Genomic DNA, 57,671 nt, shown 5'->3' on the forward strand with positions numbered 1-57,671 from the left:
ATAATCTACAGATACAGATAAAAACATTTTTTGGTTTAGAACAAATTTTAGCGGAAGAGATTAAAAAGCTGGGCGGAAGAAAGGTCGAAGTTAAAAACAGAGCGGTAAACTGCGAAGGAGATTTGGGCTTTTTATACAAGATCAATTATTCTGCAAGAACAGCGTTAAAGATTTTAGTTCCGATTCATGAATTCAAAGCATTTAACCAGCATCAGTTTTATGACAGGCTTTTTAAATTCAACTGGGAAGAATTTATGGATGTGGATCAGTCTTTTGCGATTGATGCAACGGTAAATTCCGAAACCTTTAAGCATTCTCAGTTTGTAACCCTGAAAATGAAAGATGCCATCGTAGATTATTTTCAGGAAAAATTCAAAAGACGCCCGAACGTTGAGACAAAGCATCCTGATATTAAATTCCATCTTCACATCGACCGAGAATTAATTACCATTTCTTTAGATTCCTCAGGTGATCCTTTATTTAAAAGAGGATATAGAAGAGAGCAAGGAGAAGCTCCTATTAATGAAGTTTTAGCGAGTGGAATGCTTCAATTGGCAGGTTGGGACGGAAAAGGAAATTTTCTTGATCCTATGTGCGGTTCGGGGACTTTGTTGATTGAAGCGGCAATGATCGCTATGGATCTTCCGGCACAGATTTTCAGAAAAAGATTTGCTTTCCAGAACTGGAAAAACTATGATGCTGATCTGTTTACAAAAATTAAAGAATTCAGAATCAACAGGGTGAAAGAATTTACCGGAAAGATTGTTGGTTACGACATCGATGCAAGAATGCTGAATGCTGCAAGGATGAATATTGAGGCTGCCGAAATGGAAGATGTGATTGAAGTGAGAAAACAGAACTTCTTTGATTCCAAAAAAGATCTTTTCCCATTGCTGATGGTTTTCAATCCACCTTATGATGAGAGAATTTCAATTAATGACGATGATTTTTATAAGAAAATAGGAGATACTTTCAAGACGCATTATCCGAATACATTGGCATGGCTAATTTCTTCCGATCTGGAAGCGGTTAAGAAAATCGGTCTTCGTCCGTCAAGAAAAATCAAGCTTTTCAACGGGAAACTGGAAACCAGATTTTTACAGTATGAAATGTATGAGGGAACGAAGAAGGTGCATAAGATAGCAGAATGATTTGGGATCTTTTAGATATAATATTTAGATTATTTGATCTGTTTCCGAATAGTAAAAAAGAAGAAGATGTAATCGAGCATTTCAAAAAAATGCGATGATCTATTTAACTTCTCAGATTTGAATTTTATTATTACATTGTTATATATTAAATTATTACGTTGAATACCATTTCCATTGTTGTCGCCATATTTAACCGAAAAGATGAACTTTTCGAACTTCTCAATTCGCTTACTTTTCAAACCGATAAAGTTTTTGAAATCATTATTGTAGATGATGGTTCGCTCATAGATCTAAGGCCTACGATTGAGAACTTTAATGGAATTTTAGATATTAAATATTTCAGAAAAGATAACTCCGGACCTGGTTTGAGTAGGAATTATGGAGCGAGAAGAGCAGCCAATGACTGGTTGGTTTTTGTGGACAGTGATGTAATTGTAGAAAAAGACTATATCGAAAATATCAAAAAAGATATTATTGAGATCCCGTGTGATGCTTTTGGTGGAGCAGATAAGGCACATAAAGGTTTTAATCTGATGCAGAAAGCAATTTCTTATTCCATGACATCGGTTTTTACAACAGGAGGAATAAGAGGAAACAAAAAAGCGGTGTCAAAGTTTCAGCCCAGAAGTTTTAATATGGGAGTAAAGAAAGAAGTCTTTGAGAAAGTCGGAGGTTTTTCTGAAATGAGAATCGGGGAAGATCCGGATCTTTCGATGACGCTTTGGGAAAACGGTTTTACGACGGCTTTTTTTGATGATATTGCGGTATATCATAAACGACGGGTAGATTTTGGTAAGTTTTCTAAGCAAGTCTATCAGTTTGGTTGTGCACGACCAATTTTGAATCAGAGGCATCCTAATTATGTGAAAATCTCATTCGCATTTCCTTCTTTATTCTTGTTAGGATATGTCTTAGGATTTGTTGAATATTTCGTATTGGGAAGAGGTTTTATCCTTGCCTTATTCGGATTGTATACTTTTATGGTATTGCTACATGCGCTTATTGTTACTAAAAATGTCGCGATTGCTGCAATGGCTGTAGTTTCTACTTATATCCAAATGTTTTCCTACGGTTATGGTTTTTTGAAATCGTGGATCTTATTAAATGTTTTAAAAATGAAACCGGAAGAAGCATTCCCGAAGCATTTTCATAAAAATTAAGTTGTGATTTGTCATTCTGACGAAGGAACAATCTCCATATAAAAAGATTCTTCATTTCACTTCGTTACATTCAGAATGACAGTGTAATACTACATTTTAAAAAAAAATAAAAGCTGTTGAATTTCAACAGCTTTTATACAATAATTAGAATATGGATGTAGTTTCATGGTTGAGAACACCTGTTTTAGTCATACATTCTCTCATTTTCTTATATGTTCTTTCAATATCGTGATCCAGCCCGATGGAGAATCTGATTAATCCGTCGGAAATTCCCATTTCAGCACGTTCTTCTTCTGGGATTTCCGATGAAGTCGAGCTTCCGGAGCACGAGAATAATGTTTTGTAGAATCCTAAACTCACCGCTAAATAACCCAGGTTTTCCCGCTGCATCATTTCCATTAGTTCGTTAGCTTTTTCAGTTGTTCCTGCATCTAAAGTTAATAAACCTCCGAATCCATATTCCTCATGCATCATACTTTTCATAAGCTCATGGTTCTTGTGGGATTTTAAACCGGGATATACCACTCTTAATCCGTCCTTTTCGAACTTTTCGGCAAGATACATCGCATTGTGGCTGTGCTGCTTCATTCTGATATGAAGCGTTCTCAGGTTTTTTAAGATACTTGCAGAACGGAAACTGTCCATAGTTGGTCCCAACAACATACAAGCTCCTGTGTTTACATTTTTAGTATCATTAATAAATTCCTGACTTCCACAGTAAACACCACCTACCGTATCGCTGCTTCCGTTGATGAATTTCGTTAAAGAATGAATCACAATATCTGCTCCCAAAGAAGTAGGGGAGATTGATAAAGGTGAAAAAGTATTGTCAACAATCAGTTTCAGATTATGTTTTTTACAGATTTCAGAAAGTCTTCTAAGATCTGCCACTTCTAAAAGCGGATTGCTTACACTTTCGCAATAGATAACTTTGGTATTGGGAGTTATTGAGTCTTCTATTGATTCAAAGTTATTGATATCTACAAAAGTTGTGTTGATATTATAAGGAGGAAGGAAATTCTTCAGAAAAGCATAGGTTCCGCCATAGATGGTTCTGCTTGAAATAATATGGTCTCCGCTTTTACAGATCTGCATTAAAACAGAAGTAATTGCTCCCATTCCGGATGCTGTTACATTAGCGGTTTCTGTATTTTCCATTTTAGCCAAAGCTTGTGAAAGATACAGATTCATAGGGGAGGAGTGTCTTGAATACAGATAGCATCCGTCTGCATTTCCTTCAAAAGTATCAAACATTGTTTTTGCTGAAAGGAAAGTATACGTAGAGCTATCTGAAATAGAAGGGTTTACTCCTCCGAATTCTCCAAAATATTGTAAATCCTGGATTTCATTAGCTGCATTAAAGTGATCCATAGTTTTGATAATTTTTAATACGGGTAAAAATGTAAATAACTGATGTTTTTTACAATGGTATTTTATTTTTTTAGAATATAAAACTATAGAATTGAAAAAAAATAGTAATATTGTTTAAGTTATGTGCTGAATATAAAGTTAAACCAAAAATATAACTATGGATTTTGATGATTTTGATAAAAAATTGCTGATTTATCTGCAGGAAGATGCCAAGCAAACCACTAAAGAGCTGTCTTATAAGCTGGGATTATCTGTTACGGCTGTGTATGAGCGTATAAAAAAACTTGAAAAGCTTGGAGTGATTTCAAAATATGTAGCCTTGTTGAGTAGGGATAAAATTAATAGAAATTTTACCGTGCTGTGTCATGTAAAACTGGTTCAGCATAAGAAAGAGTATGTGATTGAGTTTGAAAAAGAAGTAGTGAATTTGCCGGAGATCACAGAGTGTTTTCATGTGAGCGGCGATTATGATTATATTTTGAAGATCAATGTAAAAGATATGCAGGATTACAGAAATTTTATGCTTTCCAAATTGACTACCATTAAGCATATCGCGAGTACTCACAGCTCTTTTATGATCTCTGAGGTGAAAAATACAACTTCGATTATCTTGTAAATTAAAGGCAATTATTTTTAAACCAAAACTCCGTTTTTAGAAGAAATAAGATCGGGAAGTTCTGTTTCTCCGGTCATCTGTAACAGGTCAATTTCAATAGTTCGGCAAATAGAAAGCATAGGAACATCAAACATTAATCCAGCAAACGGATTTTCTGAATAATCTCCTACCAATTCCATAATAATATAAATCCAGCCTATAATGATGCAGAATGGGATAGAAGTCCAGATTCCCCAATCGCCAAGTTTTGCAAATTCGTTGACTAAACCTAATGGCAGCAACATGATAAAAAGTACGTTAAACACGAAAGCTGTACTCGCAAACTGCCTTGGAGAAGGAAATTTTTTAATTCTTTCCGCTTGCCCCTGAAAGTTGTAAAATTCATTGAGGCAAGCCTGTAGCTGCGTCTGGTTGAAGTCTGAAATGGCTTTTATATTTTTTAAATCATTGACATCCTTTGCCTGCTGAGAAATCAGGTATGTTGCAAAATTTTTATAATGAGACTGCTGTTCCACTTCTTCCTCAGAAAGATATTTATTTAAGAAAATCGGAGTTCTGCCATAATCGGGAAATCCGGCTTTAATGAGTCTGTTTCGTTTGTGGTTGATATGGTGAGAGTGTTCTTTCTCTGCTTTAATATGCTCCCATTCTGTCGGCACAAGAAGCTGTTCTCTGAATGTATACAGCCATGCAATATGACGGTAAATAATTTTTTTTCTTCGGTCTTCCAAATCAAAAAGCCCTACTTCTTCATTTTCAGTATTAAATGCATAGACCATGGATGCGAGAGAACGGCTGGAATTTACAATTCCGCCCCATATTTTTCGAGCTTCCCAAAGTCTGTCGTATGCCTGATTGTTTTTAAAGCCAACCAAAAAAGCTTCTGCAGTACCAATTAAAGCAACAGGAACCCAGGGTATGATCATCCATTCCCAATGAAATATATGAAATAAAACAGCAATCAAAGTGCACCAGATTGAAATCCAGATCAGATGAATTCCGGATAGGTTAAGGACTTGTCTGTAATTGACATATTTCGTAGTAATCATACGCTTATTTTAGAAAAGGATTATTAAAAATAATAAAAGTGCACAAAAAAACCTCTAAAAATTTTTTAGAGGTTTAATTTATTTTTTATCTGAATTAATATTTTAGCATTTCTTCGATTTTCGCACTTAGCTTTTCAGCATTGGGAAGCATCGCTTTTTCCAGTACCAAATTGATAGGAACTGCCGGTGTATCCAAAGCTCCCATCGTTTCTACCGGGGCGTCAAGATATTTGAAGCAGTTTTTAGAAATTCTATGTGCAAATGCTTCTGCAAATGAGTTGTTTAATTGTTCTTCTGTTAAAACGATACATTTTCCGTGAGCTTTTACTCTTTCGAAAACTAATTCTTCATCTAAAGGAATTAAAGTTCTCAGGTCAATCACTTCAATTCTTCCGTTAAAATTTTTCGCAGCTTCTTTAGCCCAGTAAACTCCCATTCCGTAGGTAACCACCAATAAAGTCCTGCCTTTTTCAGTTTCATTTTTATCAGCTTCAATGATTACTTTTCCTTTTCCGAAAGGTAAGATGTAGTCTTCTGCCGGTTCAATGGTTTTGGCATCTTCAGTTCCCGGAACTTTACTCCAATAAAGACCTTTATGCTCCAGCATTACTACCGGATTCGGATCATAATAAGCTGCTTTTAATAAACCTTTAAAATCTGCAGCGTTACTTGGATAAGCTATTTTGATTCCTTTAATGTTGGCTAAAATACTCTCAACGCTTCCACTGTGGTAAGGACCACCACCTCCGTAGGCTCCAATTGGAACACGGATGATATTGCTTACAGGGAATTTACCCTGACTTAAATAACTTGATTTTGAAATTTCCGTAATCAGCTGATTGATCCCAGGATAAATATAATCTGCAAACTGTACTTCAACAATAGGTTTTAAACCCACTGCACTCATACCCGTTGTAGAACCAATAATGTAAGCCTCTTGAATGGCTGTATTGAATACCCTTTTGCTTCCGAATTTCTTTCCTAAAGTTACTGTTTCACGAAAAACTCCACCGATTCTCTCTCCAACATCCTGTCCGTATAATAAAGCTTCCGGATGTTTCCACATCAATTCCTGAATCGCGTGAATCGCAGCATCAACCATCACAATTTTTTCTCCGCCTGCAGGTTCACGGGTTCCTACTTCTTCGGTAATCGGAGTTGGAGCAAACACATGCTGCATTACCGTTTCGGGTTTGGGATCTTCTGCATTTTTAGCTCTTTCGAAGGCTTCTTCTGCTTCTAAACGGGCTTTTTTGGTGATCTGCTTTAATAATTCTTCATCAACACCGGATTCTAGCAATTGATTTCTTAGGATTTCTCCCGGATCTTTTGCTCTGTGTTTTGTCAAATCTTCTTCATCCCTATAGAATTCTCTTCTCACTCCGGAAGTGTGGTGACCGATCAAAACTGTTTTTGCACAGACAACCAATGGTTTTCTTTCTGTTCTTACAAAATCAACAGCTTTTTTCATGGCTTCAAAGCTTTCTATGAAGTCAGTTCCGTCTACTCTCATCCTGCTTAAACCGGTAAATCCTGCTACAAAATCGTAAGCATCACAAGTTCTGGCTTCTTCTTTCGTTACGGAAATTCCCCATTCATTATCCTGAACAAGGAAGATAATTGGCAGTTGATGTAATGCAGAAAACTGAAGTGCTTCACTCACTTCTCCTTCCGTTACAGAATTGTCTCCAAGACTGCAAACCACAACCGGATTGTTTTCGAATTGCTGTAAGTTAAAATCCTGAATATATTTTATCCCCTGAGCAACTCCTGCAGTTGGAATGGTCTGCATCCCTGTTGCTGAGCTTTGGTGAATGATTTTAGGTTTATTTTCATCTCTGCTCGAAGGGTGAGAGTAATAAGATCTTCCTCCGGAAAAAGGGTCATCAGCTTTTGCCAATAATTGCAGCATCAATTGATAAGGCTCGAAACCAATTCCCAAAAGAATACTTTCGTCTCTGTAATAAGGAGAAACCCAGTCTTCTTTTTTTAATTGATATGCTGTAGCTAATTGAATTGCTTCGTGACCTCTTGATGTACTATGAACATATTTGCAAATATTTCTGTTTTCTTCATAGATATCTGCCATTGCCTTCGCAAGCATCATATGGTTGTATGCTTTTAACAAGATATCCTGAGAAACTTTTCCGTGAATTGTATTTTCCATAGGAAACAAAGATAAACAAAAAAACAAAATACTAACAATTGTTAGTGTTTTTGGGTAATTGAATGATTTTCACTGAGTTTTGAATAGAATTTTATTTGAAAGTCCAAATGATGGCTTCCCGATATTTATACAATGATTTAACAGGATTTATAAAAACTAATTTCAGAAGACAAAAAATTAAAGTAACTTTACATTCTCTTTTAATAAAAGCTAGAAAAATTACATGTATTTAGTTTTTGATACAGAAACCACAGGTTTACCAAAGAATTTCAACGCTCCGCTTTCAGATTCAGATAACTGGCCAAGAATGGTGCAGATTGCGTGGCAGTTGCATGATGATGACGGAACTTTAATTGAAAACCAGGATTATATTATAAAACCAGAGGGGTACGATATTCCCTTCAACGCGGCGAGAATTCACGGGATCACTACAAAAATTGCCAATGAGGAAGGTCGTGATCTTGAGGAAATTTTAAACGAATTTTCTAAAGTTTTAGAAGAGGTAAGAGTTGTTTCCGGGCATAATGTTGAATTTGATTACAACATTGTCGGAGCTGAATTTTACCGAAAAAACATAAAAGACAATCTTCAGGAAAAACCAAGAGCCGACACCATGATTTTAGGTACGGATTTCTGTCAGCTTGGAGGAGGTCGAGGAGGAAGATTTAAACCTCCGAAACTGGAAGAACTTTACGAAAAATTATACGGTCATAAGTTCGATGAAGCGCATAACGCAGCAGCCGACGTAAATGCAACGGCTCAGGTTTTCTTCGAAATGATGAGAATCGGGGTGATTCCGGCTGAGGTTTTAAAAACTTCCGAAGATCAGCTGACTTACTTCAAGACATTATATCCAGATCCGATCAAGCCTTTCAATATTATTATCAGAAGGCAGGTTGCTGATTTTAACAATAAGAAAAAACAGCAGGATTTTGGAAGTATTGATGAAATTGATTTAGGTAGATATTTTAATTTCAACAATCACAGTGTTTTTTCAACGTTGATGGCTACTTCGAGCATTAATGATTTAATCAAAAAAGCGACTGATGATAATTTTCCTGCCGTCGGAATGGTGGATCTGGGAAATATGATGGGAGCTTTCAAATTTGTTTCTGCGGTTGAAGGAGCAAATGGTGACCGTGCAAAAAAGCATAAAGAATATTTAGCTAAAAAACAGGAAGCGGAAGAGAAAGGAGAAGAGTTTAATGAAGAAGAACCGGTTTCAGAGCCTTTGATTCCTGTTGTTGGGTGTGAGTTTTATATTTCTGACCGTTACGAGCAGAAGCAGTTTACGAAAGACGATCCCGACAGAAGAACGCAGGTTGTTTTGTTAGCAAAAGATTTTAACGGCTATAAAAATTTAGCAAAACTTTCAAGTATAGGTTTCCTGAAAGGATTTTATTTCGGGGTTCCGAGGGTAAGCCGGGAACTGATCGCTGAATATAAAGAAGGTGTAATCGCTTTAACTTCAGGAATTCATGGAGATATTCCGGATGCAATTTTGAATACCGGTGAACAGAAAGGGGAGGAGCTTTTCAAGTGGTGGAAAGATACTTTTCAGGATGATTTTTATGTTCAGATTCAAAATCATAAACTGCCGGAAGAAGAGCATTTGAATGATGTTTTATTGCATTTCGCTGATAAATATAATGTCAAAATTTTAGCACAGAACGAAACTTTTTATTCCAATAAAGACGATTCTAATATTCAGGATATTGTAAGCTGTATCAAAGATGGTGAAAAACTGACAACTCCTGTAGGAAAAGGTTTTGGTAAGAGAAGAGGTTTGGCGACGGGAGAATATTATATTAAAAATGCAGACGAAATAAAAGAAGCATTTCTAGCTTATCCTGATGCTTTTGAGGCATACGAAGAATTTACGGCAAAATTCAAACCTTATACTTTAAAAAGAGATGTTCTCCTTCCGAAATTTGATATTCCTGAAGAGTTTATTCATGCTGAAGATGATATTGACGGTGGAAAACGCGGTGAGATGGCTTATCTTACACATTTAACCTATGAAGGAGCAAGAAAAAGATATGGAGAAGATGGAATTACTGCTGATATAAAGGAACGTTTAGACTTTGAGCTTGAAGTTATCGCCAATACAGGTTATCCGGGGTACTTTTTGATCGTACAGGATTTTTGTAACGAAGCCCGTAAAATGGGGGTCTGGGTTGGTCCAGGTCGTGGATCTGCAGCGGGATCTGCGGTAGCTTATTGTATCGGAATTACCAATGTTGACCCGATTAAATATGATCTCCTTTTCGAGAGATTCCTGAATCCAGAAAGGGTTTCCATGCCCGATATTGATATTGACTTTGATGATGAAGGTCGGGATAAAATTATCAAATGGGTAGTTGAAAAATACGGTAAAACTCAGGTAGCCCAGATTATTACGTATTCGGTTTTAGGTGGAAAATCTGCGATTAAAGATGCAGGACGGGTTTTGGATGTTCCGATTCCTGATACCAATAATATTGCAAAACTCATTCCTCCGAGTCCGGGAATGAACATTGCAAAGGCTTTATCCAAATATGATAAATTAAAGCCGGAAGAACAGATGCTTGTCGATGAGATGAGGTTGGTTCTTGACAGTCCTTCCGATCCGCGCCATGATGTGTTGGCGAGTGCAAAAAAAATGGAAGGCTGTATCCGAAATACAGGAATTCACGCTTGTGGTGTCATCATTACGCCGGAAGATGTGAGCAATCTGGTCCCTGTAACGATTGCTGCAAAAGATGCCGATATTTTGGTGTCTCAGTTTGATAACTCCGTGGCAGAAAGTGCAGGATTGTTGAAAATGGACTTCTTAGGTCTTAGAACCTTAACCATCATTAAAGATGCATTAAAACTGGTAAAAGCCAGACATGGGGTTGATATTGATCCTGATTTGATTCCGCTTGATGATGCTAAAACCTATCAGTTGTTTAAAGAAGGGAGAACGGTCGGGATTTTCCAGTATGAAAGCCCGGGGATGCAAAAATACATGAGAGAGCTGAAGCCAACGGTTTTTGCCGATCTTATTGCGATGAATGCCCTTTACCGACCGGGGCCTATTAAATATATTCCAAACTTTATCAACAGGAAGCACGGAATTGAAGAAATTGTTTACGATTTACCGGAAACAGAGGAATATTTAAAAGAAACATATGGTATTACCGTTTATCAGGAACAGGTAATGTTGTTGTCTCAGAAATTAGCCAATTTTACAAAAGGTGAAGCTGATACATTGAGAAAAGCGATGGGTAAAAAACAAATCGATGTTCTTAATAAAATGTACCCGAAATTTATTGAAGGAGGAAGAAAAAATAATCTGAACGAAGAGAGATTAGAGAAAATCTGGAATGACTGGAAAGCTTTTGCGGAATATGCCTTCAATAAATCTCACTCTACCTGTTATGCGTTTATTGCCTACCAAACCGCTTATTTAAAAGCCAATTATCCGGCAGAATATATGGCGAGTGTAATGAGTAACAACATTAACAATACTGATTCTATTACCATGTTCATGGAAGACTGTAAAAGTATTGGGGTTGATGTTTTAGGACCGGATGTGAACGAATCCCAGTATAAATTCTCGGTAAACGAAAAAGGACAGATCCGTTTCGGTTTGGGAGCGATTAAAGGAATCGGGGAAGGTCCGAGTGAGGCAATTACCAGAGAAAGAGAAAACGGAAGATTCAAAAATATTTATGATTTCTTTGAAAGAATCTTGCCTTCTCAGATGAATAAAAGGGTGGCGGAAAGTTTAGTGTTGGCGGGAGCTTTTGATGAACTGGATTCTTTCCATAGAGGACAGTATTTTGATATTGACATGTCAGGAAGAACCAACCTGGAAAGATTAATCAGATATGGACAAAGCTTCCAGGAAAGTAAAAATGAGATGGAAAATTCGCTTTTTGCTGATTTTGCTGAAGAAGTTCAGATTGAACAACCAAAATTAGCACCTTGCCCTGAATGGCCCAATATGCATAAACTGAATAAAGAAAAAGAAATTATCGGCTTCTATCTTTCTGCGCATCCGTTGGATGAGTTTAAATATCAGTATCAGTTCATGCAGGGAAGCTTATCTAAAAAAGCGGTGCTCGAAAAAGATGATGAGGCCAAAATAATTGTTGATGAAGTACCGATTTTGGAGAAAGACTCTGTAGATGAGGTTACAGATTTAATAGAAATTGTTTCTGATGATATTGTGGCAGGTGAAGAAGAGGAAATTATTGAAGAAGTAACGAAAAAAGCAGAGCCGAAGGGTGTTTTCCATTTTTTAAATCTTGATGAGGTTGACGCTTATAAAGAGCAGGCTTTTGCCAATAAACAGGAAGAGTTGTTTGAAGAAAAGAAAAAAGACTGGAAAACCTTGCAGAAGGAAAGAGAGAACGGCGGTGGTGGAAAAGAATATACTGTTGCTGGTTTGATTACAGAATACGTTGTGAAAGACGGTTTCCGAAGTGGTGAAAAGGTTGCTTTTTTGACGTTGGAAGATTACTCGGGATCGTATTCTTTCAGATTAGGAGATCGTGATTATATGAAGCTGAAGGAAAAACTTGAAGTTCAGAGATTTGTTATTTTAAAGATAAAATTTGCCCAGGTAAAAGACGGAAGGGTTTTTGTAAATGTAAATGATGTAATAGAGCTTCAGGAAGCATTCGAAAGGTTTGCAAAAAGTATCTCATTGGTCATGGATGTGATGGATTTCCGGCCGGAGGATCTTGCTTTTTTCAGATCAGTATTAGAGCGAAATCAGGGAAATCAGAAACTGAAATTTTATATCAAAAATGTTGATGATGATTTGAATACCGAACATCTTGAAGTGCAATCGATGAAGCATTCGGTGAATCTGAATGGTGATTTGATAAAAGAGATACAATTGTTAAACAAATATGAGTTTTATCTCAACTAAATTTGTACTATTTTATATATTTTTAGTTAAAAGTGGCTTTTTTGTCACTTTTTTTTATTTTTTAATTGTAAAAAAAGTTTTGCCAATATTCTTTTTTTGTTGAAATATTGTTGATTTTCAATTTATTGATAATTAATTACTTATGAATATATTTCACTTTATCGATTTTTTAATTTAATTCTTTGGGTTGTGTTTTTTGTCAATGGAAATTGTTGTTTTGTTAAAAAATATTTAACTAAATATTAATTTTAATTAAAATTATATTGATTGTTTTGTATTTTTACCACAATAATATTTAATAATCATGAAGAAAATTTATCTTTGGCTCTTGTTGGTCAGCAGTTTTGCAACAATGAAAGCACAAACCACGTATTACTCCAAAGCCTCGGCTACAGATTTTACAGCTGTAAGCAGTTGGGGAACTGCTACAGATGGTACAGGTACCTCGCCAACCAGCATTAGCAATGCAGACAATTTTGTTATTCAAAATGCTTCTGTAATGACACTTCCCGCTAATGCCTCTGTCAGACAGCTTACTATTAATTCCGGAAGTTTAACTGTTGCCGCAAATACCCTTACGGTGAGTAAAGCGGGAGCATTTGACTCAACACTGACACTTTCTGGAGGAACTTTAACCGTCTCTGGTGGAAATGTAGTTGTCAACGGAAACTTTAATCTTACTGCAGGAGGAAAGTTAACTCAAAGTGGAGGTAATATTTCCGTAGATGGAAATAATGCAGGGGCAGCTACAGGAAGTGTGGCTTCTGGAACATTTATAGTAAACTTTGCGCCTACAGCTAATACAGATATAGATTTATCTGGGGGAACATTTACTATTGTAGATCCACATTATACCACAACAGATACTTTCCAGTGTTCAATACCAACAGCAGGTGCTACTGCAGCCACTGGGACGCATACCTTTAGATTTGGTGATGGAATCTCTACGGATAATGGAGGAACTAACGGTTTTGCTTTTTATAGCTGGAACGGAACAGGGATTTTTAAATTTAAAAATGTAATATTAGAAACTGTTACAGGAGGAACAAACAGATTCTTTCTAGCAAATGGAACTTATAGAAATACAGTTATTACCGGAGATTTAACTATAAATGCAGGGGCGGAATTTAGGAATGCGGGGACTAGTAGCTCTACTGGAGCCAGCTATTTCTTAGGGAATATTATAAATAATGGTACCTTTACAAGTTTGGGAGGAGTAGCTTTTGCAGATGCTACGTCTGCAAGCTCTACATCTTTAACTGTTTCTGCAGCAACCAATGCCCAAACTATTTCAGGAAATGGTATTTTTAGAAATTTAACAACGTCTCCCACGGCTAATTTTACAAGCTTAATAATTAATAATTCAAGTGCTGGAGGAGTAAATTTCTCTAATGCTAATTCTTTGTTAAATGGAAGTAATACGGGTACAGTATCAGGAACTTTAACATTTACTAATGGGATTATAAACACTGGTTCCAATACATTTGTCTTAGGTATTAGCGGAGCTGCAGTGGGAACGCTTTCTTACACAGCAGGAGGGTTTGGTTCGGGTTCTACATTTAGCAGATGGTACGGAACAGCAGGATCAGGAACAACAATAGCAGCATCAACTGTACCTGCTGCAGGTGCAGGTACTTATCCTTTTGTGACAGGGAATTCAGGTGCTTACAATGCTAACCACTTTCACAGAGCTACTGCAGCCTTAACTACTGCAGGTCAAATGGCAGTTAAATTTAATGGTGCAACTGGTACTTCTTCAATAACTCCTGTAACTGAAAGTTCATTAACTTATGATAGGCAAACGAATGCTAATTGGATCGTAACTACTTCTGCAGGATATGCTTCCTCGGCTGCACATACTTTGGCAATTCAAGGTCAGGGAACTTATATTGCTGCTAGTACAAATGTTGCAGTATTAAGCAATGGAGCGTTGGTAGGGACTGCTCAGGCAGGTACAAACCAGCCTATGGGACAAAGAACCGCAGTGCCTGCTGCAAATATAGCGGCTACTTATACGTTAGCGACAATTGCTGCAGAAATGCCTACAGAATCGGCTCAATCAGGACCATGGGAAAGTACAAGTACATGGGTAGGAGGTGTAGTGCCAAGTTGTGTAAATGCAGCTGTTTTATCAGGTCATACAGTAACTGTAAGTGCTTCTACAACAGCAACTCCTAGCAATATTATTATTAACGCAGGAGGTAATTTATCCGTAACAGGAGGATCTATTACAGTAGGTTGTACTAATAAAAATAATTATGTTAATAATAATGGTACTTTATCAGTATCCGGAGGAAGTTTAGTAGTAAATGGAAATATTAACAATGCTACAGGGTCTACTTTCAGTCAATCAGCAGGGGCAATTGTTGTAGATGGAAATTCTGGAACAGTTGCAACATCGGTATTAACAGGAATGCCATTAGTTTGGTTTCAGTCTAATAATGTAAATCTTACAGGTGGAAAACTAACAATTGTTGCAGGGCATATTGGTACAGCGGCAGCCGATAGAGCTATTACTTATGTTCCAACAACAACTCCTTATCCAAACATTACTACTGGACATACTATACAGTTTGGAGATGGTATTTCAACAGTTGCAAACAGTACCAAAGGTTTCGAAACTTCATTAGCAACCAGATTTTATTTCGGTAATGTTATTGTTAATACTTTATCATCGGCAAATGCTTTTGTGGCTTCAAGTTCTTCAACTGTAGTTATAAATGGCAACCTGACAGTTACTGCAGGTGAATATAGAGGAGGAACTACTACTCAGGTTGTTGGTGGTAATATTGTAAATAATGGTACTTTAACTAATACTGGAACTTTGACGTTTGGACAGGTTACGCAAACTGATATGTCAAGTCCGACAATTACTCCACAAACGACAGCTCAGTCTGTAAGCGGCTCTGGGGTATTCAGGAATTTAACAGCTTCTCCAACGGCTAACTTTACAAGTGTAACAGTCAACAATAGTTCTTCGACAGGAGTAACATTTGCAGATGCAAATTCCTTGTTAAACGGAACAAATACAGGTACCGTATCAGGGACATTAACCCTGACAACTGGATTTTTAAATACAGGCGCTAATACTTTTGTTTTAGGAACTTCAGCTACTTCTAACGGAACTTTATCTTATACAGCAGGTGGTTTCAGCACGGGTAGTACCTTTGCAAGATGGTGGCCAACCACTACGGCTACCGGTGCATCTATTACTGCATCAACAACGACCACCGCAACAGGAGCAGGAGTTTACCCATTTGCAACAGGAACAAGTACTGCATTTTCGGCTAGAAACATGTATTTGTATCAAAGTGCGGCTGCTACAACCGGTGGAAAAATTGCAGTACAATATAATAATGTTGCTGGAACAAATACGGTAAGCATTGTAGACGGAGCTTATACCGTAGATACACAGGCAAAATCTAATTGGGTTGTTTCTCAATCTGGAATTACGGGAACACCAACTTATAGTATGGCAATAAACGGGCAGGATATTTATACTGCTGCTAATGGAAACAGTAGAATTACATTGGCTTCAGCTCCAGCCTTAGGAACGCACCAGGCAGGAACAAGCTATGTAAATGCACAAAGAACGGCTATTCCGCTGGCTAATTTGGCTGACACTTATTATTTAGGTCTTTCGGCTTCAGATATTCCTTTTATATCTGTGGCAAATGGTAATTGGAATTCCGGTGCTACTTGGAGCAAAGGAACAGTGCCTACGTGTACAGATGTGGTACAAATTGCATCAGGTACAACAGTAACAGTAAATTCCGCGGGTAATACATCTAGAAATGTTACAATTAATGCAGGAGGAACATTGGTAAATGCTTCAGGAGATTTAACGGTAGGTTGTACATTAAATAATAATTTCCTGGCCAACAACGGAACATTGACGGTTTCAGGAGGAACATTAAATATTAATGGAAATATAGCAGTTAATTCCGGAGGTAAATTTAATCAGTCAGGAGGACAGGTAAATGTTGATGGAAACAATGCAGGTTCTGCTACAGGAAGTGTGGCCTCCGGAACATATATCGTAAGTTTTGCTCCAACTGCTAATACCGATATTAATCTTACTGGAGGAACCTTTACTATTGTAGATCCCCATTACACTACCACCGAGACTTTCAGAGTAACAGTGCCTACAGCAGGAGCAATTTCTGCTACAGGAACACATACATTTAAATTTGGTGATGGAATTTCTACAGATAATGGAGGAACTAATGGATTTAATTTTTATAGTTGGGCCGGAACAGGAATTTTTAAATTTAAGAATGTTGTTTTAGAAACTGTTACCGGAGGATCAAATAGATTTTTCTTAGTCAACGGAACATATTATAATGTTGTTATTAATGGAGATCTAACGATTAATTCTGGTGCGGAATTTAGAAATGCCGGAACTAGTACAACCACTGGAGCAAGTTATTTTACAGGTAACATTATAAATAATGGAACATTTACTACGTCAGGAGGGTTAAGTTTTGCAGATGCTACATCTGCTTCATCCACTTCACTTACCGTTTCGGCATCAACTAATGCTCAAACTATATCAGGAAGCGGAGTGTTTAGAAACTTAACAGCTTCTCCTACAGCTAATTTAACTTCGCTGACTGTTAATAATTCAAATCCGGCAGGTGTTACTTTAAATGTTCCTTTGTCAGTAAGTGGTACATTGACTTTAACGCAAGGATTTGTAAATACAACCAATACTAACTTATTGACATTAGGTACTGCAACTGCGGCGGGTACATTATCTGGAGGTAGTACTACTGCTTATATAAAAGGACCATTTGCTAGAACTATTGGTAATGCGAACACAAGCTATATATTATATCCTGTGGGTAAAACTGCCTATGCTCCAATTTCATTGTCGCCGGCAACTACTGCGGTAGCTAATATGAAAGCAGAAGCATTCGATACCAACTCAGGAACAGCATCTGCTACAATTCAGAATTTATCTGCGACAAGAAGATGGGAAGCTCCTTTAGTATCTGGTACTTTCACAACAATTAATGTAAGATTAGGAGATAATGCAATCACAAATGCTAATTTCCCGGTAATTGCACCAACAGCAAGTGGAATATATGATAGTTTGTTTGGTACTACAGGTACTTATGCTGCCGGTACACCAAATACAACACAGTCTACTACTGCATTGGCGGCGGCTAGTTATACAGGTTTCCTATCTTATGCGGAAATAGCTGCTGCACTTGGTACGCAAGAAGTGGCATCTAATGATAAAGAGATAAAAATCTATCCAAATCCATTTGTAGATGTATTGAATATTTCAGATATCAATACTATAAAATCTGTTTCAATAGTAGATATTTCAGGAAGATTGGTGAAAACATTTGATAAGCCAAATTCAACGCTTTATTTAGGGGAATTAAATTCAGGAATGTATTTAGTTGTTCTGAATATGAAAGATGGTTCTAAACAAACTATTAAAGCAATAAAAAGATAATGTTTGTTTATATGATTAATATATTGTAAAAAAAGCTTCCCAATTTGGGAAGCTTTTTTATTTTAATAGAATGTTATTTATCAGGTACCGGTTGGATATCTCCTGTATTTAAAAGATCAAAAACAGATGGGAAGAACATAACGAGGATGAAATAGATGATAATCATTAATACAATTAATGCAAAAAGAATAATGACTAAACTGTTGGGCTTGTTTTTCTTTTTTGGTTCCATGATTGTGGTATTTGGTTAATAGATTGAATGATAAATAAATCTAAGCTAATTTCTTGCCACATTGTTTACAGTATCTTGCATCATCATCAATATCCTCATTACCACATCGGTCACATATTTTTTCTAAGTTCTGTCTTTTATTGCGCATTTCGGCCGTTACAATTCCTGTTGGAACAGCTATAATAGAGTAACCGGCCAACATTAAAATAACCGCAAAAAATTTCCCCATGGGAGTAATGGGAGAAACATCTCCATAGCCAACTGTAGTTACTGTTACCACCGCCCAGTAAATAGATTGCGGAATGGTTTCAAAGCCGGGTCTTCCTCCTTCTACCATAAACATCAAAGAGCCGACAATGACCGAAAAAATAATTAGGAATAAAAGAAAAATATAAATCTTTCTGGAGCTGTTTTTTAGTGCTTTTACAATAAGATAACCATCGTTCATAAAATCCAGAAGGTTAAAGATCCTGAAGATTCTTAGCATTCTCAACATTCTGAAGATGAGAAAATACTTAGTAACGGGAAAGAAGAAGCTTAAATAAAAAGGAACCAATGCTAAAAAATCAATGATTCCGAAGAAACTAAAAATATATTGTTTTTTATTCTTTACTACAGCAATTCTGGACCAGTATTCAGCGGTAAAAAACAGTGAAATGATCCATTCAAGAATTAGGAAGGTATAATGGAATTTTTTATCCAGTTGAGGTACGCTTTCCATCATAATGATAGCGGTACTTATAAGAATTAAGGATAATAATACAATATCGAAGAGTTTTCCGAGCTTGGTATCGGAGCGATAAATGATACGATAAAGGAATCTTTTCCAAAGAATATCTTCAGGAATAAGATTGTGTTCTCTTTCCATTTTGAGCTGTTATTTCACAGGAAAGTTAATAATTTCTATTAAATATATACTAAAAATCCGATTGTTAAAAGAATGTTATTAATGTTAATATTTTTTTTAATCGAAAATAGGTGAGTTATTGTTTGTAAATATATGATTTTCAAATTGTTATATTAAGTAAAATACGAAAAAAATAATTAAAATAAAAATTTATTTTTTAATATATTTATATGTATAGTTTGTAATTTTATTCAACAAAATCTAATACCATGAGAAAATTATTAACTTCTTTTATTCCGATTTTCATATGTAGTTTTATATATGCGCAGGTTGGGATTAATACCACGTCTCCCAACGGAGCGACAGTGTTGGATATTACTTCTAGTCAGAAAGGAATTCTTATACCTCGTCTTTCAGATGCACAAAGAGATGCCAATCTTGCTGATAATGATGCTTCTACAGTACCTCCTGCGGGTGTTGTGAATGCTAATCTTACTGCAGGAACCTTAATTTTTAATACGACAGCCAATAATTTCCAGTATTGGGATGGTACCCTCTGGAGACAGTTCTTTGTTCCCACAAACTCTCAGGCTGGTAACGACGGTGTCGTTAAGATAAATTCTGGAAACGCAAATGTAAAACCCACTCTTACTTTAAATGCAGCAGGTAATAGTTTTGGTGCAGCTGTTACTGTAACGTATGCGACACCATTGGTGTTTGCTCCAAGTCCTACCACAAGTTGGCCGGAAACTACAGTGCCGTTCCCCGGTGTAACGTCAAATATTTATATAGCCGCAACAAATAAATGGAGGGAAAACGAAATTTATGGGCAGGTTCATATTTGGAGATTGATTGCGACGGTGACTGCAGGTGCCAGTTCTTCAGGTTCAGTAAAAGCAATTTTTAGAAATCCTGATTCCGGTTTTGAAGTTAATTCAATTCAACTTGTTCCTTCAGGTTCAGGAGCGAAAGTCCTTACCTTTTATTTCTATACTATTGCGGATCCTGACAGTCTTAACCCCGGAAGAGGATATGTTCTTTCTATGCAATCGGATGTAGATTGTACGGCGGTTGTAGAATCTTTTACAAGAGTATCATTATTTAAAGATTAGTTTCAAGTATATTTAAGTGTTTGTTGTGAACCGGCTTTTTCTCAAAGGCCGGTTTTTTATTGATATTTAATTTGCTATAATTTTTTAATAAAGCAGAATCTAATTTTACTTTGGTTTAACTCTGTTAAAATTAATATCTTCGTTGAGGTATAAAATTTATAGAATGAAATTAAGAAATGTAATTTCAAAGATTGAAGAAAGAATACACATACATCAGGCAGAAGATTTTGATAATGTGGGGCTCTTATGCGGGGTTTCTGACCGCGAAATTTCCGGGATTTTAGTGTGTCATGATGCGCTGGAAAATGTAGTAGAGGAAGCCATAGAGAAAAACTGTAATTTGATTGTATGTTTTCATCCGATTATTTTTTCAGGATTAAAATCATTGACGGGTAAAAATTATGTTGAAAGAGCTGTTTTGAAAGCTATTGAAAATAAAATTGCCATTTATGCCATTCATACTGCCTTTGACAATGACTTCTTTGGAGTGAATGCAGGAATTTGCAATCAGTTAGGACTAAAAAATCTGAAAATTCTTCAGCCTAAAAAAAATAATTTAAAACAATTAACGGTATTTGTTCCCAAAGATTATTCTGAAAAGCTCAGAGAAGCCCTTTTTTCTGCCGGAGCTGGAAATATCGGTTTCTATGATGAATGTAGCTTTACAATCAACGGAAACGGTACTTTTAGGCCGATAGAAGGTTCAAACCCGTTCTCGGGACAGCAGGATATCAGAGAAAATGCAGATGAAGATATGATTTCGGTAATTTTTGAAGATTATAAAAAAGGAAAGATCATCAATGCGATGAAAGCAGCACATCCTTATGAAGAAGTGGCGCATCAGATTTATAGTTTAGAAAATGACAACCAGTATTCCGGATTAGGAATGTATGGAGATTTTGAAGAACCGATGGATGAGAAAGATTTCCTGAAGCTGGTGAAAGAAAAATTCAATCTGGAAATGATCAGGCATTCTGATTTTAATAATAAAAAAATTAAAAGAGTAGGGGTTTTGGGAGGTTCCGGAGCGAGCGGAATACGATCTGCTTTATCAAAAAAATGTGATGCGTATTTAACAGGAGACGTAAAATACCACGATTTTTTCCTGGCAGAATCAAAAATGATGATTTGTGATATAGGACATTTTGAATCAGAACAATTTGTAACTCAACAATTATTTGAAATATTATCACAAAAATTTAGTACATTTGCAATCTCAAAATCTATTGAGAAAACAAACCCGGTAAATTATTTCATTTAAATATATGGCAAAAACCAACGATATTCCAGTTGAAGAGAAGTTAAGAGCTCTATACGATTTGCAAATCATTGATTCTAGATTGGACGAGATCCGAAATACAAGAGGAGAATTGCCAATCGAAGTAGAGGATCTTGAAATTGAGATCGAAGGTCTTGAAAAAAGAGCTGAAAAATTTCATGCAGACATCAAAGATCAGGAAGATCAGATTAAGACAAAGCATGAAGTGATTAACCATGCAAAAGCTTTAATTGAAAAATACAAATCTCAGCAAGATAACGTAAGAAACAATAAAGAATTTGAAGCATTAGGTAAAGAGATTGAATACCAGGATCTTGAAATTCAGCTTTCTGAAAAAAGAATCAAAGAATTCGGAGCTAAAATTGCTCATAAAAATGAAACATTAAGTGAATTAAATGCAAAAATCGATGATTTAAAAAATCACTTAAAATTCAAGAAAGAAGAGCTTGAAGGACTTATTGCTGAAACGCAGAAAGAAGAAGAATATCTTCTGGAGCAGTCTAAGGTATATGCTGCAAAAATCGATGACAGATTACTGGCTTCTTATAACAGAATCAGAACCAGCTCTGTTAATGGTCTTGCTGTAGTAGGTCTTGAAAGAGGAGCTCCAAAAGGATCTTTCTTCACGATTCCGCCTCAAAAGCAAATGGAAATCGCTCAGAGAAAGAAAATCATTATCGATGAGCATTCAGGAAAAATCCTTGTTGATGACGAATTGGTAATGGAGGAAAACGAAAGAATGAAATCAGTAATTAAATTCTAATTTATAATTACGGTTTAAATAATATAAAAAAGCTGCTTCAATATTTGAAGCAGCTTTTTATTTTTAAAAACTAATTGGACTAATAATATTCGCACGAATAACACAATTTTTTTTGTAATCATGTATAAAAAAAATATTCAATAGAAGCGGGCTTTAGCCCGTTTTCGATATGAAATTCTTCATTTGGCTTTAGCCAAAACTTATAATTGGGTTTCGGCTAAAGCCTTTGCCAATTCAAATGATAAAGCGGGCTAAAGCCCGCTCCTATTGATCATAGAATGTGTCATTCGTGCATATATTATTAGTGCAATTTTAAATAAAAAACCGCTCCAGTAGAAGCGGTTTTCTGTATTATTCATGATGTTCATACATCTTATTATAAAGATCAATAAATTTCTCTTTAATGGCTTTTCTTTTCAGCTTTAAAGTTGGTGTTAAAAGTCCGGCATCAATACTCCAGACTTCCGGGGTTAATTCAATTTTCTTGATTTTCTCCCAGTTCCCAAGATGTGCGTTGATGACATCAATTTCTTTTTCAATCCTTTCTTTAAGTTCAGGGCTTTTTGCAATTTCCTGAGGAGTAGAACCGATATTTAAATTATTTCTCATTGCCCAGCTTTTTGCAAAATCAAAATCAGGCTGTACCAAAGCGCAAGGCATTTTTTCTCCATCACCTACCACCATGATCTGTTCGATGAATTTTGATGCTTTTGCTAAATTCTCAATCGTTTGAGGTGCAATATATTTCCCTCCGGAAGTTTTGAACATTTCCTTTTTACGGTCGGTGATCTGTAAAAAACCGTCACTGTCGATAAGCCCTATATCACCGGTTTTGAAATACCCGTCACTGGTAAAGGCTTCCTTAGTCATTTCTTCGTTTTTGAAATACCCTTTAAATACAGATGGTCCTTTTACGGTAATTTCACCATCTTCCTGGATTTTTACACTCAGGTTATCCAAAGGATGTCCCACAGTTCCGATTTTCATTTTATCAAAACTGTTCACAGAGATTACAGGAGAGGTTTCTGTAAGTCCGTAACCTTCCAGGATAGGAATTCCGGCATTTTGAAACATTAAATTTAATCTTGTGGATAAAGCGGCAGAACCGGAAACCAAAGTGATGATTTCTCCTCCTAAACCTTCTCTCCATTTTTTGAAAACAAGCCTGTCGGCAATGATTTCCTGTATGCCTGAAGGTTTTGAAACCGTTTTCTTTTTCGTGATGATATTAAGAGCCCAAAAGAAGATCTTTGATTTTAAACCTCCTGCTGAAGATCCGGTATTGTAGATTTTGTCATATACTTTTTCTACTAGTCTTGGAACCACACTCATATAATGAGGTTTCACTTCTTTTACGTTATCTCCCATTTTATCAATGCTTTCGGCAAAATAAATGGAAAATCCGTTATATTGGAAAAGATAGAAAAGCATTCTTTCAAAAATATGACAGATTGGTAAAAAGCTCAGAACTCTTGTGTCTTTGTAGTCTAAGCTTCTTTTTTTAGGAATTCTTGGGATAGAACCTAAAACATTGGAGACGATATTGTCATGAGTGAGCATTACTCCTTTGGGTTTTCCTGTTGTTCCAGAAGTATAAATGATAGTGGCCAAATCATCCGGATTAATAGCTTTGGAAAGGTCTTCTACCTCAATTTGAGTGGAATCGTCTTCTCCTAAATCCAATATTTCTCTCCAGTTGGCAGCACCGCTTACATTGTCAAACGTAAAAATACCTTGCAATGAGGGAATATTGTGTTTTACCTTCATTACTTTGCTGAGCAGGTCTTTATCAGACACAAAGCAATACTTTATTTCTGCGTTGTTGAAGATAAATTCATAATCTTCCGGTGAAATGCTTGGATAAACAGGCACGGAAACGACTCCAATTTGTGAGAGTCCCAAATCCATAATGGCCCATTCTGTACGGGAATTGGTTGTGATTAAAGCAATCTTGTCTCCCGGATTGATTCCCAGTTTTAAAAGTCCGCGAGAAATCTTATTTCCTTCATTGATAAACTCTTGTGTGGATGTTTTTTTCCATTCACCATGATATTTAGTCACAAACATATCAGATTTTGGAAATTTTTCTAAAGCGTGATATGGTATGTCAAATAATCTCTTGATCGTCATGATTCTTTACGTGTAATTAATAATTTTAAATATAAGCATTTTTTTTAATTGAGAGAATTGGAAGTGATTGTTTAGAAATTAATAAAATGTATGCCATAATATATTTAATAATTCAAACTTAATTTATATATGATGAATATTTAAAAATAGGGCTTATTCCTTGATGTAGTCTAATTGGTGATTCTATTTTCAGATTTGCTCAAAAAGTGTAAATTAGCGACCATCTAATTATTCAATTTTTATGGACTTTAATTTATCAGAAGAACAGCTGATGATTCAGCAGGCAGCGAGAGATTTTGCTCAAAACGAACTATTACCGGGAGTAATCGAAAGAGACCGCGACCAGAAGTTTCCTGCAGAACAGGTTAAGAAAATGGGAGAAATGGGACTTTTGGGAATGATGGTAGATCCTAAATACGGAGGTGCAGGAATGGATAGCGTTTCTTACGTTTTGGCAATGGAAGAGATTGCAAAAATAGATGCTTCTGCAGCTGTTGTAATGTCTGTAAATAACTCATTGGTGTGTGCTGGACTTGAAAAATTCGCTTCTGAAGAGCAAAAAGTAAAATACCTTACGCCTCTTGCAAGCGGGCAGGTAATCGGAGCATTTGCTTTGTCTGAGCCTGAAGCAGGTTCTGATGCTACTTCTCAGAAAACAACCGCTGAAGATAAAGGAGATTATTATTTACTAAACGGGATCAAAAACTGGATCACAAACGGTGGTACTGCTACTTACTATATTGTAATTGCACAGACTGATCCCGAGAAAAAACATAAAGGTATCAATGCTTTCATCGTTGAAAAAGGATGGGAAGGTTTCGAAATCGGGACAAAAGAAGATAAATTGGGAATCAGAGGAAGTGATACACATTCTTTGATCTTCAACAACGTAAAAGTACCAAAAGAGAACAGAATCGGGGAAGATGGTTTCGGATTCAATTTCGCAATGGCTGTTTTGAACGGAGGTAGAATCGGTATTGCTTCTCAGGCTTTAGGAATCGCTTCAGGAGCTTACGAATTGGCATTGAAATATGCTAAGACTAGAAAAGCTTTCAAAACTGAAATCATCAATCACCAGGCGATTGCTTTCAAATTGGCTGATATGGCAACTCAGATTACTGCAGCAAGAATGCTTTGCTTTAAAGCTGCTTGTGAAAAAGATGCCGGAAAAGATATTTCAGAAAGTGGAGCTATGGCCAAATTATACGCTTCTCAGGTAGCTATGGATACAACAATCGAGGCTGTACAAATTCACGGTGGATACGGATATGTGAAAGAATATCACGTAGAAAGATTGATGAGAGATGCAAAAATCACTCAGATCTATGAAGGAACTTCTGAAATCCAGAAGATCGTAATTTCAAGAAGCATTGCAAAGTAATTGCTTAATTATATATTGAAATAGTAAAAGGCTTCCAATTGGGAGCCTTTTTACTTTCACACGAACCACAAAAATTAATAATATATTATATTTACTTCTTTTAATCCACTCTATTTAAAATAGGATTTCTGTTAAATCATTTCTATTATAAATTTAAGAAGAACTGATGAGTTTAAAACGTAAACTGCATTAAAATAAAATTAAAAAGCTGTCATTCTGAATATGAACTGAGTTTACGAACGAAGTTCAGAAGAGGAATGAAGAATCTTTTATAAATAGTTGAGATTCTCCCTTTGTCAGAATGACAAACTTTTATATTTAGTTTTGCATAAGATTAACTTACAGAGAATCAGAATCTTTATTGGGAGTATTTTTGTTTTTCTTTTTATAAAAATAATACCCGATTCCAGCAATTAAAAATAAAGGCCAAAGTGGAAGGATGAAAAGGAAAATAGAGGTGATGACATTCCAGCCGGAAGAAACGGCAGCGAAAGATTTGTCGCCGAAAGTTTCTGATGTTTTATCAACATTATCCATAATAGAAATTGTAATATCGCAAATTGTATTGCTAGAATAATTGTTACCTTTTACTTCTACGTTTTTATTTTGAATATCGCTAATATTATTGCTTAAATCGTCCATCAAATAGTCAAAATTCTGTATTGGAACTTTAATCTGAAGATAATAAATTTTTTGATCTGTCATTTCTGATGGCTTGTCTTTTGAGGGTTCCGTCGCAACATAAGTAAGTTCTTCTTTTTTAATGAAGCCATTATTTTTAATTGTTTCTTCTTTTATAATTTCCTTTACAGTTTCAGCATTATTGGCATTTATAGATAAATAACCAGTTTTCACCATTTTGTTTTTTGGAACATTCACTTCAAAATTTTCACTTTTCGGCTTATCTTTATAAATGATTTTAGTTTCCTTGATGACTTTCGGAGCTGGGACATTTACAACAATTTTCTCTTCTTTTTTGGCAGAATCCTGTTTCTCTTTTTTTGTTTCCAGTTTTACCGACGAGATTTTATCGGAAAGGGAGTCTACTATTTTTGATGTATTTTCAAACTGCTCTTTTACCCTTTCTTTGGTATTTTCAAAATCTTTAATTTTAATATCGGCTGAGTCTAATACCGCATTGGCGGTATTGTTAATTTCATTAATTTTTTCAGAAGCCGCAGAAATTGTGCTGTCGGCAGAATGGGTAGCGTTTTCTAATTTTGAAACTGCAGATTCTCCTTTTTTACACATGATAAACGTGCCTGATACAGCAACCAGTAAAATGAATTTTTTCATAACATTAATTTTTTCGATGTGGTAAAATTAGGAGAGAAGATTTTGTAAAGATTGTAAAGGAGTTGTTTTGGTTATGTAAATTAACAGTTGATTGATTTTTAGGATTTTGTAAAATAATATTTACTGTTTTACAAAGAATATTTCACAAAATAGAATTCACTTAGTTGATGAAAATAGGATAATAAAAAAGAGACCTGGAAAGTCTCTTAATGATAAATTCGTAAAGTATTGATCTAACTTTTAGCCATTTGTTCCGCAACCGATTAATCCCTGGAACGATATAAAGAAATTTCCTTCTTTTACTTTTTCATCCAATACTTTCCACCAGTTATCGATTTCGGATTGCGTAAATGTTTCATCTGAGACGCCCAGTTGTAATATCCCTTCGTAAGCTTTTTTTACGATGTTTAAAATTGCTTCGCTGTTACCATAATAAGAATAGGGTTCTATTTCTACTTTATTGAAGCCGCTATTTCGTAACTGATAATATATGTTTTTACCAATATCTCCATTAGGAAAGCTGTCCGCAACATAATGGATAATTTTTCTTGTGAGTTCTTTGTCCGGGTGAGGAATTAATGCTCCATCCCAGAAAAATTCAAATATTACAACCTTTCCACCGGGTTTAAGAAGCCTTTTGAACTCTTTAAGTACTTTTGGGCTATCAGGAATATATAATAATACTCTCTCGGTTCTTATACCGTTAAACGAATGATCAGGGAAAGGCTGATGAGATGCTTCTGCATTCAAAAATTCGAGTGGAAGGCCAGTATTATAGTTTTTTGTTTTAGCAACTTCAATCATTGTTGTGCTGATGTCTGTGCCTATCACTTTTCCCGTTGAAGTTACCCTTTTTGCCATTTCCTGTGCCTGGATACCAATGCCGCAGCCTACATCAAGCAAATGATCTCCCGGCTTTATATCGAGCAGGCTCATCTGCAGTTCAAAGCTTTCCCTGACTACAGGAGTAGCTGCCATATCTTCTAAAAATTGTATTAAAAAATCATGCTGTGAATTGTCAACTTGCTGAAACCCGGTTGTAATACTCTGTTTTTCCATTGGCGTTATCTGTTTTTACAATTATGTATCAATAAAATATGCAGTTTTATAAAGATATTATTTATTTCAATATGTATTGATTTATTTTGACGGCCAATAAAAAATCCGCAGAAAAATTCTACGGATTATATCTTAATGTTATATTTTCGCCTAATTAAGCATTCTTAAACTCACTGATAAAATGCAGTTTCACATTCGGGAATTTCTCCTGCGTCATGTGAATCGTGAAAGAAGAATCTGCAAGGAACACCAATTGGTTGTACTTATCTCTTGCTAAGAACCTCTGCTTCAATCTTGCAAACTCTTTGAACTCTTCAGATTTTTCATCAGCTTCCACCCAACAGGCTTTGTGCATAGAAAGTGGTTCATAAGAACATTTTGCTCCATATTCATGCTCCAGACGATACTGGATAACTTCATATTGAAGCGCTCCAACTGTTCCAATGATTTTTCTATTGTTCATTTCCAGGGTAAATAACTGTGCAACACCTTCATCCATCAACTGGTCGATCCCTTTTGCCAATTGTTTTGCCTTTAACGGATCATTATTGTTAATATATCTGAAGTGTTCAGGAGAAAAGCTCGGAATTCCTTTAAAGTTGAGTTTTTCACCTCCTGTTAAAGTATCACCGATTCTGAAACTTCCCGTATCGTGAAGACCTACAATATCTCCCGGGAAACTTTCGTCTACCACTTCTTTTTTATCTGCGAAGAATGCGTTAGGTGAAGAGAATTTCATTTTCTTTCCCTCTCTTACCAATAGGTAATTTTCATTTCTTTTGAAAGTTCCGGAAACAATTTTCACGAAAGCCAGTCTATCCCTGTGTTTCGGATCCATATTCGCGTGGATTTTGAAAACAAAACCTGTGAAAGTGCTTTCTTCTGGTTTTACCAAGCGGGTATCACTTTCTTTTGGTTGCGGCATTGGTGCAATATCGATGAAAGCATCCAATAATTCACGAACTCCAAAATTATTCAATGCAGAACCAAAGAAAACCGGCTGAAGATCACCCCTCATATAATCATCACGGTTAAATTCAGGGTAAACAGATTGTACCAAATCCAACTCTTCTCTCAATGTTTTTGCTGCCTTTTCACCGATCACTTCGTCAATGGAAGTATCATTAATGTCATCAAACTTAATAGAATCTCCAACTTTCTGTTTTTTCTCTTCCAAAAACAACTGAATATTGTTTTCCCAAATATTATAAATTCCCTGGAAGTCGCTTCCCATACCGATTGGCAAAGAAAGCGGGCAAACCGTTAGTCCTAATTTCTGTTCAACTTCATCCAGCAAATCGAAAGCGTCTTTACCTTCACGGTCAAGCTTATTGATGAAAACCAACATCGGAATGTTTCTCATTCTGCAAACCTGAACCAATTTTTCGGTCTGTTCCTCAACCCCTTTAGCAACGTCAATTACAACGATTACGGAATCTACAGCAGTTAAAGTTCTGTATGTATCTTCAGCAAAATCCTTGTGACCCGGAGTATCCAAAATATTGATTTTGTGATCCCTATATTCAAAAGCCAGTACGGAAGTTGCCACGGAGATCCCTCTCTGTCTTTCAATTTCCATGAAGTCGGAGGTGGCTCCTTTTTTTATTTTGTTGGATTTTACCGCACCTGCTTCCTGAATTGCACCTCCGAAAAGCAGCAACTTCTCCGTAAGCGTAGTTTTTCCGGCATCAGGGTGAGAGATAATCCCGAAGGTTTTTCTTTTTTCTATTTCTTTGATTAAGTCTGACATATCGTATTTTGAAGTTGCAAAAATCGTGAATTTTGTCGAATCCTGAAAATTGAATTTATTGTAACCACAAAAGTTACAATAGAGATTATCTCAAACTCATTGAAAATATAAAGTTCGCAGGAGAAAAAAACGAAGAGCTTTAAAAACTTCTGTAAGCTTCTATGCAGTAAAAATTAAAATTACGGATTAAATCTTTGTGACTTTTGTGGTTGAATTTTGAAGGATCTAATTATAAACTGGATTTTCTCTTAAGTAAATATGCTAATCCTAAACCGATAAAAACCATTCCGGCACTGAAAGGGAAAATATAACTCATTCCGTAAATGTCTGCGACTCCGCCAATTAATGGTCCTGCAACGCCTAGTGAAAGGTCGATAAAAAGCCCGTATCCTGCCAATGCTGATCCCTGACTTGAAGGAGAAACACTTTTAATAGCAACAACGCCCAATGCTGGAAAAATTAATGAAAATCCTAAACCTGTAACTCCTGCTCCAATAAGAGCGATTTCTGGATTGGAGGCAAAAGCAATGACCGAAAGTCCTATGGTTTCCACCAGAAGGCAAGTGATTGCTACTTTTATTCCCCCGTAATTATTAATTACATTGTTGAAAACCAGTCTTCCGGCAACGAATAACCCTCCGAAAACACTCAGGCATAAAGCCCCGTTATTCCAGTGAAAGTGATTATAGTATAAAGTAATGAATGTTGAAATGGATGCAAATCCAATTCCTCCCAAAGCCAGACATACTCCAAAAGGAGCGACTTTTCCCAACACTTTCCAGAAAGACTGGGATTCCTGAGGATGAGTGTTTGTTTTATTTTCCTTGATTTTAGCATAAAGAAATCCTAAAATTCCAAAGGTGATGGAAAGAACTCCAATACCATAAAGGCCAAATTTATGTTCAATGGTAACGCCCAAAGAGGCTCCGATTGCCAGTGCTCCATAAGACGCAACACCATTATAGGAAATAATTTTTGCGGTATGTTCTTCACCTACTGCCATGATTGCCCAGTTGATGGGGCTTGCTCCGATCATTCCTTCTGCACAGCCCGTAAGTAAACGGGTAATCACTAAAAAAGAAAGGCTCATGTAGGGTGAAAATTTAAAATAATAAGCAACCATCAGGAAAATTCCGGTTAGAGAAAAACTGATCATGCTGAATAAAACCGCTGGTTTAGGGCCTTTTCCGTCAATGATTTTTCCTGAATACGCTCTCAGAAAAAAGGTGGCAACATATTGTAAGCTGATGACCAATCCGGCAATCACTAAGCTAAATCCTAAACTTTTATTAATAAAAATCGGAAGAACAGACAGAGACAATCCTATGATGAAATATCCTACAAAAGTAAAACATACATAAGTAATCAAGGATAAGTTAACATTCTCTGACCGATTTACTAAATTATCCATGTGAAAAAATTAAGGTGCAAAGTTACTTCATAAAAAATGCTTGGAAGAAGATTTATAAATTTTTATGATCACATGGATATTTCCATGTGATTTAATTAATCTGACTCTTTAAATAGATTTGGGATTTTTATTCTTGAAAACCAATATTAGGCTGTGTTTCGTATAAAATCGATTATCTTTGTTTTTCAATTGTTAATTGTAAACTATGGAAGTTAGCAGGTATCCGAAATATACATTCACATGGCTGGGAGGGCTTGTTTTGTTGGGAGGATATATTTTCGGAAGTATTGTAATAGTGCTCCTAACGGTGTTTTGGGATTTGATATTTAAACAAAGTATTCAGGGGAAAGAGTGGTTTGTAATGGTAGCCAATGCCGTTGTTTTTATTTCTATGATTGCTGCTTTTGATTTTTTGATTGTAAGACCGACGACTCAAAAAAAACTCAATTTTAATTTTTCACCGACTAATTTCTATACTTATCTTCTTATTTTTCCCATGATGATCGGGATGATGTTTATCGGAGAATTTATTACTGCTCAGATTCCTACCACAGGACCGTTTTTTGGAGAATACTATAAATTTTTTGAAGAGCTGATGAGCAAGCTTACTGATGATCCCGTGATTATGATCATTACCGCTGTTATCATGGCTCCTGTTTTTGAAGAAATTGTTTTCAGGGGAATTATTCAGAAAGGCTTAATAAATGCAGGTGTTCAGCCATGGAAAGCTATTCTTTTCGCTTCTGTCGTATTTGGATTGGTACATGCCAATCCGTGGCAGTTTGTAGGAGCTGCTTTATTGGGATGTGTTTTGGGGTTGGTATATTATAAGACCAAATCGCTGTTTCTTCCCATACTTTTACACGCATTTAATAATTTGTGTTCTTCAGTGTTGGTTTTTTATACTAAAACTGAAAGTTTTGCAGATGCTTTTAAAGTTCCTGAATGGATAATAGCAATAATCGGAATTGTACTTTTTTCACTGTTTTATTACTTATTTATGAAAAAGTATAAGGTGCATTATTCTGAGATTTAATTGATGGAAAATATTGTTAAAAAACTGAAGAGAAATAGAAAAGGTTTAGTTTAAAATAGATATATGGAATTATTAGTAGCAACACACAACATACATAAAAAGGATGAAATCCAGCAAATTTTAGGAAATGAGTTTGTAGTAAAAAGTCTTACGGATTATGATATTCATGATGAAATTGTAGAAGACGGGGATTCTTTCAATGCCAATGCACTGATTAAAGCTAAATATTGTTTCGAAAAAACAGGAATTCCGAGTTTGGGAGACGACAGCGGTTTGGTGGTTGAATCTTTGGATGGCAGACCCGGAATTTTTTCCGCACGTTATGCAGGAGATCATGATTTTGCGAAAAATATTGAGAAAGTGTTGAGTGAAATGGAAGGTATTGAAAACCGAAAAGCCTACTTCATCACGGTTTTATGCTATTATGACGGAAACGGTGCTCAGTATTTTGACGGAAGGGTGCATGGAAATCTGCTGACGGAAAATAAAGGATTCAAAGGTTTCGGATATGATCCTATTTTTGTGCCTGAAGAATACAATATAACATTCGCTGAAATGGAACCGGAAGCTAAAAATAAAATCAGCCACAGAAAGCAGGCACTTGATTTGTTTTTGGATTTTCTGAAAGTGAAAAAATAACTTTTTGGGTTCCTTGTCATGTTGATAAAGGAAGAATCCCAAAGAACTTTTACTTCAAATATTAAGAACAGAATGACCGGATTAAATTAAAAATCTGTTGTACATTTGTTGTCATAATACACTATTAAATTGAGTACTTATTTAACAATATTAGGTTTTAATTCTGCAATACCTACGGTGAATACTTCACCTACTGCCCAGTTGCTGGAAATGGAAGAAAGAAATTTCCTGATCGATTGTGGTGAAGGTACACAGGTACAGCTCAGAAAAGCTAAAGCCAGATTTTCAAAGATCAATCATATATTCATTTCCCATCTTCACGGTGATCACTGTTTCGGTTTGCCCGGGCTTATTGCTTCTTTTCGCCTATTGGGAAGGGAAAATCCGTTGCATGTATATGGTCCTAAAGGAATCAAAAATATGCTGGAAACCATCTTTTCAATTACAGAAACCCATAGAGGATTTGAAGTGGTTTATCATGAACTTGATAAGACAGTTTCTGAGAAGATTTATGAGGACAATAGAGTAGAAGTATATACTATTCCGCTGGATCACAGAATTTACTGTAATGGTTATCTTTTTAAGGAAAAACCTAAGGAACGCCATCTTAATATGAAAGAGATTGCAAAATACAGTGAGATCGAAACATGCGACTATCACAATATAAAAGCTGGAAAAGACTTTGTCCTGAGTGATGGATATGTGTTGAAAAATGAAATTCTGACTATTGATCCGGCTCCGTCTGTTTCGTATGCTTTTTGCAGTGATACAAGATATCTGGAAAGTGTCATTCCTATTATTAAAAATGTAACGGTTTTGTATCACGAGTCTACATTCCTGCATGATTTAAAGGAAATGGCTGATTATACAGGACACTCAACGGCTCTGGAAGCGGCAACCATTGCTCAGAAAGCCGATGTTGGAAAGCTGATCTTAGGACATTTTTCTAACCGATACGGAGATCTGACTGTATTTACAGATGAAGCAAGAACAGTTTTTGCCAATTCATTTTTACCAAAAGCTTTGGAAACAGTGAAAATTTAATACCATGAAGTTGAGTTTTGAAGAACTGAAAAGTTTTCTCGATGAAAAAGCAGATCAATATAATCATGTTGATTTTATTGAAAATGATCCCATTCAGATTCCGCATCGTTTTTCTTTGAAGCAGGATATTGAAATTGCGGGTTTTCTTGCGGCCACGATCTCTTGGGGAAACAGAAAATCTATTATTAAATCAGCTGAAAAAATGCTGGATATCATGGGGAATTCTCCTTATGACTTTGTATTGAATCATTCTGAAAAAGATTTAAAAACTCTTCAGGATAAAAGTATTCATCGTACCTTTAATGGAGAAGATTTTGGATATTTTATAAAGCAGTTCCATAGAATTTATAAGGAAAACGAAAACCTGGAAGATTTATTTAAAACCAATGATGCTGAATTTAATTTTCAACACGGGATCGAAAGATTCCGGCAAAATTTTTTAGGAGCTGAAAAGCACAGAAGCCATAAGCATGTAAGTTCACCCTATAAAAATTCATCTGCAAAAAGAATTATTATGTTTTTAAGGTGGATGGTCCGAAAGGACAAACGTGGGGTAGACTTCGGGATCTGGCAAAATGTGGATCAGAAATTCCTATCCATTCCTTTAGATGTGCATACCGGAAATATGTCCAGAAAATTAGGTTTGGTGACAAGAACACAAAATGATTGGAAAACAGTAGAAGAAATGGATTTTGCCATCCGTAAGTTTGATGATAAAGATCCTGCAAAATATGATTTCGCGTTATTCGGACTAGGGGTTACAAAAGAATTAATATAAAAATAAAAGGAGATGAAAAAATATAATGAAAGAGCAGAGTTTTTAGAGAAAATTGCTAACGGAATCACTTGGTGGATCGGTTCTATTCCGTCCCTTATTGTACATACCTTATTTTTTATTATTTCATTTCTCCTTCCTATATTAAATATTGTAGAATTTGATAAAATGCTTCTTATTCTTACTACGGTTGTTTCTTTAGAAGCCATTTATCTTGCGATTTTCATTCAAATGTCGGTGAATAAGAGTCACGAAAAAATAGAAGATATTCAGGAAGATATTGAAGATATCCAGGAAGATATAGAAGAGATCAGTGAGGATATTGAGGAAATTAATGAAGATATCGAAGATATTCAGGAAGATATTGAAGAAATTAATGAAGATGAGGACGAAGAGGATCATAGTGAAAGAGCAAAAGCAGTAATGCTGAAGAGCAATGTCAATTCAAACAAAAATGAGATTAAATCTTTAAAAGATAAAATACAGGAGCTTCAGAATATGATTGATGAGCTTAAAAAAGATTAATTTTATTCCGATTGCTTTAACTGTAAATAATATATTTGTTAAAGAGGCTAATTGTAGATTAGTCTTTTTTTTATTTTAAAAATGGAATAAAATTAGAAGCAGATTGGAATGTAAATAAATTGATATATCGTTGTTAATTATCTAGATTAAGATGGTTTTAAATCAAAAAAAGTAGTATTTTTGAACAAACAATTATAAAATGTTAAATTATAGATTGAAAAATTACTTTAAGATTAGTTTCGTTCTGTTTTTCTTTTTTAGCATTATTTCTTATGCTCAGAAGAGGATTCCTAACGCAAAAGAAAAAACTCCGATTAATGCTAAAGCAGGGGATTACATTGATGTGAATGTAGCACCTTATCCGGAAAGTAATTATACGATTACACAATTAGTGAATGATGTATTGGTAGGGAATTCCGGAGGATGTTCGGGATCTAATATTTCTAACGTTTCGGTAAGCCCGAATCAGCCGCTTTCCAATAATAACCGATTTTGGGGATACTTTAATAAAGCAACCTCAAATTTCCCTTTTGCTAAAGGAATTGTTTTGTCAACAGGTTTTGCCAGAAGAGCAGGGAATGTCTTGGAAGGTGGGGTGTTGAGTGACTCAAATGGAGGTGGTAGTGATGCGGATCTTATTGCTGCGACTGGTGTAACAACATCAATTAATAATGCCGGGGTTTTGGAATTTGACTTTGTGCCTACCAGTAATCAGATGAAGTTTAACTATATTTTTGCTTCAGAAGAATATACAGGCAGTTATCCTTGTCCCCCTCTTCAGTATGACGACGCCTTTGCTTTATTGTTGAAGCCTAATACACCTGGTGCAACATATACAAACTTAGCAATTTTACCAGGAGGTGCAGGGCCTGTTTCTGTTCCTAATATTCTTCCTGCAAGTTTCTCTTGTGGACCTATTAATGGACAATATTTTGGTTCTCTGTCTCCTAATGCGACTAATTTTAACGGTATTACTGCAAAACTTACAGCGGTAGCAACAGTAGTTCCGGGGCAATCTTATCATATAAAAATGGTAATAGCAGATGCTCGTGATAGTATCTATAACTCTGCCGTGTTTCTTGAGGCAGGATCTTTTGATATAGGTATTAAGCTGGTTGATAGTAACGGAGTGGCTTTGCCTGCAAGTATGAACGTGTGTGATAATGCACCTCAGACTTTGGTGGCTCAGGTTTCTGGTGTTACTGGAGCTACTTATCAATGGTATAAAGATGGAGTATTAATACCAGGTGCAACAAGTGCAACTTATATTGCAACATCGCCTGGAGTTTATACAGTTAAAGTGATTATTCCTGGAAATACCTGTCCGGTTGAAGCAAAAGTAACGATTGTGGGAGGGATAACTCCAACAGCACAAAATGCAACGTTGAAACTTTGTACGACACCGGCTGTAAGTACGTTTAATTTAAATGATGCTAAGCCTATGATAAGTACAACAGCAGGTGCGGTTTTTAGATTTTATGTAAATCAGGCAGATGCGGTAGCTCAGAATGGAAGTTATATTCCTGATGCAAGTTTGGCAAGTTATAACGGAACAGATGGGCAAGTCCTATATGTTGTAGTTTCAAACGGAGGTTTCTGTAGTAAAATGGTTACCTTAACATTGAAAAAAGAAGCTACGCCTGTTGCTCAGCTAGTGGCTACAAAAACAAAAATATGTTTGGGAGAATCAGTTACTTTAACAGCTTCTAACGGGGTGACTTACCAGTGGGTGAGTGGTTTAACAGGAACGAACCCGGTACAAACCGTTTCTCCAAAGCAGACCACAACATATTCTGTTTATGCAATTGGAGCGCAGGGATGTAAATCATTACAACCGGCTACTGTTACAGTAGAAGTGGTTCCGGCCCTTGCTTCCAACTTGTCTGGAGGAATGATCTGTCAAGGTGATCAAATTACACTGGATGCGGGTGCAGGTCCTAATTATACTTATCTATGGAATACCGGAGCTACGACACAAACGATTTCCGTAGCAACACCGGGAACATACTCTGTGATCATAGATAATGGCGTTTGTACAAACATCTATAAGACAGAAGTTATTAGAGCAATTGTTCCTGAAATTATAAAAGTAGACTATAATGAAGACGGAACTTTGATTGTTACGGCTAGTAATCCAAGCAACGGACCGTTGGAATATTCTGCTGATAATGGTGTGACTTGGCAAAACTCTAATGTCTTTACTAAGATTCCAAACAATACGGTTGTTTCTATTCGGGTAAGAGTTAAAAAAACAAGTTGTGTAGGAGTTTTAGAGTATTTTACCTTTATCATGAAAAATGTGATTACTCCAAACGGAGATAATGTGAATGATATGATTGATTTCAGAGGTATAAGTAAATACAATAGTTTTAAAGCTGTAATTTCCGACAGATACGGAAGAGAAGTTTACAAATCCGAAAAAGTACGTCCATATTGGGATGGTTTGTTCCAGGGTAAAAAACTTCCTACAGGTTCTTACTGGTATCAGGTGACTTTTGAAGATCCTGCAACCAAACAGATTGTTGTAAAAACAGGTTGGATTCTACTGAAAAATATTGAATAATTATAATAATTATAAAATAAATATAAAAAACAAAAACAGGGCTGATTTTCAGTCCTGTTTGTTTTTTTACGATAATAATGGGATCAAATTAAATATCTTATATTATAAGCAAACCAAAATTAAATTTTAACCAAAAAAAGTATTATTTTTGTTTAAAAGATTGTAAAATGTTAAATACGAGGACAAGAAGTCTATTTTTTGCTTTGTTTTTAGTGCTTGTAAGTAATAATTTTATGTTTTCTCAAAAAAAAGGGAGAACAGGAATTACAACCATGCCTACTTCCCAAAGTATGAAATCAGGGGCTTTTATTGATGTAAATACAAGTACTTACCCTGAATCAAGCTATGATATTGCCCAGCTAATAAAAGATGTACTTATAAAAGGAGGAACAGCATGTACTAATGCTAATATAACAAATGTTACTGTCTCTCCAAACCTATCTGCTTCTAATCAAAATAGGACATGGGGGTTTTTTAATAAAGGAACTACCGCTTTTCCTTTTACAAAAGGAATTGTATTATCTACAGGATATGCAAGAAATGCAGGTAACTCTTTTATTTCGGGTACTTTAAGTAATACTTTTTCTACAACAGGAGATACAGATTTATCTACGGCTTTAGGAGTAGTTAATAATTTTAATGATGCCACCTATATAGAATTTGACTTTGTGCCAACTGCTAATGAAGTTACATTCAGATATATTTTCGCTTCCGAAGAATATTTCGATGACTATCCGTGTAATTTTACGGATGGTTTTGCTTTATTACTGAAGCCTAATACTCCTGGATCTACCTATACGAATATGGCCGTCTTGCCGGGAACAGCGGGTCCGGTAAGTGTAACGAATATCCGGCCTGCTAATAAATTTAGTGGAGGAGCGTTAGTTTGTGGACCTTTAAATGCATCCTATTTTGCAGGATATAATACAGCTGGGATAGAAACAAACTTTAACGGAAGAACAATTCCTTTAACAGCAAAAGCTACCGTAACTCCGGGACAATCCTATCATTTTAAAATGGTACTGGCGGACTGGGATGATGGCTCATACGATTCATCAGTTTTCCTGGAGGCAGGATCATTCGATATAGGAGTACAAATTTTAGATCCTGCCGGTGTACAGCTGCCTGCTTCTATTAATGTTTGTGATAATCAGCCGCAAACGTTCAATGCTTCTGTTCAGAATGCCAATGCAACTTATCAATGGTATTTAAATAATAATATTATTCCGGGTGCTACTTCAAGCTCTTATACGGCGACATTACCGGGAGTATATAAAGTAGAGGTTTTGGTACCTGGAAATACATGTCCGGGAACAGCAACTATTACCATTGTGGGCGGAACTTCACCAACCGTTCAGAATGCTACTTTAACCGCCTGTTATGCTGCAGGAAATGTATCTTATGATTTGACTTCGGCTCAATCGTCAATCAGTACAACGGCTGGAGTCACTTTTTCATACTATCTTAATCAGGCAGATGCAAATGCAGGAAATGCGAGTACAATACCTAATCCTACAACTTTTTCAAGCGCAGGAGGACAAACGATCTATGTCTTGGTTAAAAATGGCTTCTGTTCTAAAGTAGCCCAATTACAATTGGTCAAAGCTCCCCAGATAACGGCTACCATTGCTCCGCCTCCAACATTAACTTGTGCTACCCCTCAGGTTACTTTAAATGCTTCGGCATCTACCTATCCTACAGGATCAACTTTTGCATGGACAACTACTGGGGGAACTATAGTTTCAGGTGCTAATACTTTATCTCCGGTTGTAAGTGCAGCGGGAGTTTATACCCTGACTATCTCCAATACTTTTGCTCCGGATAATGTGACATGTACTTCCGTTGCTAATGTAACCGTAACAGGAAACAGCGCGCCGCCTACAACCACTTTAACGGCGTCAAAAGTGTTAATTTGCTCTGGTGAAAGTGTAACTTTAACGGCTTCGGGAGGAGCAACTTACACGTGGACAGGTTTGCCAGGAACTGGAAATACTCAGGTTGTAACTCCTACAACTACCACTACCTATACGGTAAATGCGATTGGTGCCAATGGATGTGCGTCACAAACTCCGGCAACCATTACCATTGAAGTGACCCAGCCGATAACGGTGCAAAATGCTACTTTAATTAAATGTTACGAGCCTGGAAATGTTACTTATGATCTAACTTCTGCACAGACTCAGATAACATCTACGATGACAGGAGTTACTTTTGCTTATTATATAAACCTGGCTGATGCGAATGCAGGGAATGGAAATACTATCGCTGTTCCTACTGCCTTCCCAAGCGCAGGAAATCAGACGATTTATGTGTTGGTTAAAAATGGAGGATGTAGTTATGTAGTCAATTTATTGCTGTTAAAAACTCCAACAACTACTTTAACGATTGCAGCTCCCCAGAATATTACATGTACCGTATCGCAAATAACTTTAAATGCTTCATCTTCAGTTATTCCTACGGGATCTACTGTTGCATGGACGACTACAGGGGGGACTATTGTTTCAGGAGCAAATACTTTAACTCCGGTTGTGAGCGCAGGTGGAGTATATACTTTAACCGTTTCGAACACGTCACAGCCAGGAAATTTAAATTGTACTTATACGGCAAATGTTACCGTAACAGAAAATAAGGTTGCCCCTGTTGCAACTTTGACATCGTCTGTAGCTCAAATATGTTCGGGTGAATCTCTTACTCTTACTGCCGGTGGTGGAGCAACATATAATTGGGGGAATGGTCTTACAGGAAATGGAAGTACTCAAACTGTTTCACCAACCTCCACTACAACTTATACGGTATATGCAGTGGGAGCAAACGGATGTATCTCTCAGAACCAGGCTTCTGTGACTGTGGTGGTGGGGCCTCCTACAGCGGGAATCTCAGCCTCCAAATCTAAAATATGTGCCGGAGAGCCAGTTACTCTATTGGCGACAGGAGGTATTACTTATAATTGGGTAGGTTTAACAGGAACTGGAAATACTCAGGTAGTTACCCCTACAACTACTACAACATACTCTGTATATGCTTTGGGAGGAAACGGGTGTTCATCTGTTAATCCGGCTACAATAACTATAGAAGTAGTTCCTGCTATTGTTTCAACATTACAAGATGTATATGCTTGTGCCGGAGATTCCGGTATTTTTGATGCAGGAGCCGGTCCGAACTATACCTATTTGTGGAGTAATGGAGTGACTACTCAAACTATGACAACGAATATTCCGGGTACCTATACCGTTGAAATTAGCAATGGTACTTGTTCAAAAATATTTACGGCTCATCTGTATAATCCTAATTTACCTCAATTTACTAATGTTGTATATGATAACGGAACTTTTACTTTATCTGCAACAAATCCTACAGGAGGTGTATTAGAGTATTCTATTGACGGAGGTGTGACTTGGCAGGCTTCAAATATATTTTATAACGTTTTAAAGAATACAAACTACAATTTAAGAGTAAGAATAAAAGATGCAAAATGTAGTACACCTTTAGAGTTCTTTACTTTTGTCGTTAATAATGCCATTACTCCAAATCAGGATGGAATAAATGACAAGGTTGATTTTTCAGGTATAAGCAATTACAATAATTTTGCCGCATCTATTTTTGACAGGTACGGGGCAGAAGTCTTTAAAGCAAATAAATCTAATACAGTTTGGAACGGAAATATTAAAAATATGAACGTTCCGACTGGAACATACTGGTATAGAGTGCAATGGGAAAATCCGGCAAGTAAAAAGCTGGAGCAGCGAAGCGGCTGGATTTTACTTAAAAATAGAAACTAGAATTATTAAAAATAACCTCCATATAATTTGGAGGTTATTTTTTTAATATAAAAATGAATAAATATGTGTCATTTATTTAAAAATAAATTAAATTTGTTCAAACAAATATTGCTATGAGGAGATATTTACTAGCTTTTTCTTTTCTTTTATCCACTAATCTTTTATTCTCACAAGTGGAGCAAACACGGAAGGTTCCTAAACCGAATACCGGATTGGCAAAAAAACAAGGTGCTTTTATTGATGTAAATACACCTACATATGCTGAATCAAGTTTTAATATTACTCAGTTGGTTAAGGATGTCTTGATATCTTCCGGAACCAATTCTTGTGTGACACCTCAGGTTTCAAATGTTCAGGTAAGTCCGAATTTACCGGCAAGTAATGAAGACAGAGCATGGGGATATTTTCACAGAGGTACAACCAATTTCCCTTTTAAAGACGGAATTGTGTTAGTAACGGGTAAAGCAAAGAATACAGGAAATAATTATATCGATGTAAACAGCCCACTAAGTGATATAGTAGGAACGGGAAGTGATCCCGATCTGGTAGCAGCAACAAACCCTAGTAAGGCTTTAAAAGATGCTGTAATCCTTGAGTTTGATTTCATTCCGACTTCTACACAAGTGAAATTCAATTATCTTTTTGCTTCTGAAGAGTATACAGGAACATTTCCTTGTAGTTATTCAGATGCATTTGCATTATTACTTAGACCCGTAGCGGGAGGACCTTATCAAAATATGGCTGTTCTTCCGGGAAGCGCAGGTCCTGTAAGTGTAACGAATATCCGTCCGAATGTTCAATTCGATGGAAGTCCTTTGGGGTGTGCTGCTGTAAATGCAACTTATTTTGGAGGGTATAATACCACTAATATTGAAACCAATTTTAATGGTAGAACTGTTCCTTTAACTGCAACTGCTACAGTAGTTGCGGGACAGGCTTATCATTTTAAAATGGTAATTGCGGACGCAGGTGATACGGCCTATGACTCTGCTGTTTTTTTAGAAGGAGGATCATTTAATATTGGAGTTGAATTGTTGGATCCAAGTGGAGCTACGTTACCGGGGGAAATTAATGTTTGTGACAATGTCCCTCAGGTAATTACAGCTTCTGTAAGTGACCCGAACGTTAACTATAAATGGTATTACAATAATGGAACTACTACTACTGTTGTCCAGGGAGCCACAACAAATTCCATTACTGCGATTCAGCCTGGAACTTATACCGTAGAGGTTACCTATCCGGGAAGTCCTTGTCCGGGAACGGCTTCTATTATTATTAATGGAGGAACCACGCCTTCAGCACAAGATGCTACCTTGCTGTTCTGTGCGACTCCGGATGTTCCTAATTTTGACTTAAACTTTGCAAAACCATTAATTAGTAATACACCTGGTGCAATATTTCATTTTTATGTAAACCAGGCGGATGCACTGGCTCAAAATAATAGTTATATCCAGGATCCGTATCACTTTAATGGTACTGATGGACAAATTCTTTATGTAGTGGTTTCAAATGGAGGTTTCTGTAGTAAAATGGTTAAACTAACCCTTGCGAAAGAAACAACTCCTGTAGCAACTTTAACGACTTCGAAATTTAAGATTTGTCCGGGAGATTCAGTAGTTTTAACAGCTACAGGCGGAACGACTTATCATTGGAGTAATTTTTCAGGAACGGGAGCAACTCAGACAGTGACATTGGATCATACAACAACGTTTGAAGTATATGCAGTAGGAGCTAAAGGCTGTACTTCTACATTACCAGCAAAAATTACGGTGGAAGTTGTTCCTGAAATTGTTACGGCTTTAAAGGATGTTGAAACATGTATTGGTGACAGAGTTACTTTAGACGCGGGAACAGGACCTAATTATATTTACTTATGGAGTACAGGAGAGTCTACACAAACTATCAGTGTTGATAAACTGGGAATTTATTCTGTAGTTATTGATAATGGATACTGTAAGAGAACTTTCACTGCAAAAGTATTAGCTGCAGCTTCTCCTTTCATTACAGGTCTGAGCTATGAGAATAATACACTAACGGTAACCGCTAACAATCCTCCGATTAATAATATTCCAACGACTTTAGAATATTCTATTGATGGAATTAATTGGCAGACTTCAAATGTTTTCAGCGGATTAACTAATAATGCTAACTATACAGTCTATGTAAAAACGCAGGGAAGAAGCTGTGAAAACTCAGTAGACTTCTTTACATTACACATTAATAATGTTATTACTCCGAATCAGGATGGTATCAATGATGTTGTTGATCTTACCTCTTTAGGAAATTTTGAAAATTTCACAGGTTCTATTTATGATAGATACGGTGTTGAAGTTTTCAGATTTACAAAACAAAACCCGATTTGGAATGGTACTGTAGGAGGAAAAATATTGCCAACTTCCACATATTGGTATAAGTTCAACTTCCAGTATCCGAAATCAAAAGTACAGATGGGTACTTCGGGTTGGATTATGTTGAAAAACAGAGAATAAATACTTTAATAAAATAATAAAAGCCTTTCAAATTTTGAAAGGCTTTTTTATGAATTCAGAATCTGAAGATTATTGGTTTTCTTTCCAAAGCTGGGTAAAAGAAATAAAATCTGTAACACTTAATTCCTCAGCTCTTTTATCCAAAAACTCGTGAGTCTTTAAAGCTTCCGGGATATTGAGAACTTTCAATGCATTCGATAGTTTTTTTCTTCTCTGATTAAACCCGGCTTTTACAATCTGTTTAAAAAGAATTTCGTTTCCTGCCAATCCTTCCTTTGGATTTCTTGTTAATCTGATTACTCCTGATTTTACTTTGGGAGGTGGATTAAATACATTCTCGTGGACGGTAAACAAATATGAAGTATCATAATAAGCCTGGACCAAAACCGAGAGAATTCCGTAATCTTTCGTTCTCGGAACAGCAGCAGTCCTTTCAGCAACCTCTTTTTGAAACATTCCCACCATTTCCGGAATCAGTTCATAATGATCTATGATCTGAAATAAAATCTGGGATGAAATATTGTAAGGAAAATTCCCGATAATAGCAATCTGTTCTCCGTTGGTAAATTGAAAGTCCTGCTTTAGAAAATCTCCTACAAAAGTTTCTTCGTTTATTTTGGAATAATTGTTTTTTAAATATTCAATCGATTCCTTATCAATTTCTGCAAGGTAAATATGTTGGTCTTTCTCCAAAAGATATTTGGTAAGAACACCCATTCCGGGACCTACTTCCATTACCTTATTATAGTTCTCAAAACTAAGACCTTCTACGATTTTTCTTGCGATGTTTTCATCCGTCAAAAAGTGCTGACCAAGATGCTTTTTTGCTTTTACACTCAATGTTTTTTATGATTTTATTAACAGTGATTTTCTCTTTTTCGTTCCCAAATTTCGGAAGTTTTTTTCTATTTTAGCCAAAAATTTTAATATTAATGGCTAAATCTGTAGATGAGTTTAATAAGAAAAGACTTAGGTCTAGCAATATTACAGTAGTAATAAGTATTGCCTTAGTGTTATTTTTGTTGGGATTAATGGGGCTTATTTTAATTAATGCTCAGAAATATTCTGACTACATCAAGGAACAGCTTGTTGTGAATGCTTATTTTGATCAAAATTATGATGCTAAAGACTCTGTAAAAATTGCAAAATTGGAAGAAGAAACTTTTAAAAAAGTACAGACTTTGGCTCCCGTAAAAAGAGCAACCTATATTTCCAGAGAAAAAGCGGCTCAGGAAGCCAAGAAAAGTATGGGAATTGATAGTGATGCGCTCTTTGAAGAAAACATTTTCCCTTCATCTATAGAAGTTGCTTTAAAACCGGAATATGTAGATCCGGCAAAAATAAATGAAGCCATTAAAATTATAAGTTCAGTTCCGGGAATTGTAGACGTGAAAAACGACAGCAGTCTGATGGTAGACGTTTACAACAACCTGAATAGAATTTTAAAGTGGATTTTAGGTTTTTCACTTTTATTCTTAGTCTTAGCAGTTGTTTTGATTAATAATTCAATTCGTTTGAAGATCTTTTCTAAAAGATTTATCATTAAAACCATGCAACTGGTAGGAGCAAAAAGAAGATTTATTCTAAAACCTTTTATCATAGAAGCCATTATTTTAGGCGCTATTGGTTCGGTAATAGGCCTTTTGGCATTATTCGGGGTTTGGTATTATTTTACAAGTCAAATCGGTTCAGCATTCGTACAGGATACGCAACAATATTTCTGGTTAGTCTTATTAGTGTTGGGAGTAGGTATTTTCATTACCGTTTTGAGTACGGTAGTTGCTACCTGGAGATTCCTGAGAACAAATGTTGACGACTTATATTATTCATAAAATGAGCAATAAAACAAATAAATTTTCCGCAGCGGACTTCGGAAAAGAAACGGAAGCTTCCAAAGAAAATACGTTTTACTTCGGAAAAGAAAACTTTAAATGGATGTTGATCGGTTTAGCATGTATTGTGGTTGGATTCCTTTTGATGATGGGGCCGGATGCAAATACTGTGGATGGAAAATTCGATCCGAATTCCTGGAATGACGATATCTTTTCTATCCGCAGAATCAGAATTGCCCCTCTGTTTGTAATTATTGGTTTTGCCATAGAGGTATACGCGATTTTGAAAAAAAAATAAATGCGTTTCTAAAGAAAATGACATACTAGCTTTGTCAAAGTTCTGAACTTTGACAAAGTTTTTTTTGATAAAACATTATTTTAAATTATGGATTTAATCAAAGCAATTATTATTGCAATTATAGAAGGATTAACAGAATATCTTCCTATTTCTTCAACGGCTCATATGGGGTTTACCGCCAATTTAATGGGATTACCTGAAGATGAGTTTTTAAAAATGTTTCAGGTATCGATTCAGTTTGGAGCTATTTTATCGGTGGTGGTTGCATATTGGAAAAAATTCTTTGATTTAAAAAATCTTACGTTTTATTATAAGCTGGCTTTTGCTGTAGTTCCTGCTTTGGTTCTAGGATATTTATTCGATGATAAAATTGAAGCGGTTTTGGGAAATCAAATCGCCATTTCATCTGTTTTGGTATTAGGTGGAATAGTGTTGCTTTTTGCTGATCAATGGTTTAAAAATCCTAAAATTGATGATGAAAAAGGAATTACGGTAAGAAATGCAATTACCATTGGTTTTTGGCAGTGTTTAGCCATGATGCCGGGAACGAGTAGAAGTGCGGCATCCATTATCGGAGGAATGGCGCAGGGATTAACAAGAAAAGCTGCTGCTGAATTTTCATTCTTTTTAGCAGTTCCTACCATGTTGGCCGTTACAGTGTATTCGGTTTTTGTAAAAACCTGGGGAAAAGAAACGGCAACTCCGCAAAAAGGATATGAAATGATTATGGCTTCACAGGATCATATCACCATTTTTATTGTAGGAAACGTAGTTGCGTTTATTGTGGCTTTAATTGCTATCAAAGCTTTTATTGGAGTTTTAAATAAATACGGCTTTAAACCTTGGGGTTGGTATCGTATTTTCGTTGGAGTAGCTTTGTTGATTTATTTTTATTTCTTTAAATAAAAAGAGTTGAAAAAATATTTTCTAACTTTCATTTTATTCTCTAATCTTATCTTTTCCCAGAATTGGAATAAGAAAATTTTTAATGATGTTATTTTGATTAAAGATGAAAATGTTTTTCAATCCGGGAAATTAATTTTAATTGATATTCCATTGAAAATAAACAGTGGAGAAAGTTTGATTTTTTACAATGCTTCTCATGTTCCTAATAAATTATTTTTTGATGAAAAAATTTTTTTGCCTCAGGTTAAAGAATTTATTTTAATTTCTCCTGATAAAGAATATTATAAAAGCGTAAGAGAATTTGCAAATAGAATAAAAGGCTGCGCAGAACCCATGAAAACGGATAAATTTTATTTTGTAAAAAGAAATGAATCAAAATGGGACAGTATTTCGCTGAATTCTCAAAACTATCCTACAATCAATTTTAAAAATAAAATGACTGTAGGTTCTAAAAATGCTATTGTTTCTTATTATTCAGAATTTTTTGGCTCTGCTTGTTGTCCGAGAGATAAAAAAAGAGATTTTCTGACGGATAATAAGAATAATTACTTCTTTGAGGAACTTATAGATAAGGGAATTATTGTGAAAGAAATGTATTCTTGCAGTTTTGGACATGAAGGAGAGTATGCTTCTTTTTATCCTCTGAAAGAATTGTCTAATGAACAAAAAATGATTTTTATTAAAAAGAGGCGTGACTTTTTTCAGCAGGATCCGGAACGCTACCAAATATTTTTTCCGGAAATTATTGATTATCCTAATCTTAAATTGAGGAGCCTTAATTAATAATTGATTTTAAATAATGTATCTATTACTCATAAAATGACCGCAGAAGACTTACAATCAGGACACATATTTTTATTGGACAAACCTTTGGATTGGACCTCTTTTCAGGCGGTCAATAAAATGAAATATAAGCTCAAAAGAGAGTTTAATCTTCCCAAAAAATTCAAAATTGGGCATGCCGGAACTTTAGATCCGAGAGCAACCGGGCTTTTAATTGTTTGCTGTGGAAAATTCACAAAAAAGATTCCTGAAATTCAGGATGCTCGAAAGGAATACTGGACCGAGATAAAAATCGGAGTACAGACAGAATCTTATGATACTGAAAAACCTGAAATTCTGCATCAGGATTTTTCGCATATTACAGAAGAGCAGATTAAAACCGTTTTAGAAAAATTTATAGGTGAAATTGAACAGAAACCTCCCGTATTTTCAGCGATAAAAATTGACGGACAGAGAGCTTATAACTTGGCGAGAGCAGGAGAAGAAGTTGAAATGAAATCAAGAAAAACAACAATCCTTTATATTAAAGATATTAAAATCGATCTGCCTTTAGTAAGCTTTACGGTAGGCTGCTCAAAGGGAACCTATATCAGAAGTCTTGCTCACGATATTGGACAGGAATTGAGAGTGGGAGCTTATTTAACACAATTAAGAAGAACAAAAATCGGAGACTATACAATAGAGAATGCAACATCCGACTTTTTAGATAACGACTTTAGATTTGATAATTTATGATGAAAAATTTACTTTCACTAGTCACTTTATGTGGTTTTTTATTATCCTTTTCACAAAATACGGAGAATAAAAAACAGAAAATGGATTTTTATTTTAATCCTTCTGTTAATTTAGGATATAATATATTTAAAGAAAAAGAAGTTCCTAATAACACCCAATATATAGTTCCAAAAGCACCTAATAAAATCAGCTACGGAATTACGGCAATTGGTGGTTATAATTTTCTTCCTAACTTTGCATTGGGAATGGGACTTAAATATAGCTTTATACAAGACAACTATCATTTGATGTATGTCATGGTTCAGCCGAAAATTATCTTTACTCCGGGTGATCAGCCGTTCTATATAGATCTTAATTACGGAAAACAGATCAATAATTCAGTAGTTTCAGATTCTGAATTTTGGGGAGCGAGACTAGGAATGCAGGTCTCCTATTCAAAAAGACTCAGTCAGGAAGGCGGGATTATTCTGGAGGGATATAAACTTGGGAATGCTCATAAAAATCCGTTCATTATCGGATTAAGCTACGGAATTACCATTTTCAGCAATAAAAATTATACAGGTTACGGAGACGATTAATGGAAAAAACGCGTATCAATAAATATTTATCAGAAGTCGGATACTGTTCCAGAAGAGCAGCAGATAAGCTTTTGGAAGAAGGAAGAATTACAATAAATGGTAAAATTCCTGAATTGGGAACAAAAGTTTCTGATGAAGATCTTGTAGAAGTTGATGGAAAACCTATCTGTGAGCCACAAGAAAAACCGGTTTATATTGCTTTCAATAAGCCTGTTGGAATTGTCTGTACTACAGATACGAAACGCGAAAAAAACAATATTGTTGATTACATCAATCATCCGAAGAGAATTTTCCCGATCGGAAGGCTGGATAAACCTAGTGAAGGTCTTATTCTGCTGACAAGTGACGGCGATATTGTGAATAAAATCCTTAGAGCGAGGAACAATCATGAAAAAGAATATTTGGTAAGGGTTGATAAACCAATCACGCCAAAATTCCTGGAGAAAATGCGAAATGGAGTTCCTATTTTAGATACTGTAACTAAAAAATGTGAGGTTGAAAAAATAGATGATATGAACTTCAGAATTGTCCTTACACAAGGTCTGAACCGTCAAATCCGTAGAATGTGCGAATTTTTAGGCTATGAAGTGAAAAAGCTTAAAAGAATCCGTATCATGAATATAAAATTAGATCTTCCGATCGGTAAATGGAGAGATCTGACACATGAAGAGCTTGCTGCGCTGAATATGCATCTGGAAGATTCAAGTAAAACTGCTGACTAGAATTATTTGGTATACAGTCTCATTCTTGTTTCATACTCAGGTTTTAGCTTTAAATATTTCCAGATTTTTCTGTCATCGGGATTGCTGATTCTGTAATAAATGATTTTATCTGCAGAATATTTGAAATAGGGATGATTTCTCAGCCATTCTTCAGGAGCTTCTGTTAAGGTATATTTCTGAACATTTGAAGTGTTCAGTTGAGCAGTAGCAAGCAGCTTTTGGGTTAATTCAGGATCAATATTGTAAGTAGTCAGAATTTGCTCTTTATTGACAAATCCACCCAGTTTTTTCCTGAAACCAATCATAGAACCGGCTGCTTTTTCATCAAAACCGAATTCGATAAGCTGTTTGAAAGTGATAGCATTTAAATCCACTTTTGAAAAATCGGTTTTTTCCTGCTGCTTTATTTTGTTCTCATTATTTGGAGCTGAACTTAATCTGATAAAAGGTTTCATTTCTTCAAACTTTTCTGCAGAAATCACAAAACACTTCTGTAGGTCTTCTAAACTTTTAAAACTTCCTTTTAGATTCCGGTCACGATAATTAATAATGGTTTGCGACTGCTTATCAGAAAAACCAAAAGATTTCCATCCTTCAAGATCTAGTGTATTCGGATCAAAAAGATGATATTGAATGTTGGTCTTTTCATATTTGTTGTTTTTAGAATAATGAGTGAAGTTTGCCGGAGTCTTTTCCGGAAGGATTAAATAAGGACTCATTTTTTGGAAATTTTCCTCACTGATGATAAAACATTCTTTAAACTTTTCCTTGCTTACAAAACTGCCTCCCAAATATTTTTTATATTTCAAAATAGCATCTGCCTGTTTTTCGCTGAATCCCATTTGTATCCAGTCATTGGCTGAATAATGATCTGGATTGAATCTTCCTGAGATTGTGACAGTCCTTTTTTCAAAACTTTTGAAATTATTTGATTTTGCTTCTTTATTATTTTCAGGTAATAAAATATAAGTTTCCAGTTCTGAATATTTTTCTGCGGAAACGGCAAAACACTTCTTGAACTGTTCCTTAGAAATAAATCTCCCACCTATCATCTTTTTATAATTCAGAATTGTGGCTATCTGTTTTGAAGAAAAGCCTAAATGCTGCCATTGTTCTTCATTCAGATCATTAGGATCAAAATCTGTTAAACTTAAAACAGGGCTGTTTTCTGAAATGAATTTAATCTCCGGAAAATTTTCACTTTCCGCTTTAGAATAATTCTTAAATGCAAGAAGAATAAGCAGGACAATACCTAATCCTGCTATTTGTGTATAATAGCTTTTTTTCATCATAAAGTAAATTTAATATATAAGCTATATTAAATCTAACAATATGTGAAATAAATTGAGTTTTAGTCTGAATGATTTCCGAAAATCAAACACCTTCAGAATCCTTTTCTGCTAATGAATCTTTAAGTTTTAAAAGTTCTGCTTTTACGAATTCTAAGCGGTCTATTAAGGTAACAGTTTCAGAAATTTTGCTGTTGGTTGTAAGCGCAACACGGGCTCCGTCTAATGTATAGCCTTTTTCTTTTACCAAATGATAAATCATCTGTAAGTTGCTGATATCTTCCGGAGTGAAATATCGGTTTCCCTTTTTGTTCTTTTTGGGTTTTATAATTGGAAATTCCTGCTCCCAATAACGTATTAATGAAGTGTTTACATCAAATGCTTTTGCAACTTCTCCTATTGAATAATACAGCTTATCGGGTAAATTTATCTTCATTTTTTGAATCCTAATTTTCAAAGATAAAAATTTTTAAAAAACACTACAAATATATAAGCTCTGTTTGTGTTTTCAGCGCATAATAAAAGTAAAAATCATTACTGATTTCTGCAGAAAATACTTTTGTTTTCATTATTTTTGATTTAAAAATTACATTGGATTCTATTTCAGTGCTTCATATTGATCTGTTTCAGTCAGGGAAAAGAACCTCTGATTTTTATTTCAGTACACTACAAAATCATCTCATTGTAGGCCATCGTCATCTTGAGAAAGCACACCGTCATGATTTTTATGCTACCATTTTATTTACAAAAGGAACCGGAATTCATGAAATTGATTTTCAAAGATATGATGTTTCTGCAGGGAGCCTGTTTTTTATGTCTCCGGGACAAATCCACAGCTGGGAACTTTCAGAGGATATTGAAGGCTATCTTTTCTTCTGTTTGCAGGATTTTTATGAAATGCATTATGTGAATCAGAAGTTGAGAAACTTTCCTTTTTTCGGATCAGTCAATTTCCCGCGAAAATTACAGCTTAATGAAGCCGAATTAAAAGAAAATCTTAATTTGTTTCTTGAGTTGGAAAGAGAATATCACATCTGGGATATGATGAAAAACGGATATATACTGTCGTTGATGTCGCAGGTTTTTATAAAATCTACGAGGCAGTTTTCCAGAGATTTTGATGATCTCGCTTCTTCGGTAAGTATTTCCTATGTTAAACATTACCAGGATTTTGAAAATTACGTAGAGCAATATTTCAGCAAAGAAAAATCGATTACTTTTTATGCCTCATTAATGAATATTTCTCCAAAACATTTAAACCGTATTGCTCAGACGGTAGTGCAAAAAACAGCAACAGATGTGATCACCGAAAGAACAATTCTTGAAGCTAAAAGAATGCTGATGTATCTGGATGAAAGTCTGGTGGAAGTTGCTTTCAGACTGGGGTATGAAGAGTATTCTTATTTTGTGAGAGTATTCCGAAAAACTTCCGGAATGACTCCCACGCAGTTTATTAAAAAATACAAGGTTTAGAGTTTACATTCCTGATTTATAGTAAAAGCTTGAAAGGTCCTTCGAATATCGTTTCAAAAGAATCTACCATTTCACCTTTTTCATCAAAAACTCCGATGGTCATATTTTGCTTTGAGAATTGAATTTCTTTTTCAGGGAAAGTAATATTGATGTTTCCTTTTAAAATCTGATCTCCTTTTAAAATAATTGTATTAGGTCCAAAGAAATCAATTTCACCGTTTTGAGGAGCAACTACCTTAAGAGTCAATACCTTTTTCTCATTGGTCTTATTTAATAAGGTATAAATAAAAGAATTCGTAATCTTTCCGTTTTTTACAAAGAATGTAGATCCTGCCGGTTTAATGAATTTTGCTTCCATTGTACCTCTGTCATACATTAGAAAACCTAAAAATCCGATCAGTAGGCAGAGAAATGCTGCGGTAGCTTTCATTCTTGATGTGAATTTGAATTTCTCCTGGTTTTCAATTTCTGCTTCCGTGGCATAGCGGATCAAACCTTTTGGAAGTCCAACTTTCTCCATAATCTCATCACAAGCATCAATACAGGCGGTACAGTTCACGCATTCTAGCTGTTGCCCGTTTCTGATATCAATTCCTGTAGGGCAAACCACCACACATTGATGACAATCAATACAATCTCCTTTTCCTACGGCTTTCCGATCTTCATTATTTCTCCATTTTGAACGGTTTTCTCCTCTTTTAAAATCATAATACACATTGATAGTTTGTTTGTCAATTAAAACGCCCTGAAGTCTTCCATACGGACAAACGAGCGTGCAAACCTGTTCGCGGAGCCATGCAAAAGTAAAGTAGAAAGCTATAGCAAATCCGATCATTCCTAAGAATTTCAAAGAATGATCTACAGGACCTTCCGTGATTATTTTAAAAACTTCTTCATAACCTACAATATACATAAACATGACATTGGTAATAATTACCGATATTAAAGCAAAAAGAGTCCATTTTGTAAGTCTTTTCCTGATTTTTTCAGCGTCCCATTCCTGTCGGTCGAGCTTCATCTGTTTGTTTCGGTCTCCTTCTATCCAGTATTCTATTTTCCTGAAAACACTTTCCATAAAAATGGTCTGTGGACAAAGCCAGCCGCAAAAGATTCTTCCAAAAACAACAGTGAATAACATTACGAAGATGACAGAAGTTACAGCACCTAAAGCGAGAATGAAAAAATCCTGAAGATAAAAAGGCTGTCCGAAAATAAAGAATCTCCTGTCTATTACATTGAATAAGAAAATAGGATTGTTATTGACTTTAATAAATGGCAAACCAAAAAATAAAGCGAGTAAAAGGTAGCTTAAATAGTTTCTATAATTCGTATATTTTCCTTTTGGTTTTCTTGGAAATACCCACTTTCTCTTTCCGGATTGGTCCATCGTTCCCACCGAATTTCTGAAGTCTTCATAATCTGTTTCTATCGGCTGAAAGTTATCGGATTGTATATTCATCGTATTGGAAATTGTATTATATCATGTACAGAAAGCATTATTGCTTTTAGTAAATACTCATTTTTAAAATTTTTAAATTGAGCTCTTTCATTCTTTCTGCTTCTGCAAATCTCTCAATTAAATAGTTTTACTACTAATATTATCTTCTTCTTAAATAGTATTATTCGGACATTTTAAAATATTAAGATAAATGCTTCAAAATGAGAAAATAATCTTTGAATCCGATGATACATGTTGTAAATTGTGCCTATTAAAAAAATGTGTGCAGAATGAAAAAAATATTGAAAACCGGCTGGGTTGGTTTGGTTTTAGTATTACTAAGTTGTCAATCAGTAAATAGTAGCAAAATGTTTTATGATGGTGTAAAGCCCGAAAAGGTTTCTGATAAGTTCAGTTTTACGGAAGGTCCGGCTTCGGATAAAAATGGGAATGTATATTTTACCGATCAGCCTAATGATAAAATTTATTACTGGGATTGGAAAACCAATAAAATTGTTGAGTTTTTAGATAAAACAGGCAGGGCAAACGGAACCTATTTTGATAAAGAAGATAACCTTATAACCTGTTCTGATGATCATGGAGAAATCTGGAAAATTTCAAAGGACAAAAAAGTAGAAGTTTTATCGAAAGGTTTTGAAGGAAAAAGATTAAACGGTCCTAATGATCTGTGGATAGATTCTTTTGGAGGAATATATTTTACCGATCCTTTGTATGAAAGAGATTATTGGGTGAATTTTAAGCAGGAAATTCCTCAGAAAAACCTGTACTACAGAAATAAAGAAGGGGAAATCTCTAAATTGGAAACGTTCACTCAGCCGAATGGAATTATAGGAAGTGAGAAATTTAAAAAGTTATACGTTTCAGATATTGATGCAGGAAAAACGTATGTCTATGATATTCTTGGTGAAGGAAAGCTTTCTGAAAAGAAGCTTTTTTGTGAAATGGGTTCAGACGGAATGACGTTGGATAAATTTGGCAATCTTTACCTGACAGGAAACGGAGTTTCCGTTTTTAACAGGAAAGGAAAGAAAATCTATCAGATCCCGATCCCTGAAAAATGGACTTCCAATGTAACTTTCGGAGGTGAAAACGGAAATATTCTGTTTATTACCGCTTCGGAATCTGTCTATGTTTTGCCAACAAAAGTGAAAGGAGGGAAGTAAATTTAGAACGAGGTTAAGATTAAGATTATAAGTAATCTTAACCTTAACCTTAACCTTAACCTAAATCTTAGCCTTAATATGCAATTTCCATTTTTAATTTTTTTCCTTTAAGCTTTTCATTGCTTAGCTTTTTCAATAGGGAGTTTACTTTATTTCTTGAAACAGCAACATAAGAAGTAGTATCTTTCACTTCGATCAATCCTACATCTTCTTTCTGTAGCTCACCCTTTTTAAGTAAATATCCAACAATATCTACTTTATTCACCTTGTCTTTTTTACCCGCACTGATGTAAATGGTCTGAAAAGGCGTTTTTCCCGGAACCTTATTAAATCCGATAACGCTTTCTTCGGGGGTATTTTTTTTAATGAAAGGAAAATTTTCGTCTTCCGTCATAATGAGATAGGCGAAACCTTTTGCATTCATTCTTGCGGTACGACCGTTTCTGTGGATGAAAGCGTCTTCTTTTGGTGGCAGCTGATAATGTACGATAGATTCAACCTCGGGAATATCAAGACCTCTTGCTGCTAAATCTGTTGTAATTAAAATTCTTGCAGAATCATTTCTGAACTTCAGTAGAGCACGTTCTCTTTCGTCCTGTTCCATGCCGCCATGAAAGGTTTCTCTGTCGATTCCTTTTTCTCGTAAAAGTTCGGAGATACGGTCAACAGCTTCACGGTGATTACAGAAAATCAAGGTTCTCTTGTTTCCGATTTTACAGATTAAATTAAAAAGCGTATCCAGCTTTTCTTCCGGAATGGTCATCACTTTTTTTAACTGAATATCAGGTTTTGCTTCATTTAATTTTAAAAAGTCTATGATTTTTTCATCGTTTAATCCTGTGAACTTTGGAATCTCATCCATCGCGGTTGCTGATGTCAGAATTCGTTGGGAAAGTCCTTTTAGCGAATTGCAAATAAATTCCATATCATCATGAAAACCTAATTCCAGGGCTTTATCAAATTCATCCAGAACTAAAGTCTGAATGGTTTTGGGGTCAAAATTGTTGTTTCTTAAATGATAGACAACTCTTCCCGGAGTTCCAATCAGAACGGCCGGAGCTTCAATCAAATTATTAACCTCAATTTTTTTATCGTGACCTCCATAGCAAACCGAAACTTTAAAATCTGTTCCCATGGTTTTGAAAACCTGTTCAATTTGCAATGCCAGCTCTCTCGCAGGGACCAGAATCAACGTCTGAATTCCGGAAGTTTTCTTTAAGTTTCGAAGAACAGGAAATAAAAATGCCAATGTTTTTCCTGAACCGGTGGGAGAGAGCAGTACAACGTCCTGTTGATTTTCTGTGGCTTTATAGGTAGATTTCTGCATTTGATTCATTTCCTGAATCTGCAGTTTTTTGTAAATAGATTCTAATTCCATGGTGCAAAGATAGTTATTTCGTTATTGGTTGTTAGTTGATGGTCGTCTAGGTTCAAGGTTTATTGTTTGTTAGCGATGACAATAATCTTTTAAATTTCTTAATCTTAAATAAAAATATTGTCTGTCAGTGATTTATGATTGAAATCTATATACTGGAAATTATTGTTTATGTTAAATAAAATCCCTATCTTTGCACCCACTTTTGTGGCGAGAAGGTTTGAAAAGTAAATAACTCAAAATTAATTACTTCCGTATTTTTTAATCCGCATTTATTCAGACCGTTAAAAAAGAAGGAATACAAATTTTATTAGAAAATGTCAAAAGAGACAAATTCAGCAGAGGTTTTATTAAACCAAAACGTAGCACCAGAACAATTTGATTGGGATTCTTTCGAATCAGGTCTTGATGCAGATGCGAGAAAAGAAAAAAGCGATTTAGAAGAAATCTACAACGGATCTTTGAACAACCTAGACGATAATGACGTTTTAGTTGGAAAAGTTGTAAGATTAACTGACAAAGAAGCTATCGTAGACATCAACTTCAAATCTGAAGGTGTTATTTCTCTTAACGAATTCCGTTACAACCAAGGCCTAAAAGTAGGTGATGAGGTTGAAGTAATGGTTGACAGAAGAGAAGACAAAACAGGTCAGTTACAGTTATCTCACAGAAAAGCTAGAACGCTTAAAGCTTGGGATAAAGTAAATGAACTTCACGAAACTGGAGAAATCGTAAACGGTTTTGTGAAATCTAGAACTAAAGGAGGTATGATCGTTGACGTACACGGAATCGAAGCATTCTTACCTGGTTCTCAAATTGACGTTAAGCCAATTAAAGATTACGATCAGTTCGTAGGTAAAACTATGGAGTTCAAAGTTGTGAAAATCAACCCTGAGTTCAAAAACGTAGTTGTATCTCACAAAGCATTGATCGAAGCAGATATCGAAGGTCAGAAAAAAGAAATCATCGCTCAGTTAGAAAAAGGACAAGTTCTTGAGGGTACTGTTAAGAATATTACTTCTTACGGTGTGTTTATCGACCTTGGAGGTGTTGATGGATTGATC

At 35.6% G+C, this 57,671-nt stretch carries 42 protein-coding genes (2 of these 42 cut by a window edge); 27 read left to right on the forward strand and 15 right to left on the reverse strand.

From position 1 onward, the window contains the following. Both CLV73_RS00265 and CLV73_RS00270 read left to right on the forward strand, forming a co-directional pair. A protein-coding gene (locus tag CLV73_RS00265) for a THUMP domain-containing class I SAM-dependent RNA methyltransferase (RefSeq protein ID WP_100374906.1) crosses the window boundary here: on the forward strand, positions 1-1,151 show its 3' portion. It extends 10 nt beyond the left edge of the window; the window shows 1,151 of its 1,161 coding nt (coding positions 11-1,161); its start codon lies off the left edge, out of view; its stop codon occupies positions 1,149-1,151. Positions 1,152-1,309: 158 nt separating this feature from the next. Further along, positions 1,310-2,311, forward strand: a complete 1,002-nt coding sequence (locus CLV73_RS00270; protein WP_100374907.1) for a glycosyltransferase — start codon at positions 1,310-1,312, stop codon at positions 2,309-2,311. Between the two features lie 144 nt (positions 2,312-2,455). On the opposite strand, the gene CLV73_RS00275 is transcribed toward CLV73_RS00270, so the two are convergent. Continuing rightward, positions 2,456-3,682 carry an aminotransferase class I/II-fold pyridoxal phosphate-dependent enzyme gene (locus CLV73_RS00275; RefSeq protein WP_100374908.1) on the reverse strand — a complete coding sequence of 409 codons (1,227 nt, stop codon included), beginning with the start codon at positions 3,680-3,682 and terminating at the stop codon, positions 2,456-2,458. Positions 3,683-3,839: 157 nt separating this feature from the next. On the opposite strand from CLV73_RS00275, the gene CLV73_RS00280 reads away from it, so the two are divergent. Beyond that, on the forward strand, positions 3,840-4,298 hold the full coding sequence (locus tag CLV73_RS00280; protein WP_100374909.1) for an Lrp/AsnC family transcriptional regulator: 459 nt from the start codon (positions 3,840-3,842) through the stop codon (positions 4,296-4,298). A gap of 17 nt (positions 4,299-4,315) precedes the next feature. Here CLV73_RS00280 and CLV73_RS00285 read toward each other — a convergent pair whose 3' ends face one another. Both CLV73_RS00285 and CLV73_RS00290 read right to left on the reverse strand, forming a co-directional pair. Further along, the gene (locus tag CLV73_RS00285) at positions 4,316-5,347 is read right to left on the reverse strand and encodes a bestrophin family protein (protein ID WP_100374910.1); all 1,032 of its coding nucleotides are present in this window, start codon (positions 5,345-5,347) and stop codon (positions 4,316-4,318) included. A gap of 94 nt (positions 5,348-5,441) precedes the next feature. Next, complete coding sequence (locus CLV73_RS00290) at positions 5,442-7,514, reverse strand: alpha-ketoacid dehydrogenase subunit alpha/beta (protein WP_100374911.1); 2,073 nt, start codon at positions 7,512-7,514, stop codon at positions 5,442-5,444. Positions 7,515-7,737: 223 nt separating this feature from the next. Here CLV73_RS00290 and dnaE point away from each other — a divergent pair, with 223 nt between their 5' ends. Continuing rightward, positions 7,738-12,417, forward strand: a complete 4,680-nt coding sequence (dnaE, locus tag CLV73_RS00295; RefSeq protein ID WP_100374912.1) for a DNA polymerase III subunit alpha — start codon at positions 7,738-7,740, stop codon at positions 12,415-12,417. A 304-nt stretch (positions 12,418-12,721) separates the two neighbouring features. After that, entirely contained in the window at positions 12,722-17,884 is a 5,163-nt protein-coding gene (locus CLV73_RS00300) for a T9SS type A sorting domain-containing protein (protein WP_100374913.1), read from the forward strand. A 73-nt stretch (positions 17,885-17,957) separates the two neighbouring features. On the opposite strand, the gene CLV73_RS18815 is transcribed toward CLV73_RS00300, so the two are convergent. After that, complete coding sequence (locus CLV73_RS18815) at positions 17,958-18,116, reverse strand: hypothetical protein (RefSeq protein ID WP_157798689.1); 159 nt, start codon at positions 18,114-18,116, stop codon at positions 17,958-17,960. 40 nt (positions 18,117-18,156) lie between these two features. Beyond that, complete coding sequence (locus CLV73_RS00305; protein WP_100374914.1) at positions 18,157-18,984, reverse strand: ion transporter; 828 nt, start codon at positions 18,982-18,984, stop codon at positions 18,157-18,159. A 248-nt stretch (positions 18,985-19,232) separates the two neighbouring features. Between CLV73_RS00305 and CLV73_RS00310 the strand changes: the two genes are divergently transcribed. The 3 genes from CLV73_RS00310 to CLV73_RS00320 all read left to right on the forward strand — a co-directional run bounded on the left by CLV73_RS00310 (position 19,233) and on the right by CLV73_RS00320 (position 22,117). Then, positions 19,233-20,075 (forward strand): hypothetical protein, encoded by an 843-nt coding sequence (locus tag CLV73_RS00310; RefSeq protein ID WP_100374915.1) that lies wholly within the window; start codon positions 19,233-19,235, stop codon positions 20,073-20,075. 163 nt (positions 20,076-20,238) lie between these two features. Then, positions 20,239-21,336 carry a Nif3-like dinuclear metal center hexameric protein gene (locus CLV73_RS00315; protein ID WP_100374916.1) on the forward strand — a complete coding sequence of 366 codons (1,098 nt, stop codon included), beginning with the start codon at positions 20,239-20,241 and terminating at the stop codon, positions 21,334-21,336. A 4-nt stretch (positions 21,337-21,340) separates the two neighbouring features. Next, positions 21,341-22,117 carry a zinc ribbon domain-containing protein gene (locus CLV73_RS00320; RefSeq protein WP_100374917.1) on the forward strand — a complete coding sequence of 259 codons (777 nt, stop codon included), beginning with the start codon at positions 21,341-21,343 and terminating at the stop codon, positions 22,115-22,117. Between the two features lie 351 nt (positions 22,118-22,468). On the opposite strand, the gene CLV73_RS00325 is transcribed toward CLV73_RS00320, so the two are convergent. Beyond that, positions 22,469-24,247, reverse strand: a complete 1,779-nt coding sequence (locus CLV73_RS00325) for an AMP-dependent synthetase/ligase (RefSeq protein ID WP_100374918.1) — start codon at positions 24,245-24,247, stop codon at positions 22,469-22,471. 241 nt (positions 24,248-24,488) lie between these two features. Here CLV73_RS00325 and CLV73_RS00330 point away from each other — a divergent pair, with 241 nt between their 5' ends. Continuing rightward, complete coding sequence (locus CLV73_RS00330; protein ID WP_100374919.1) at positions 24,489-25,628, forward strand: acyl-CoA dehydrogenase; 1,140 nt, start codon at positions 24,489-24,491, stop codon at positions 25,626-25,628. A 339-nt stretch (positions 25,629-25,967) separates the two neighbouring features. Here CLV73_RS00330 and CLV73_RS00335 read toward each other — a convergent pair whose 3' ends face one another. The 4 genes from CLV73_RS00335 to CLV73_RS00350 all read right to left on the reverse strand — a co-directional run bounded on the left by CLV73_RS00335 (position 25,968) and on the right by CLV73_RS00350 (position 31,144). Then, complete coding sequence (locus CLV73_RS00335) at positions 25,968-26,924, reverse strand: DUF4349 domain-containing protein (protein ID WP_100374920.1); 957 nt, start codon at positions 26,922-26,924, stop codon at positions 25,968-25,970. Between the two features lie 240 nt (positions 26,925-27,164). After that, a complete protein-coding gene (locus tag CLV73_RS00340; RefSeq protein WP_100374921.1) occupies positions 27,165-27,983 on the reverse strand; it encodes a methyltransferase domain-containing protein in 819 nt (272 codons plus the stop codon). A gap of 154 nt (positions 27,984-28,137) precedes the next feature. Further along, positions 28,138-29,733, reverse strand: a complete 1,596-nt coding sequence (locus CLV73_RS00345) for a peptide chain release factor 3 (protein ID WP_100374922.1) — start codon at positions 29,731-29,733, stop codon at positions 28,138-28,140. 229 nt (positions 29,734-29,962) lie between these two features. Then, a complete protein-coding gene (locus tag CLV73_RS00350) occupies positions 29,963-31,144 on the reverse strand; it encodes an MFS transporter (protein WP_100374923.1) in 1,182 nt (393 codons plus the stop codon). Between the two features lie 205 nt (positions 31,145-31,349). On the opposite strand from CLV73_RS00350, the gene CLV73_RS00355 reads away from it, so the two are divergent. From CLV73_RS00355 to CLV73_RS00390, 8 genes are all read left to right on the forward strand, one after another. After that, positions 31,350-32,180, forward strand: coding sequence for a CPBP family intramembrane glutamic endopeptidase (locus CLV73_RS00355; protein WP_100374924.1), 831 nt, complete (start codon positions 31,350-31,352; stop codon positions 32,178-32,180). A 63-nt stretch (positions 32,181-32,243) separates the two neighbouring features. Beyond that, on the forward strand, positions 32,244-32,819 hold the full coding sequence (gene rdgB / locus CLV73_RS00360) for an RdgB/HAM1 family non-canonical purine NTP pyrophosphatase (RefSeq protein WP_100374925.1): 576 nt from the start codon (positions 32,244-32,246) through the stop codon (positions 32,817-32,819). A gap of 129 nt (positions 32,820-32,948) precedes the next feature. Beyond that, complete coding sequence (locus CLV73_RS00365) at positions 32,949-33,863, forward strand: ribonuclease Z (protein WP_100374926.1); 915 nt, start codon at positions 32,949-32,951, stop codon at positions 33,861-33,863. A 4-nt stretch (positions 33,864-33,867) separates the two neighbouring features. After that, on the forward strand, positions 33,868-34,641 hold the full coding sequence (locus CLV73_RS00370) for a TIGR02757 family protein (protein ID WP_394336971.1): 774 nt from the start codon (positions 33,868-33,870) through the stop codon (positions 34,639-34,641). A 12-nt stretch (positions 34,642-34,653) separates the two neighbouring features. Further along, entirely contained in the window at positions 34,654-35,163 is a 510-nt protein-coding gene (locus CLV73_RS00375) for a DUF1003 domain-containing protein (RefSeq protein WP_100374927.1), read from the forward strand. A gap of 199 nt (positions 35,164-35,362) precedes the next feature. Continuing rightward, positions 35,363-37,726 (forward strand): choice-of-anchor L domain-containing protein, encoded by a 2,364-nt coding sequence (locus tag CLV73_RS00380; protein WP_100374928.1) that lies wholly within the window; start codon positions 35,363-35,365, stop codon positions 37,724-37,726. Positions 37,727-37,893: 167 nt separating this feature from the next. Further along, on the forward strand, positions 37,894-41,505 hold the full coding sequence (locus CLV73_RS00385) for a choice-of-anchor L domain-containing protein (protein ID WP_100374929.1): 3,612 nt from the start codon (positions 37,894-37,896) through the stop codon (positions 41,503-41,505). A 113-nt stretch (positions 41,506-41,618) separates the two neighbouring features. Next, positions 41,619-43,994 (forward strand): choice-of-anchor L domain-containing protein, encoded by a 2,376-nt coding sequence (locus CLV73_RS00390; RefSeq protein WP_100374930.1) that lies wholly within the window; start codon positions 41,619-41,621, stop codon positions 43,992-43,994. A gap of 69 nt (positions 43,995-44,063) precedes the next feature. On the opposite strand, the gene rsmA is transcribed toward CLV73_RS00390, so the two are convergent. Beyond that, entirely contained in the window at positions 44,064-44,834 is a 771-nt protein-coding gene (gene rsmA, locus CLV73_RS00395) for a 16S rRNA (adenine(1518)-N(6)/adenine(1519)-N(6))-dimethyltransferase RsmA (protein ID WP_100374931.1), read from the reverse strand. A 92-nt stretch (positions 44,835-44,926) separates the two neighbouring features. On the opposite strand from rsmA, the gene CLV73_RS00400 reads away from it, so the two are divergent. From CLV73_RS00400 to rluF, 7 genes are all read left to right on the forward strand, one after another. Beyond that, positions 44,927-45,826 carry a cell division protein FtsX gene (locus CLV73_RS00400; protein WP_100374932.1) on the forward strand — a complete coding sequence of 300 codons (900 nt, stop codon included), beginning with the start codon at positions 44,927-44,929 and terminating at the stop codon, positions 45,824-45,826. 1 nt (position 45,827) lies between these two features. After that, the gene (locus CLV73_RS00405; RefSeq protein ID WP_100374933.1) at positions 45,828-46,124 is read left to right on the forward strand and encodes a DUF3098 domain-containing protein; all 297 of its coding nucleotides are present in this window, start codon (positions 45,828-45,830) and stop codon (positions 46,122-46,124) included. Between the two features lie 87 nt (positions 46,125-46,211). Then, positions 46,212-47,030: an undecaprenyl-diphosphate phosphatase gene (locus CLV73_RS00410; RefSeq protein WP_100374934.1), complete on the forward strand. Its 819-nt coding sequence runs from the start codon at positions 46,212-46,214 to the stop codon at positions 47,028-47,030. A 6-nt stretch (positions 47,031-47,036) separates the two neighbouring features. Beyond that, positions 47,037-47,813 (forward strand): hypothetical protein, encoded by a 777-nt coding sequence (locus tag CLV73_RS00415; RefSeq protein WP_100374935.1) that lies wholly within the window; start codon positions 47,037-47,039, stop codon positions 47,811-47,813. A gap of 36 nt (positions 47,814-47,849) precedes the next feature. Further along, the gene (gene truB, locus CLV73_RS00420) at positions 47,850-48,548 is read left to right on the forward strand and encodes a tRNA pseudouridine(55) synthase TruB (protein ID WP_100374936.1); all 699 of its coding nucleotides are present in this window, start codon (positions 47,850-47,852) and stop codon (positions 48,546-48,548) included. Between the two features lie 80 nt (positions 48,549-48,628). After that, positions 48,629-49,126, forward strand: coding sequence for a hypothetical protein (locus tag CLV73_RS00425; protein ID WP_157798690.1), 498 nt, complete (start codon positions 48,629-48,631; stop codon positions 49,124-49,126). Beyond that, positions 49,126-49,848, forward strand: coding sequence for a 23S rRNA pseudouridine(2604) synthase RluF (gene rluF, locus CLV73_RS00430; RefSeq protein WP_100374938.1), 723 nt, complete (start codon positions 49,126-49,128; stop codon positions 49,846-49,848). Before CLV73_RS00425 ends, rluF begins: the two co-directional genes overlap by 1 nt. A gap of 2 nt (positions 49,849-49,850) precedes the next feature. Here rluF and CLV73_RS00435 read toward each other — a convergent pair whose 3' ends face one another. Together CLV73_RS00435 and CLV73_RS00440 are read right to left on the reverse strand one after the other, a co-directional pair. Then, complete coding sequence (locus CLV73_RS00435) at positions 49,851-51,140, reverse strand: helix-hairpin-helix domain-containing protein (RefSeq protein WP_228424133.1); 1,290 nt, start codon at positions 51,138-51,140, stop codon at positions 49,851-49,853. An 82-nt stretch (positions 51,141-51,222) separates the two neighbouring features. Continuing rightward, entirely contained in the window at positions 51,223-51,573 is a 351-nt protein-coding gene (locus CLV73_RS00440) for a MerR family transcriptional regulator (protein ID WP_100374939.1), read from the reverse strand. A 155-nt stretch (positions 51,574-51,728) separates the two neighbouring features. Between CLV73_RS00440 and CLV73_RS00445 the strand changes: the two genes are divergently transcribed. Beyond that, entirely contained in the window at positions 51,729-52,610 is an 882-nt protein-coding gene (locus tag CLV73_RS00445) for an AraC family transcriptional regulator (protein ID WP_100374940.1), read from the forward strand. A 16-nt stretch (positions 52,611-52,626) separates the two neighbouring features. On the opposite strand, the gene ccoG is transcribed toward CLV73_RS00445, so the two are convergent. Continuing rightward, positions 52,627-54,069: a cytochrome c oxidase accessory protein CcoG gene (gene ccoG, locus CLV73_RS00450; RefSeq protein ID WP_100374941.1), complete on the reverse strand. Its 1,443-nt coding sequence runs from the start codon at positions 54,067-54,069 to the stop codon at positions 52,627-52,629. 269 nt (positions 54,070-54,338) lie between these two features. Between ccoG and CLV73_RS00455 the strand changes: the two genes are divergently transcribed. Next, on the forward strand, positions 54,339-55,232 hold the full coding sequence (locus CLV73_RS00455; RefSeq protein ID WP_100374942.1) for an SMP-30/gluconolactonase/LRE family protein: 894 nt from the start codon (positions 54,339-54,341) through the stop codon (positions 55,230-55,232). Between the two features lie 73 nt (positions 55,233-55,305). On the opposite strand, the gene CLV73_RS00460 is transcribed toward CLV73_RS00455, so the two are convergent. After that, positions 55,306-56,610: a DEAD/DEAH box helicase gene (locus CLV73_RS00460; RefSeq protein WP_100374943.1), complete on the reverse strand. Its 1,305-nt coding sequence runs from the start codon at positions 56,608-56,610 to the stop codon at positions 55,306-55,308. A gap of 314 nt (positions 56,611-56,924) precedes the next feature. Here CLV73_RS00460 and rpsA point away from each other — a divergent pair, with 314 nt between their 5' ends. Beyond that, positions 56,925-57,671: the 5' portion of a 30S ribosomal protein S1 gene (rpsA, locus tag CLV73_RS00465; protein WP_100374944.1), read on the forward strand. 1,044 nt of this gene lie beyond the right edge of the window; 747 of the gene's 1,791 nt are visible here — the first part of the coding sequence; it begins with the start codon at positions 56,925-56,927; its stop codon lies off the right edge, out of view.

The organism is Chryseobacterium geocarposphaerae, assembly GCF_002797535.1.
Taxonomy (GTDB): Bacteria; Bacteroidota; Bacteroidia; order Flavobacteriales; family Weeksellaceae; genus Chryseobacterium; species Chryseobacterium geocarposphaerae.

Bases quoted from the DNA above. Each gene is read 5' to 3' on its own strand.
- CLV73_RS00350 (WP_100374923.1), bottom strand. From the start codon at position 31,144: ATGGATAATTTAGTAAATCGGTCAGAGAATGTTAACTTATCCTTGATT.
- CLV73_RS00280 (WP_100374909.1), top strand. From the start codon at position 3,840: ATGGATTTTGATGATTTTGATAAAAAATTGCTGATTTATCTGCAGGAA.
- CLV73_RS00355 (WP_100374924.1), top strand. From the start codon at position 31,350: ATGGAAGTTAGCAGGTATCCGAAATATACATTCACATGGCTGGGAGGG.
- CLV73_RS00390 (WP_100374930.1), top strand. From the start codon at position 41,619: ATGAGGAGATATTTACTAGCTTTTTCTTTTCTTTTATCCACTAATCTT.
- CLV73_RS00435 (WP_228424133.1), bottom strand. From the start codon at position 51,140: ATGATGAAAAAAAGCTATTATACACAAATAGCAGGATTAGGTATTGTC.
- CLV73_RS00330 (WP_100374919.1), top strand. From the start codon at position 24,489: ATGGACTTTAATTTATCAGAAGAACAGCTGATGATTCAGCAGGCAGCG.
- dnaE (WP_100374912.1), top strand. From the start codon at position 7,738: ATGTATTTAGTTTTTGATACAGAAACCACAGGTTTACCAAAGAATTTC.
- CLV73_RS00385 (WP_100374929.1), top strand. From the start codon at position 37,894: ATGTTAAATACGAGGACAAGAAGTCTATTTTTTGCTTTGTTTTTAGTG.
- rluF (WP_100374938.1), top strand. From the start codon at position 49,126: ATGGAAAAAACGCGTATCAATAAATATTTATCAGAAGTCGGATACTGT.
- CLV73_RS00310 (WP_100374915.1), top strand. From the start codon at position 19,233: ATGAGAAAATTATTAACTTCTTTTATTCCGATTTTCATATGTAGTTTT.
- CLV73_RS00340 (WP_100374921.1), bottom strand. From the start codon at position 27,983: ATGGAAAAACAGAGTATTACAACCGGGTTTCAGCAAGTTGACAATTCA.
- CLV73_RS00290 (WP_100374911.1), bottom strand. From the start codon at position 7,514: ATGGAAAATACAATTCACGGAAAAGTTTCTCAGGATATCTTGTTAAAA.
- CLV73_RS00315 (WP_100374916.1), top strand. From the start codon at position 20,239: ATGAAATTAAGAAATGTAATTTCAAAGATTGAAGAAAGAATACACATA.
- CLV73_RS18815 (WP_157798689.1), bottom strand. From the start codon at position 18,116: ATGGAACCAAAAAAGAAAAACAAGCCCAACAGTTTAGTCATTATTCTT.
- CLV73_RS00455 (WP_100374942.1), top strand. From the start codon at position 54,339: ATGAAAAAAATATTGAAAACCGGCTGGGTTGGTTTGGTTTTAGTATTA.
- CLV73_RS00345 (WP_100374922.1), bottom strand. From the start codon at position 29,733: ATGTCAGACTTAATCAAAGAAATAGAAAAAAGAAAAACCTTCGGGATT.
- CLV73_RS00380 (WP_100374928.1), top strand. From the start codon at position 35,363: ATGTTAAATTATAGATTGAAAAATTACTTTAAGATTAGTTTCGTTCTG.
- CLV73_RS00320 (WP_100374917.1), top strand. From the start codon at position 21,341: ATGGCAAAAACCAACGATATTCCAGTTGAAGAGAAGTTAAGAGCTCTA.
- CLV73_RS00285 (WP_100374910.1), bottom strand. From the start codon at position 5,347: ATGATTACTACGAAATATGTCAATTACAGACAAGTCCTTAACCTATCC.
- CLV73_RS00425 (WP_157798690.1), top strand. From the start codon at position 48,629: ATGGATTTTTATTTTAATCCTTCTGTTAATTTAGGATATAATATATTT.
- CLV73_RS00375 (WP_100374927.1), top strand. From the start codon at position 34,654: ATGAAAAAATATAATGAAAGAGCAGAGTTTTTAGAGAAAATTGCTAAC.
- CLV73_RS00460 (WP_100374943.1), bottom strand. From the start codon at position 56,610: ATGGAATTAGAATCTATTTACAAAAAACTGCAGATTCAGGAAATGAAT.
- CLV73_RS00410 (WP_100374934.1), top strand. From the start codon at position 46,212: ATGGATTTAATCAAAGCAATTATTATTGCAATTATAGAAGGATTAACA.
- CLV73_RS00300 (WP_100374913.1), top strand. From the start codon at position 12,722: ATGAAGAAAATTTATCTTTGGCTCTTGTTGGTCAGCAGTTTTGCAACA.
- truB (WP_100374936.1), top strand. From the start codon at position 47,850: ATGACCGCAGAAGACTTACAATCAGGACACATATTTTTATTGGACAAA.
- ccoG (WP_100374941.1), bottom strand. From the start codon at position 54,069: ATGAATATACAATCCGATAACTTTCAGCCGATAGAAACAGATTATGAA.
- CLV73_RS00400 (WP_100374932.1), top strand. From the start codon at position 44,927: ATGGCTAAATCTGTAGATGAGTTTAATAAGAAAAGACTTAGGTCTAGC.
- CLV73_RS00440 (WP_100374939.1), bottom strand. From the start codon at position 51,573: ATGAAGATAAATTTACCCGATAAGCTGTATTATTCAATAGGAGAAGTT.
- CLV73_RS00325 (WP_100374918.1), bottom strand. From the start codon at position 24,247: ATGACGATCAAGAGATTATTTGACATACCATATCACGCTTTAGAAAAA.
- rdgB (WP_100374925.1), top strand. From the start codon at position 32,244: ATGGAATTATTAGTAGCAACACACAACATACATAAAAAGGATGAAATC.
- CLV73_RS00275 (WP_100374908.1), bottom strand. From the start codon at position 3,682: ATGGATCACTTTAATGCAGCTAATGAAATCCAGGATTTACAATATTTT.
- CLV73_RS00370 (WP_394336971.1), top strand. From the start codon at position 33,868: ATGAAGTTGAGTTTTGAAGAACTGAAAAGTTTTCTCGATGAAAAAGCA.
- CLV73_RS00405 (WP_100374933.1), top strand. From the start codon at position 45,828: ATGAGCAATAAAACAAATAAATTTTCCGCAGCGGACTTCGGAAAAGAA.
- CLV73_RS00305 (WP_100374914.1), bottom strand. From the start codon at position 18,984: ATGGAAAGAGAACACAATCTTATTCCTGAAGATATTCTTTGGAAAAGA.
- CLV73_RS00335 (WP_100374920.1), bottom strand. From the start codon at position 26,924: ATGAAAAAATTCATTTTACTGGTTGCTGTATCAGGCACGTTTATCATG.